This is a genomic window from Mesorhizobium sp. WSM4809, assembly GCF_055811655.1.
In genome coordinates this window covers 54,874-112,544 of record NZ_JBVVQW010000018.1, presented here as the reverse complement: position 1 = coordinate 112,544, position 57,671 = coordinate 54,874, and the positions used below count along the sequence as shown (strand labels likewise).

At 58.6% G+C, this 57,671-nt stretch carries 51 protein-coding genes and 9 pseudogenes (1 of these 60 running past the window's edge); 39 read left to right on the top strand and 21 right to left on the bottom strand.

Going from position 1 to position 57,671, the window contains the following annotated elements; all coding sequences use genetic code 11:
• Window positions 1–75 precede the first annotated feature (75 nt).
• Window positions 76–234, top strand: a complete 159-nt coding sequence (locus AC0L24_RS29120; RefSeq protein ID WP_473564570.1) for a hypothetical protein — start codon at window positions 76–78, stop codon at window positions 232–234.
• A gap of 456 nt (window positions 235–690) precedes the next feature.
• Here the strand turns inward: AC0L24_RS29120 and tnpC are convergent.
• The 6 genes and pseudogenes from tnpC to AC0L24_RS29090 all read right to left on the bottom strand — a co-directional run bounded on the left by tnpC (window position 691) and on the right by AC0L24_RS29090 (window position 8,768).
• A pseudogene (gene tnpC / locus AC0L24_RS29115) lies at window positions 691–2,165 on the bottom strand (IS66 family transposase).
• 109 nt (window positions 2,166–2,274) lie between these two features.
• Window positions 2,275–2,595: pseudogene (gene tnpB, locus AC0L24_RS29110) on the bottom strand (IS66 family insertion sequence element accessory protein TnpB).
• A 26-nt stretch (window positions 2,596–2,621) separates the two neighbouring features.
• Complete coding sequence (tnpA, locus tag AC0L24_RS29105; RefSeq protein WP_140762215.1) at window positions 2,622–3,068, bottom strand: IS66-like element accessory protein TnpA; 447 nt, start codon at window positions 3,066–3,068, stop codon at window positions 2,622–2,624.
• Window positions 3,069–3,789: 721 nt separating this feature from the next.
• Complete coding sequence (locus AC0L24_RS29100) at window positions 3,790–5,568, bottom strand: hypothetical protein (RefSeq protein ID WP_473564569.1); 1,779 nt, start codon at window positions 5,566–5,568, stop codon at window positions 3,790–3,792.
• 262 nt (window positions 5,569–5,830) lie between these two features.
• Window positions 5,831–7,030 carry an IS256 family transposase gene (locus AC0L24_RS29095; RefSeq protein ID WP_473564568.1) on the bottom strand — a complete coding sequence of 400 codons (1,200 nt, stop codon included), beginning with the start codon at window positions 7,028–7,030 and terminating at the stop codon, window positions 5,831–5,833.
• Between the two features lie 571 nt (window positions 7,031–7,601).
• Window positions 7,602–8,768 (bottom strand): IS110 family RNA-guided transposase, encoded by a 1,167-nt coding sequence (locus tag AC0L24_RS29090; protein ID WP_473564567.1) that lies wholly within the window; start codon window positions 8,766–8,768, stop codon window positions 7,602–7,604.
• 535 nt (window positions 8,769–9,303) lie between these two features.
• On the opposite strand from AC0L24_RS29090, the pseudogene AC0L24_RS29085 reads away from it, so the two are divergent.
• Window positions 9,304–9,888: pseudogene (locus AC0L24_RS29085) on the top strand (transposase family protein); the annotation flags it as partial.
• 170 nt (window positions 9,889–10,058) lie between these two features.
• On the opposite strand, the gene AC0L24_RS29080 reads toward AC0L24_RS29085, so the two are convergent.
• The 7 genes from AC0L24_RS29080 to AC0L24_RS29050 all read right to left on the bottom strand — a co-directional run bounded on the left by AC0L24_RS29080 (window position 10,059) and on the right by AC0L24_RS29050 (window position 16,994).
• Window positions 10,059–11,897: a secretin N-terminal domain-containing protein gene (locus AC0L24_RS29080; protein ID WP_473564566.1), complete on the bottom strand. Its 1,839-nt coding sequence runs from the start codon at window positions 11,895–11,897 to the stop codon at window positions 10,059–10,061.
• A gap of 337 nt (window positions 11,898–12,234) precedes the next feature.
• Window positions 12,235–12,699, bottom strand: a complete 465-nt coding sequence (locus AC0L24_RS29075) for a hypothetical protein (RefSeq protein WP_473564565.1) — start codon at window positions 12,697–12,699, stop codon at window positions 12,235–12,237.
• Window positions 12,700–12,810: 111 nt separating this feature from the next.
• A complete protein-coding gene (locus tag AC0L24_RS29070) occupies window positions 12,811–13,686 on the bottom strand; it encodes a hypothetical protein (protein WP_473564564.1) in 876 nt (291 codons plus the stop codon).
• 46 nt (window positions 13,687–13,732) lie between these two features.
• Window positions 13,733–14,749, bottom strand: a complete 1,017-nt coding sequence (gene sctE, locus AC0L24_RS29065) for a type III secretion system translocon subunit SseC family protein (RefSeq protein ID WP_473564563.1) — start codon at window positions 14,747–14,749, stop codon at window positions 13,733–13,735.
• Window positions 14,742–15,236, bottom strand: a complete 495-nt coding sequence (locus tag AC0L24_RS29060; RefSeq protein ID WP_473564562.1) for a SycD/LcrH family type III secretion system chaperone — start codon at window positions 15,234–15,236, stop codon at window positions 14,742–14,744. Before AC0L24_RS29060 ends, sctE begins: the two co-directional genes overlap by 8 nt.
• Window positions 15,237–15,282: 46 nt before the next feature.
• Entirely contained in the window at window positions 15,283–16,014 is a 732-nt protein-coding gene (locus tag AC0L24_RS29055; RefSeq protein ID WP_473564561.1) for a type III secretion system chaperone, read from the bottom strand.
• 635 nt (window positions 16,015–16,649) lie between these two features.
• Window positions 16,650–16,994 (bottom strand): hypothetical protein, encoded by a 345-nt coding sequence (locus tag AC0L24_RS29050; protein WP_473564560.1) that lies wholly within the window; start codon window positions 16,992–16,994, stop codon window positions 16,650–16,652.
• A 17-nt stretch (window positions 16,995–17,011) separates the two neighbouring features.
• Between AC0L24_RS29050 and sctI the strand changes: the two genes are divergently transcribed.
• The 6 genes from sctI to sctO are packed head-to-tail and all read left to right on the top strand — an operon-like array spanning window position 17,012 to window position 21,596.
• Complete coding sequence (sctI, locus tag AC0L24_RS29045) at window positions 17,012–17,425, top strand: type III secretion system inner rod subunit SctI (RefSeq protein WP_473564559.1); 414 nt, start codon at window positions 17,012–17,014, stop codon at window positions 17,423–17,425.
• A 23-nt stretch (window positions 17,426–17,448) separates the two neighbouring features.
• On the top strand, window positions 17,449–18,213 hold the full coding sequence (gene sctJ / locus AC0L24_RS29040; RefSeq protein ID WP_473564558.1) for a type III secretion system inner membrane ring lipoprotein SctJ: 765 nt from the start codon (window positions 17,449–17,451) through the stop codon (window positions 18,211–18,213).
• Window positions 18,214–18,224: 11 nt separating this feature from the next.
• Window positions 18,225–18,932 carry a hypothetical protein gene (locus tag AC0L24_RS29035; protein WP_473564557.1) on the top strand — a complete coding sequence of 236 codons (708 nt, stop codon included), beginning with the start codon at window positions 18,225–18,227 and terminating at the stop codon, window positions 18,930–18,932.
• Window positions 18,911–19,564, top strand: coding sequence for a FliH/SctL family protein (locus AC0L24_RS29030; RefSeq protein ID WP_473564556.1), 654 nt, complete (start codon window positions 18,911–18,913; stop codon window positions 19,562–19,564). The genes AC0L24_RS29035 and AC0L24_RS29030 overlap by 22 nt, the downstream gene beginning before the upstream one ends.
• Complete coding sequence (sctN, locus tag AC0L24_RS29025) at window positions 19,561–20,937, top strand: type III secretion system ATPase SctN (RefSeq protein WP_473564555.1); 1,377 nt, start codon at window positions 19,561–19,563, stop codon at window positions 20,935–20,937. Before AC0L24_RS29030 ends, sctN begins: the two co-directional genes overlap by 4 nt.
• The gene (gene sctO, locus AC0L24_RS29020) at window positions 20,934–21,596 is read left to right on the top strand and encodes a type III secretion system stalk subunit SctO (RefSeq protein ID WP_473564554.1); all 663 of its coding nucleotides are present in this window, start codon (window positions 20,934–20,936) and stop codon (window positions 21,594–21,596) included. The genes sctN and sctO overlap by 4 nt, the downstream gene beginning before the upstream one ends.
• Before the next feature lie 56 nt (window positions 21,597–21,652).
• Here sctO and AC0L24_RS29015 read toward each other — a convergent pair whose 3' ends face one another.
• Window positions 21,653–23,467, bottom strand: a complete 1,815-nt coding sequence (locus tag AC0L24_RS29015) for a hypothetical protein (RefSeq protein ID WP_473564553.1) — start codon at window positions 23,465–23,467, stop codon at window positions 21,653–21,655.
• 937 nt (window positions 23,468–24,404) lie between these two features.
• On the opposite strand from AC0L24_RS29015, the gene AC0L24_RS29010 reads away from it, so the two are divergent.
• A complete protein-coding gene (locus tag AC0L24_RS29010) occupies window positions 24,405–25,331 on the top strand; it encodes a LysR substrate-binding domain-containing protein (protein ID WP_473564552.1) in 927 nt (308 codons plus the stop codon).
• Between the two features lie 162 nt (window positions 25,332–25,493).
• Here AC0L24_RS29010 and AC0L24_RS29005 read toward each other — a convergent pair.
• Window positions 25,494–25,975 (bottom strand): annotated as a pseudogene (locus AC0L24_RS29005) (integrase core domain-containing protein); the annotation flags it as partial.
• A gap of 681 nt (window positions 25,976–26,656) precedes the next feature.
• Here AC0L24_RS29005 and sctQ point away from each other — a divergent pair.
• The 16 genes and pseudogenes from sctQ (at window position 26,657) to AC0L24_RS28925 (ending at window position 40,179) form a co-directional block, all read left to right on the top strand.
• Window positions 26,657–27,649, top strand: a complete 993-nt coding sequence (gene sctQ / locus AC0L24_RS29000; RefSeq protein WP_473564551.1) for a type III secretion system cytoplasmic ring protein SctQ — start codon at window positions 26,657–26,659, stop codon at window positions 27,647–27,649.
• Window positions 27,646–28,308, top strand: coding sequence for a type III secretion system export apparatus subunit SctR (sctR, locus tag AC0L24_RS28995; protein ID WP_473564550.1), 663 nt, complete (start codon window positions 27,646–27,648; stop codon window positions 28,306–28,308). Before sctQ ends, sctR begins: the two co-directional genes overlap by 4 nt.
• Window positions 28,308–28,571 carry a type III secretion system export apparatus subunit SctS gene (sctS, locus tag AC0L24_RS28990; protein ID WP_473564549.1) on the top strand — a complete coding sequence of 88 codons (264 nt, stop codon included), beginning with the start codon at window positions 28,308–28,310 and terminating at the stop codon, window positions 28,569–28,571. Before sctR ends, sctS begins: the two co-directional genes overlap by 1 nt.
• Window positions 28,572–28,581: 10 nt before the next feature.
• A complete protein-coding gene (sctT, locus tag AC0L24_RS28985; RefSeq protein ID WP_473564548.1) occupies window positions 28,582–29,379 on the top strand; it encodes a type III secretion system export apparatus subunit SctT in 798 nt (265 codons plus the stop codon).
• Complete coding sequence (locus tag AC0L24_RS28980; RefSeq protein WP_473564547.1) at window positions 29,376–30,155, top strand: EscU/YscU/HrcU family type III secretion system export apparatus switch protein; 780 nt, start codon at window positions 29,376–29,378, stop codon at window positions 30,153–30,155. The genes sctT and AC0L24_RS28980 overlap by 4 nt, the downstream gene beginning before the upstream one ends.
• A 340-nt stretch (window positions 30,156–30,495) precedes the next feature.
• Window positions 30,496–30,852, top strand: a pseudogene (locus AC0L24_RS28975) (IS256 family transposase); the annotation flags it as partial.
• Window positions 30,853–31,299: 447 nt separating this feature from the next.
• Entirely contained in the window at window positions 31,300–32,367 is a 1,068-nt protein-coding gene (gene sctW, locus AC0L24_RS28970; RefSeq protein WP_473564546.1) for a type III secretion system gatekeeper subunit SctW, read from the top strand.
• Window positions 32,364–32,726 carry a hypothetical protein gene (locus AC0L24_RS28965; protein ID WP_473564545.1) on the top strand — a complete coding sequence of 121 codons (363 nt, stop codon included), beginning with the start codon at window positions 32,364–32,366 and terminating at the stop codon, window positions 32,724–32,726. The genes sctW and AC0L24_RS28965 overlap by 4 nt, the downstream gene beginning before the upstream one ends.
• 3 nt (window positions 32,727–32,729) lie before the next feature.
• On the top strand, window positions 32,730–33,095 hold the full coding sequence (sctX, locus tag AC0L24_RS28960) for a type III secretion apparatus assembly protein SctX (protein WP_473564544.1): 366 nt from the start codon (window positions 32,730–32,732) through the stop codon (window positions 33,093–33,095).
• A 5-nt stretch (window positions 33,096–33,100) separates the two neighbouring features.
• Complete coding sequence (locus AC0L24_RS28955) at window positions 33,101–33,481, top strand: hypothetical protein (RefSeq protein WP_473564543.1); 381 nt, start codon at window positions 33,101–33,103, stop codon at window positions 33,479–33,481.
• Entirely contained in the window at window positions 33,478–35,571 is a 2,094-nt protein-coding gene (gene sctV, locus AC0L24_RS28950) for a type III secretion system export apparatus subunit SctV (RefSeq protein WP_473564542.1), read from the top strand. The genes AC0L24_RS28955 and sctV overlap by 4 nt, the downstream gene beginning before the upstream one ends.
• Before the next feature lie 11 nt (window positions 35,572–35,582).
• Window positions 35,583–36,941 (top strand): type III secretion system inner membrane ring subunit SctD, encoded by a 1,359-nt coding sequence (gene sctD, locus AC0L24_RS28945; RefSeq protein ID WP_473564541.1) that lies wholly within the window; start codon window positions 35,583–35,585, stop codon window positions 36,939–36,941.
• Window positions 36,938–37,192 (top strand): EscE/YscE/SsaE family type III secretion system needle protein co-chaperone, encoded by a 255-nt coding sequence (locus AC0L24_RS28940; protein WP_473564540.1) that lies wholly within the window; start codon window positions 36,938–36,940, stop codon window positions 37,190–37,192. The genes sctD and AC0L24_RS28940 overlap by 4 nt, the downstream gene beginning before the upstream one ends.
• Before the next feature lie 2 nt (window positions 37,193–37,194).
• Window positions 37,195–37,437 (top strand): EscF/YscF/HrpA family type III secretion system needle major subunit, encoded by a 243-nt coding sequence (locus tag AC0L24_RS28935; RefSeq protein ID WP_473564539.1) that lies wholly within the window; start codon window positions 37,195–37,197, stop codon window positions 37,435–37,437.
• Between the two features lie 181 nt (window positions 37,438–37,618).
• Window positions 37,619–39,379: an alpha,alpha-trehalose-phosphate synthase (UDP-forming) gene (locus tag AC0L24_RS28930; RefSeq protein WP_473564538.1), complete on the top strand. Its 1,761-nt coding sequence runs from the start codon at window positions 37,619–37,621 to the stop codon at window positions 39,377–39,379.
• A 443-nt stretch (window positions 39,380–39,822) separates the two neighbouring features.
• The gene (locus AC0L24_RS28925) at window positions 39,823–40,179 is read left to right on the top strand and encodes a DDE-type integrase/transposase/recombinase (RefSeq protein ID WP_473564537.1); all 357 of its coding nucleotides are present in this window, start codon (window positions 39,823–39,825) and stop codon (window positions 40,177–40,179) included.
• Here AC0L24_RS28925 and AC0L24_RS28920 read toward each other — a convergent pair.
• Entirely contained in the window at window positions 40,176–40,526 is a 351-nt protein-coding gene (locus tag AC0L24_RS28920) for a hypothetical protein (protein WP_473564583.1), read from the bottom strand. The two genes, AC0L24_RS28925 and AC0L24_RS28920, sit on opposite strands and share 4 nt — an antisense overlap.
• On the opposite strand from AC0L24_RS28920, the pseudogene AC0L24_RS28915 reads away from it, so the two are divergent.
• Together AC0L24_RS28915 and AC0L24_RS28910 are read left to right on the top strand one after the other, a co-directional pair.
• A pseudogene (locus tag AC0L24_RS28915) lies at window positions 40,468–40,780 on the top strand (transposase). The gene AC0L24_RS28920 and the pseudogene AC0L24_RS28915 overlap by 59 nt on opposite strands.
• A gap of 556 nt (window positions 40,781–41,336) precedes the next feature.
• A complete protein-coding gene (locus tag AC0L24_RS28910) occupies window positions 41,337–42,653 on the top strand; it encodes a hypothetical protein (RefSeq protein ID WP_473564536.1) in 1,317 nt (438 codons plus the stop codon).
• An 80-nt stretch (window positions 42,654–42,733) separates the two neighbouring features.
• Here the strand turns inward: AC0L24_RS28910 and AC0L24_RS28905 are convergent.
• Window positions 42,734–43,155, bottom strand: a pseudogene (locus tag AC0L24_RS28905) (IS110 family RNA-guided transposase); the annotation flags it as partial.
• A gap of 85 nt (window positions 43,156–43,240) precedes the next feature.
• Between AC0L24_RS28905 and tnpA (AC0L24_RS28900) the strand changes: the two are divergent.
• The 12 genes and pseudogenes from tnpA (AC0L24_RS28900) to AC0L24_RS28845 all read left to right on the top strand — a co-directional run bounded on the left by tnpA (AC0L24_RS28900) (window position 43,241) and on the right by AC0L24_RS28845 (window position 55,682).
• Window positions 43,241–43,510, top strand: a complete 270-nt coding sequence (tnpA, locus tag AC0L24_RS28900) for an IS66-like element accessory protein TnpA (protein ID WP_473564535.1) — start codon at window positions 43,241–43,243, stop codon at window positions 43,508–43,510.
• Between the two features lie 291 nt (window positions 43,511–43,801).
• Entirely contained in the window at window positions 43,802–44,173 is a 372-nt protein-coding gene (locus AC0L24_RS28895; protein WP_473564534.1) for a hypothetical protein, read from the top strand.
• Window positions 44,146–44,733 (top strand): AAA domain-containing protein, encoded by a 588-nt coding sequence (locus AC0L24_RS28890; protein WP_473564533.1) that lies wholly within the window; start codon window positions 44,146–44,148, stop codon window positions 44,731–44,733. Before AC0L24_RS28895 ends, AC0L24_RS28890 begins: the two co-directional genes overlap by 28 nt.
• A 42-nt stretch (window positions 44,734–44,775) precedes the next feature.
• On the top strand, window positions 44,776–45,435 hold the full coding sequence (locus AC0L24_RS28885; protein ID WP_473564532.1) for an AAA domain-containing protein: 660 nt from the start codon (window positions 44,776–44,778) through the stop codon (window positions 45,433–45,435).
• 56 nt (window positions 45,436–45,491) lie between these two features.
• The gene (locus tag AC0L24_RS28880; RefSeq protein WP_473564531.1) at window positions 45,492–45,755 is read left to right on the top strand and encodes a hypothetical protein; all 264 of its coding nucleotides are present in this window, start codon (window positions 45,492–45,494) and stop codon (window positions 45,753–45,755) included.
• Window positions 45,756–45,769: 14 nt separating this feature from the next.
• Window positions 45,770–46,063 carry a hypothetical protein gene (locus AC0L24_RS28875; protein WP_473564530.1) on the top strand — a complete coding sequence of 98 codons (294 nt, stop codon included), beginning with the start codon at window positions 45,770–45,772 and terminating at the stop codon, window positions 46,061–46,063.
• Between the two features lie 681 nt (window positions 46,064–46,744).
• A complete protein-coding gene (locus AC0L24_RS28870; protein WP_473564529.1) occupies window positions 46,745–46,906 on the top strand; it encodes a hypothetical protein in 162 nt (53 codons plus the stop codon).
• 318 nt (window positions 46,907–47,224) lie between these two features.
• A complete protein-coding gene (locus tag AC0L24_RS28865) occupies window positions 47,225–48,310 on the top strand; it encodes an HlyD family secretion protein (RefSeq protein ID WP_473564528.1) in 1,086 nt (361 codons plus the stop codon).
• A gap of 31 nt (window positions 48,311–48,341) precedes the next feature.
• On the top strand, window positions 48,342–50,498 hold the full coding sequence (locus tag AC0L24_RS28860; protein WP_473564527.1) for a peptidase domain-containing ABC transporter: 2,157 nt from the start codon (window positions 48,342–48,344) through the stop codon (window positions 50,496–50,498).
• Window positions 50,499–51,504: 1,006 nt separating this feature from the next.
• Complete coding sequence (locus AC0L24_RS28855; protein WP_473564525.1) at window positions 51,505–51,894, top strand: hypothetical protein; 390 nt, start codon at window positions 51,505–51,507, stop codon at window positions 51,892–51,894.
• A 99-nt stretch (window positions 51,895–51,993) separates the two neighbouring features.
• Window positions 51,994–54,970: pseudogene (locus AC0L24_RS28850) on the top strand (Tn3 family transposase).
• Between the two features lie 262 nt (window positions 54,971–55,232).
• Window positions 55,233–55,682, top strand: a complete 450-nt coding sequence (locus tag AC0L24_RS28845) for a Ros/MucR family transcriptional regulator (RefSeq protein ID WP_473564524.1) — start codon at window positions 55,233–55,235, stop codon at window positions 55,680–55,682.
• Window positions 55,683–55,834: 152 nt separating this feature from the next.
• Here the strand turns inward: AC0L24_RS28845 and AC0L24_RS28840 are convergent, their stop codons facing one another.
• The 4 genes and pseudogenes from AC0L24_RS28840 to repC form a co-directional block, all read right to left on the bottom strand.
• The gene (locus AC0L24_RS28840) at window positions 55,835–56,047 is read right to left on the bottom strand and encodes a cold-shock protein (protein WP_095777381.1); all 213 of its coding nucleotides are present in this window, start codon (window positions 56,045–56,047) and stop codon (window positions 55,835–55,837) included.
• A 239-nt stretch (window positions 56,048–56,286) separates the two neighbouring features.
• Window positions 56,287–56,719, bottom strand: a pseudogene (locus tag AC0L24_RS28835) (plasmid maintenance toxin (PemK-like)).
• Window positions 56,706–56,999 (bottom strand): type II toxin-antitoxin system Phd/YefM family antitoxin, encoded by a 294-nt coding sequence (locus AC0L24_RS28830; protein WP_473564582.1) that lies wholly within the window; start codon window positions 56,997–56,999, stop codon window positions 56,706–56,708. The pseudogene AC0L24_RS28835 and the gene AC0L24_RS28830 overlap by 14 nt, the downstream one beginning before the upstream one ends.
• Window positions 57,000–57,290: 291 nt before the next feature.
• Window positions 57,291–57,671: the end of a plasmid replication protein RepC gene (gene repC, locus AC0L24_RS28825; RefSeq protein ID WP_473564523.1), read on the bottom strand. 825 nt of this gene lie beyond the right edge of the window; only the last 381 of its 1,206 coding nucleotides appear in the window; the start codon falls outside the window, past its right edge; the stop codon is at window positions 57,291–57,293.

Below are 57,671 nucleotides of genomic sequence, written 5' to 3'. Positions count from 1 at the left end.
CTCGCTCTACAAGTCGCTACGGTCAGGCGGGTTCCTCCGAGGCCGCAAAGATCCGCCACAAAAAAGAGGAATCACATGCGTATCCCGCTGCTCAGCATCAGCGGCTACGACGCACGCTCGATTCCGGAGGAGCAGCGTCCGGCGACTGACGGGCAAGGGTATGTCTTCCCTTACAACGCCTCGACAACGGGAGATCAGCCGAAACCGCCTTCCGACGAGCCTGCCGCGACTTGAAAATCGATAGCTTTGCCGATGCAGGGGAAAAATGGTCAGCATGTTCCTAACGCAATAGCACCGAGCCTTGCAATTTCGGTGACGCTGTACCTGATCGCCATATTAGCCGTTGGATCTTTCCGACTAGGGACTACTAAAATGAACCCCCCGGCTGCAGTATCTGCACAGCCCACTGTTGCTCAAAACGAAAGCAAGCCCATCGCATTGGTCGCACCAATTGCCCAAGCACCTGAGCAAGATAAAAAACCAGCAATAACCAACGAGCCGAAGGCTCGCGGAGCAGGTCGTGTCTCTGCCGCACGGCACCAAGCGCGACCTGCTGGCCCTGGTCAAGAAAATGGTTGCGCTCGATCGGGCGGCAGACGGAGCGAATAAGCACCAAAGCTGATTGATCCCGCACCGATCATTGTTGTCGAATAAGTAGCCCTCGGGAGCGTTGTTCGGTAACCGCTGTTCTCAGGCCACGGCCTTGAGTGGTGCGGGGGTGTAGGCCCAGGGCAGCAGGTCGTCGATCTGGCTTTGCGGATGGCCGGCGACGATGCGGGTGATGACGTCGGTGAGGTAGGCGTACGGGTCGAGGCCGTTGAGTTTCGCGGTTTCTACGAGCGAGGCGATCGTCGCCCAGTGCTCTCCACCGCCGTCGGAACCGGCGAAGAGCGCATTCTTCCGATTGAGGGCGATTGGCCTGATCGAGCGTTCGACGACGTTGGAGTCGATCTCGACGCGGCCGTCGTCGAGGAAGCGACCAAGCCCAGCCCAGCGCGACAGCGGGTAGCGGATTGCTTCGGCGAGCTTGCTCTTCTGGCTAACCAGGGCGAGCTTCTCGCGCAGCCATGGCTGAAGGGTATCGATGACGGGGCGGCTTCTCTCCTGGCGGGCGGCGCGCCGCTCTTCGGGCGAGCGTCCCCGTATCTCGCTCTCAATCCTGTAGAGCTCGGCGATGCGCTGGAGCGCCTCTGTGGCGATCGGTGCGGGTCCGGACTGGGCCAGTTCGTAGAACCGGCGACGGACATGCGCCCAGCAGAACGCCAGGCGGCATTGCGCTCGGCCAACGCCCGGTATCCGGCGTAGCCGTCGACTTCCAGGATTCCGAGGAAGCCCTGAAGGTGCCGCAGTGGCTGTTCGGCCTTGCGGTCGGGCGCATAGAGATAGGCGACGCCGGGCGGATCGACCCCGCCCCAGGGGCGATCGTCGCGCGCATAGGCGAACAGCTGGCCCGTCTTGGTTCGGCCGCGGCCGGGATCGAGCACCGGCGCCGTGGTCTCGTCGGCGAAGAGCTTGCCGGACGCCTTCAGCCGCTCGAACAGCCGCTCGTGGATGGGCCGGAGCAGGAAGGCTGCCTTGCCGACCCAGTCGGCGAGCGTGGACCGATCCAGATTGATGCCCTGGCGCGCGTAGATCTGGGACTGGCGATATAGGGGAAGATGGTCGGCGTACTTGGCCACCAGCACATGAGCGACAGTCGCTTCGGTTGGGATGCCGCCCTCGACGAGCCGCGACGGAGCCGGCGCCTGCACTACAATCTCCTCGCAGCTCCGGCAAGCATACTTCGGTCGGCGCGTGACGATCACGCGGAACTGCGCCGGTACGATGTCGAGGCGCTCGGAACGATCCTCGCCCATGACGTGCAGCATCCCCTTGCAGCACGGGCAGATATTGTCGGGGATGTCGATGACCTGCTCGATACGCGGCAGGTGCGCGGGCAGTGAACCGCGGTTGGCGCGGCGCTTACTGGCGCGAGCCTCGCGCTTGGCAGGATCGGCGGCGTCCTGCGCCGCGAAGCCCTCGGCCTCGACCTGCTCGGCCTCTTCAAGACCCAGCAGCAGCTGGTCAACGGGCAGGCTCTCTGCCCTGCGGCCGAAGCGGTGACGTTGCAGCTCCTTGATGATCTGACGCAGCCGCTCGTTCTCGGCGCGCTCCACCGCGAGCATCGCCTGAAGCGCGATCGGATCGTTGGTCTGAGGCTCGGCCGGGTTGCTCACAAAGCCGAATCAATCATGTATTCCAATACTTTGCCAGCGCGTCTAGCCGCCTATGGAATCAACTTGCCGCGACCGGCGCGCGCGTCTCGCGGGCGTCATGCACGCGCCGCCAATCCAACCCTGCTAGGAGCGCCTGCAATTGCGCCGCCGACAACCTCACCACGCCATCGGTGATGGCAGGCCAGCAGAACTTCCCGTCCTCCAGACGCTTCGCCAGCAGGCAAACGCCGGTGCCGTCGAAGTACACCAGCTTGACCGGCGCGCTTGGCCCTGAAGACGTAGACCGCGCCAGAGAACGGATCGGCGCCCATCGTCTCGCGCACCAGCGCCGCCAGGCCCTCGGCCCCTTGCGGAAGTCCACCGGCTTCGTCGCGACCATCACCTTGACCACACCCGTCGGCCCGATCACGACGGCGCCTTCAGCGCACGGATCACCGCCGCCACCGTCCTGGTGTCGGCGCCACGACCGACCCGCATGGCGACACCGTCAATCTCCAGTTCGATCACGCCGGCTTCTCGCGCGGCCTTCCGCTTCCGCGTCGATCTCGCACGCTTCCCCGCCGGTTCGGGCTCCGGTGCCGCGACCACTGCTGGAACAAACAACGGCTCAGGTCCCGGCGCATTCGCCAACGGTACCCGCGCGGACCGGCGCCAGGCGAACAACTGCTGCGGGGACAATGCATATCGCCGGGCCACTGCGCTCACGGTCTCGCCGGCATCGTAGCTTTCCGCCACGATCCGCGCCTTCTCCTCCGGCAACCATTCGCGCCGTCGGCCGGCACCCGTGAACACCTCGAAACGTCGCGCCGGCTCAGAATCCTTGGACTTAAGCGTAAGCTCTGAAATCGTCATGTGTCGAAGCCCTCAAAGGCTCCGAACATCGCTGCTCACGACCACGCGCGAAAGGTGGTGCCGGAACAGCGCTCACGTTGTTCGCGCTGTTTTGTGCCATCTTACGGAGACACGTTGCTTCGCATGGCGTGCAGGCGTCGACCGGCTATCGGTGGAATTGTCATGAAAAAGGCTGTCGTAAGGGTGGTCTGTGCGGGGAGCCTGGCCATCGATTGACGCTGCGCAGCCCCGGCGGTTGCCACGGAGTGATCGGCACCTCCGATCCGATGGTTGCGGGGTAGGCCGCTTGTGTCGTTCCTGTATTGACTTGCGGCGCTATAGTTGCTCGCGCGGCAACGACAGTCGAGGCCGTATAGCGGAATGACAGCCTCTGGCGTCTAAAAAGAGAATGGCGGACGTTCATCTTGAGGGGAATAGTGTACTGCCAGAATGGCCCGCCCCATAAAATGGAACGGGACTCATGCCTGACCAAAGATCCATCGCGCAGATCATGTCGAGGATCGACGCGCAGGCTATCCGCCGTGGTGGACTTTACGAAGGCGACGCGGCGGCTCGCGCCAGGTGCCTGCCGGCAATCGGCCGGGCGATGTACCTGACGCGAATGGCTCGCTGCGCATCACCTGGAGCAAGGTGGCGGGGCGAACACGCGACGGGCAGATCTGGACGCCCCTTCACCACGCCGTTCAATAAGCCTTGAAGGTCATCCGTGAGCCCTCACTAACTAGGGCAATAATGCTGCCAGGGCGCGAGCCCGATACTCCGGCTCGTCAATTCGGTCGGCAAGGGCAGCGAAGCGCCGTTGTAGATCGGGGGTAACCTCTGCCAAGCTTTGCCGAAGGCCTTCAAGACCTCTTGCGAGATACTCGGGGGCGATGCTCTTGGCCAATGTAACGATGCCATGCTGCACTTCGGGCGCAAGCCGTGGTAGGCCGGCTCCGAGGCCCCGTAAGGCCGAGGCGCGATTGGCGTCGTCAAGTCGCTCGGCACGGACGATTAGTCGCTTCTGCAGATCGGGCGAAAGCCTCGCCACGCCGGCTCCAAAGACCTCGAGGACCGAGGCGCAATCCTCCGGATCGAGCCTCTCGACCTGGCCGACGAGACTCTGCTGCAACTCGCGCGCAAAATCAGTGATACCCGTTACGAGCGCGCTGAGGGCCAAGGCGCGATGGTATGGTTCGTCAATGCGGTTGGCGACGTTCAGGAGACGCTGCTGTAGCTTTCGCGCAAGCCTTGCCACGCCTGTTCCGAAGCCGCGTAGGGCCGAGGCGCAATGCTCCGGGTGCTCGAGACTCTCAGCGAGGCCGACGAGGCGCTCCTGGAGAGCGAACGGAAGCTCTGCGACACCAACTGAAAGGGCTTCTAGAGCTCGGGAGCGATTTAAGGGGTCAAGTCTCTCGGCAAGGTCGATGACAGCATCCGGCAAATCGCCCGAAAGCCTTGCCACGCCGGCTCCAAGGCCCTCGATGAACCCGGCGCGATGCGGGTCGTCGAGCCTCTCGACGTGACCGACGAGGACCTGCTGCAACTCGGGCTCAAAACCAGTGATACCTGTTCCGAGCGCGCTGAGGGCCAAGGCGCGATACTCCGGTTCGTTAATGCGGTGGGCGACGGCCAGGAGACGCTGCTGTTGCTCTGGCGCAAGCCTTGCCACGCCTGTTCCGAAGCCGCGTAGGATTAGGACGCAATCTTCGGGATCTTCATGTTGCTCGGCGAAGACGACGAGACGCTCCTTCAACTCAGGCGCAAGCCTTGCCACGCCGGCTGCGAGGCCCCATACGGCTGTAGCGCGATTTGCATTTTCAAGTTTCTCGGCGACCACCACAAGACGCTGCCGCAGCTCGGGCGAAAGCTCTGCTATTCCGGCGCCAAGGCCCCATAGTGCCGAGCCGCGATCCTCTGGCGCGTCAAATTTCTCGGCGACAATGACGAGACGCTTCTGCAGCTCAGGCGGGAGGCTAGCCAAGTCCGCTCCGATCTCCTCCAGGGCCGAGTTGCGCATATCAGGGTCGTCATGCTTCTCGACTAGTTCGACGAGAGCATCCTTCTGGTTATTTAGGAGGCAATTGAAATTGCGCGCCAGTGGTTGGATCACGCCGGAATACATCACCCCAGTCAAGGGACTTGCTCCCGGTTGCTGTAACCTTCCCCAGATGCCCTGGACTCGGGCAGCCCGTTGACGACTTTCTTGATATGCCGGAAGTGGCTGGACGAAATCACGCAGCTCAGGACCTAATTGCGCCAAGCTCAGCAGATCGATCGGATCAAGCCTCTCAGCTGTGTCACCTTGTTCAAACAGTAGAGAAAGGATACTGCTGGGTTGCTCCTCCCTGGTGCGTGGGCCTTGAAACTCAGAGCGCGTCTGCGGCACCACAGAACTGGATGCTCCGCCGGCTTCTTCAAACCGCGCAAGCGGCCCGGTGGGAGGATCGTCCATTGTATCAAGGTCGATGGCACTAAACAACCGCATGGGGGCCTTGCCACGCACGTCAATGTTCCTCATGATTCACCTCCAACGGATCAACGACTATTATGCCCAGCGGGAACCACGGCCAGCGGGTGCATGATTTGTGCTCACATCCTGATGTGCAAATAATGCGCCACTTGAACGACTTTATTGTGTGCAAGGCCGCTGCTGATGAACCTGTGCCGAAGACATCCGGTTACCTCGCGGAAGGTCGGTGGCATCTTTTCTCGATCGTGTCCCTGGGAGTGGTGTAGCTGACGGCTTTGGTCGCCGTGCTCTCCGGCATTGGCCGGGCTGATCAGCGCGCCACGGCTGGCAAGCTGATCAGAGGATCATCGCTCATCTGCGACATCGTTTCCAGTGTCATGTATCTTGCGCGCTGGACGGCCCATTCGTCGTTCTGTTCGAGCAGCAGGGCGCCGACGAGGCGGGTGATGGCATCCTCGTTGGGAAAAATGCCAACGACCTCTGTGCGCCGCTTGATCTCGCCGTTGAGGCGCTCGATCGGGTTGGTGCTGTGCAGCTTGGCGCGATGCTCCTTCGGGAAGGTCATGTAGGCCAGCACGTCGGGCTCGGCGTCGTCCATGATTGTCGCCAGCTTCGGCACCTTCGGCCGGATCTGGTCGGCGACGGCGCGCCATTGAGTGCTTGCGGCTTCTGGCGTCTCCTGGGCGAAAGCGGTGGCGATGAAGGCGGAGACAACCCTGCGGCCGCTCTTGCCGGCATGGGCCAAGACGTTCCGCATGAAGTGGACGCGGCACCTCTGCCATGTCGCGCTGAGCACCTTGGTGACGGCGGCCTTGAGGCCTTCATGGGCGTCGGAGACGACGAGCTTGACGCCGCGCAAGCCTCGGCGCGTCAGCTTGCGCAGGAACTCCGTCCAGATCGGCTCGGCCTCGGAGGTGCCGATCTCCATGCCCAGAACCTCGCGCCGGCCGTCCGCGTTGACGCCGACGGCGATGATGACGGCGACCGAGACGATGCGACCGCCGCGGCGCACCTTCAGGTAGGTGGCGTCGATCCACAGGTATGGCCAGTCGCCTTCGATCGGCCGCTCGAGAAAGGCCTTCACCTTGCCGTCGATCTCCTCGCACAGCCGCGAGACCTGGCTCTTGGAGATGCCGCTCATGCCCATGGCTTTGACCAGGTCGTCGACCGAGCGCGTCGAGATACCCTGGACATAGGCCTCCTGGATGACCGCCGTCAGCGCCTTCTCGGCCATGCGGCGCGGTTCCAGAAAGCCTGGGAAGTAGGAGCCTTTCCTCAGCTTGGGGATGCGCAGCTCGACGGTGCCGGCCCGCGTCTCCCAATCCCGCTCGCGGTAGCCGTTGCGTTGAGCCAGCCGCAACGGGGTCTTCTCGCCATAGCCGGCGCCGGTGGCGGCCCCAACCTCCAGTTCCATCAGCCGCTCGGCGGCAAAGCCGATCATCTCGCGCAAGAGATCGGCATCGGGTGTCTTCTCTACAAGCGCGCGCAGGTTCATCATGTCGTCGGTCATCGGTAGTCCTTCCGGTCAAAGGTTGGTGTCGCAACCAGGCCCTACCGGAAAGCGCCGATGACCACCGCAAAGCCGCTCGCTCGCTTGTATGGGCTAATCTTTGTCAAGGTGATCTTTCAGTCGTTCCGTCTCCTTGTTCGGACTGTGGCGCCCCATTTGTTCCTGCTTTGGCTCCGGGGTTCATTGGGGCGCCGCGCGCAGTGACGGTCAAGGGTGGGCCTTTGGCCATCGCGAAGCGACTTGCCCTTGATGGTCACGAGCACGGCGGCAGCGTTACATTGAGCCGGCAGGTGCCTGTTCGTAGAGGTCTATAACTTGCAAACCGAGGGGAGCTCGCCATCCGGCGCCGTAAACGCGCCGCAAGCTTGTATGCGGTTGATCCTCGCGGATCAAAAACCATGATGCAGCCATACGCATCGGCGGCGAAGCTCCGGGCGGTGGGCCCATTCTACAGCGCGGCGTCGTAAGCCATGTGAGCGGCCGGGATCACCACCACCTCGGATCGTTATCGGCAGATGCTATTGCAGCTGCCAAACTTCAATGCTCGTCCTGTCGAACGCTCCTCCATGCTTTATACCGGACGCAGGGCTACTCCCGTCGGGATCTCGCCGGTCGTGACAAGTCGCCAGAAGGCAATCAGTAGCTTGCGCGCCAAAGCCACGATCATTGTCTTGCGCGTACCGCCACGGCCATCGGCCGTTCTCGCGCAAAACCAGTGCGCCAGCGCGCTGTCCTTTTGGAATTGGAGGAACCGCCAAGCCAGTAGGATCATGCCGTAGCGGACGCGAGCGTTGCCGGCCCGCGCAAGACCTTTCTCGCGCCTGCGTTGGCCGCTCTCATCCGGCGCCCCGGTAAGTCCGGCATAGCGGGCGACGGCTCTCCGATCACGCAGGCCGCGTGAGAGAATCTCATTCACCAGCATGTCCGCAGTCTCGATACCGACACCGATGATCCGCGCAAGAAGGCGAACCATCGCGAGCGGACCCTTCTCCGTGTCCGGAACCACCGAGAGCTGCCGCAACCGCTCCTGTTCGATCTCGTGGATTTGTTCACGCAACAGGTGAAGCCGTCCGAGATTACGGCGCAACTCGGCTCGGCTTCGTTCCGGTAGGGGCATACCTTCCGCCGTATGCAGAGCCTCCAGTTTCTCGGCAGCTTTGCGCAGATTGGGTTTGAAGGCGCGAATGCCGAAGCGAGCGAGGATTGCCTTTATGCGGTTGACGATCCGTGTACGTTCGCGGACGAGATTGTCTCGTTCACGGTTCGGACGGCGGGCTTCCTCCTCATTGATGGTTGGGATGGCTGCCATGCTGCAGTGGCGCTTCTCGCCCCGCAGCCAGCCAAGAAAGGCGCGCATCAGCAGTTCGGTATCGAGGCGATCGGTCTTGGCACGCCGATGTTCACGGGAAACCGCGACGCTCGATGGATGTATGACATAAGCTTCGACAGCGCGCGCCTGGAGCCAGCGCGCCAACCAAAAGCAGTCGCGTCCAGCCTCATAGGCGACAACGATGCGCCGGACTTCACGCCCGGCTTGGATGGCTTCGCTGCGCCAGCGGCGCAACAGCCTGAACACCTCATCCGGGTCGGCATCGAGCTTCTTGAGAGGGTTACGTTCAAAGCCAGGGACCGTCGCAGCAATGAGCCACTTTGTCTGGCTCATCTCAATCACTGCGACCAACGTGCTGTCCTGATCAAGGGCGGTAAGGGATTTGCTTGCATCAAAGGATGGTGACATGGGGCGCTCCTTAGGTAGCTGCTCAACAGCGTCGAGGGTGCTGCCGCCGCCCATAGCATCTACAGCGCTATCGAGGGCGCGCTCGCGAGCAGCTTTTGCTGCCGACGAGCTACACCACATACGGGGACACGACCCTTTTCTCCGTCCGAAAGCGGACAGCCGAATGCCAACGGATTTGTAGCAACGTTTATCGCGGCTCCATAAATCATGTCGAATATTCCGCACGAAAAGCAGATAATCGGACATGGTTCACGATTAACGCTACGCCCTATCAATATATTTGGCCAGCCTCCTTTCTGCCGGGGGCGTTCAGCGTTTTCGATCGAGGAAGCTGAGCAAGCCATTGGGTGTGTCGGGCGGGGCTTTCCTCAATGCTGCTAAGCGCCTGCAGCGCCGGAAACTACCGGTGCGCGAAAATCGATGAGGAGAGTGAAACAGACGGGAGCGCTTAGCTTTCGTATTTCCAGATAACCCGCCGACCCGGCTGGCCAAGCCGGCCGACTTCCGCGCGGTGATCGTCCGACACCGGCGTGGGGACCAGCGCCAGCGTGAACGCGGCAGGAAGGTCTACTCCCTGCATGCTCCCGAGGTCGACTGCATCGGCAGGTGGCAAGGCCCACAAGCCCTATGAATTCGACGTCAAGGTCTCGGTCGCCACGCCGCTGTATCGCAGCCGCGACGGCCAGTTCGTCGCCCATATCACGGTGCTGCGGGCAGTCCCTGTGACGGCCACACGCTGGCCACCATTCTTTCCCGCATCGAGAACTCGATCGGCGCCAACCTCGCCAAAATGGCCGCCGATGCCGGCGATCGCGGCCACAACGCCCCGAAGGATAAAACCTTCAAGGCCGATGTCGCCGGCTACTAAGCGCGGCCTCACCAAGGCCGTAAAACGGGCGCTACAACGCCAGGCCGCCATCGAACCCGTCATCCAAGAACGACCACTGCTTGGGCCGCAACTTTTGGGCCTTGTCACAGGGCGATGCCAACAACGCCGGTGCTTGCCGCCGTCGACTACAACTTCAGCCTCCTGCTCAATTGGCTGAGGCTATTGTGCGCCTGGTTCCTGGCAATGCTCACAACCCTCCTAACGCCACCACTCTGGCCGCTATCAGCCTGAATTCCCTCCCTCAGTGGGGACAAAGCGCTCCAACGAAGATCACTTTCACGGTTGACGCGAAAATCGCTTTCTTCACGGACGACTACACAGTCACTAAATCAGCTGCGGCAACACGGCTTCGCCCCACAATCCAGCACCCGAGCCAATGAAAAAACCACCGCCGGCCCACGTCAGCCGCTCCCATTTCGCTGTCTGCCCGACGGTTGCGGCTGAGCTGACGGCGTTAGCCGGCGGCCCATATCGGGGGCTAGCGACTCGAGCTTTTCGCGCAGCTCCTCCGTCAGCGCCCTTGCTTCGGCGTCACTGTCAACCACCCGCGGATTAAGCAATATCAAAAGCTCAGTTCGTTCCTTGGCGAATTCGGTGCTGCCGAACAGTCCGCCCAAAAGCGGAATGTCCTTCAGCACAGGAACCCCAGAATTGGCTTGGTTAGTGCTATCTTGCATCAATCCGCCGATTGCGATCGTGTCGCCGTTTCGGGTCAATACGGTACTCTGGAGGCGGCGCACCGAGATTACTGGGGATTGAACATTGGTAAGCGTGTTCCTGTTGCCAGTGCTGACCTCCTGAAACGTGTCGAGTGTTATACTACCACCGGCACCGATTCTGGGCGTAACAGCCAAGATCACCCCTGTGTCGCGCATCTCGACGTCGCTCACGATCGGTGAGTTCTCGCTTACGGTGGATTGCGATGATCGGACGAGGATCGGGACCTGATCGCCCACCTGGATCGTGGCGGTTTGATTGTCGACCGCAAGAATGCGCGGCGCGGAGACAACCTTGACCTCTCCAAGCGCGCTTAGCCCATGTAACACAATGTTGAGGTCCGTCCCGGGAAACACATAGGATAGACCGCTTGGAACTGCGCCCAGGCCCCTAGTGGAGAGAAGATAGTCCACGCCGTAGCGCAGACTGTCATTCAGCCGCACCTCGGCGATGATGGCTTGGATGAGAACCTGCCGAGGCCTGACGTCGAGTTGACGGATCGCGGCCTCAACGATCTTGTAGTCGTGCGGTGCTGCGAGTACTATGAGTGCGTTCCGTCCGGGGTCCGCCTGGATCTGCACCGGCGCCGAGAGGCCAAGACGGTTCGCTGACATCACCGGCTCCTCCACTGAATGCGTTCTCGAGGGGGTCGCATCTGGCATTTCGGCCGGCAGACCTGGCGCATTGACCGGCGGGCTGGCTTGATTGGATACGCCACTTCCCAGCGATAAGTTGCCGAACATTCCCGCGGGCTGTGCAGGCGGGACAGCACTGGGCGCCTCAGCGACGAAAGTTTGCGCCAGCACATGCGCCGCTTCCGTAGCCCGCCGGTAGAGCAGTGGACGCACGTGAATGTTTGCAGTCGCCTCCGACGCACTATCCAGTTTAGCGATCGCCTGGCGGACTTGCTTGAGAGCTGCAGGATTTTCTGCCACAACGAGGATACCATTCAGTCGCTCTAGCGCCGCAAATTGGATAAGCTCTCTCTCTTGGCCATTTTGCGTAAACAACAGACTGAGTTCTCGCTCAATTTCGGCCGGGCTCGCTTGAAACAGCGTATACAGCGCGAATGACTTGTGAAGCATGGCGTCGGTATCAAAGAGGTCGACCAGTTCCCGCACAGAACTCAGCGATCCGGGAGGGCCACTGACAACAATGCCTCTCCCTCCGGGCGCTAGCGTGAGACGCACACCCTCCTGCAAGTTCGGTCGGACTACCCCGATGATCTCAGCCGGGTCAACATACCGCACCGGAATAACTTGTACGCTGCTCTGGATGCCGCCCGCGAGGTCAGCCAAGCGCCCCACCCGCACTCCTTGATCATCCGCAGCCAGTCCATAGCCGTGCGGTGCAAGGGCTTTGTCCAGAAGCCGCGGCACCTCACTCGCGGGCACCTGGCGAGCTGTATGAAGGGTCATTCTCCCTCCAACGCCAGGATCGATCACAACGGCCATGCTCATGATATCACCTACGATATCCTGCACCACCTGGCGAATGTCGGCATTCGCATAGTCAAGGCTCACCCGCCTGCTATCCGACACCACCGGCAGCTTCCGCTCCCCTGTGATTGCCACTGGCTGGGCTTGCCTCTGCCCAAGCACTTCAAAGCCGTTAGTCTGCGGTTCCCGACGTTTTCGCAAAGAGGCGAAGTCAGGCGGGACGAAAAGCGGCCTATTCAGCAAAACCCCGCGCTCGGCAGTCGCACCACTGCCGTTGCACCCCCCTAAAGGTGACAGCAACCAGAAGAGGCAAAGAAATACAGTAGTTCTGCCTGCAATAGCCAGATGCTCATCCTTTTCGGTGACAAACTACAATGCCGCTTGATTCCTAGGCCAGGAGCCTCAGCCTTGCATCCGCTCTTTACCTGATATTGGCGATTATGTTCTCTTTGGCTTTGTCAGACTTTGCCAACAAACTGGTCGCCAACTCAAGGCAATGCTTTACTTTGTCCATCAAGGACTGCAGGCGGATCAAATCCAGCTGCGACTCGCTATTTACCGAATCGATGCGCGCTTTGAGATTCGAGATGGCAGCATCGAACTCCGACTGAATGCCGGCGGCATCGTTTCCGAACTGCTCGATTGGGATGCCGTTTTCGAGCATCCACTGATGGACCTCTTGGGTCTTGCCCTGCCCGTCGACAAATGTGCCATAATTTGTGAGTGCCTTGTCGTCAGGCGGCCGGTTGGCGCGTAGCGCGGCGAGAGCGGAGTTAGCAGTTGTCAGCCAATCGGTTCGCTTCCGCATCTCGTCGAATTCGTCTCTAACTTGATTCTCGAGACAATAATATCGCTCGATCTGGAGCAGCAGTGCCAACCCGTCCAAGCTACCCCCACTCCCGAAATTATCGGACACGTCGCGATAAAGCTGAGTTGAGAGGCTCACGTATGAGATTGTCACTGACCTTTTCCTTTGTAGATCTAACTTGTCCTGCTCTCATCCCATATTGGCGATCCTGCTCCTCGTTTCAGCGTCCGCGCGTCTCATGTCGGAAAACTTTTCCAGAATATCCTGGATCATCTTTTCATATACCAATTTGAATTCAGTTTCGTCCTCGGCGCGAGAGCGCATCTTGGTACCCTCCGCTTCCAGATTTGCCTTTTTCTCCTGCTCACTGGTTGCCCCCATTTTGAAGATGGCACCTGGGATCTTACCGAACTCGGTCATGCCCGTGGCGAGGCCGCTCCAGGTCATGGTGGTCTGTTGGGCGACCTGCTGGGCTATGTAGATCCCAGTCAGGTCAAAGGAGGGCGGCTGGCTAACCTCCGGAGATTGTTCTACGGCCAGCTTAGTATCAGCCCGAAAACCCGTTTCGTGGCTGAGCTCATCGAAGCGAGTCTGTGCTTTGCTCGCGCCCATAATACCCAGGCTCGCACCGACTATCCCGAAGGCAGAGATTGTGAGCGTGCTGAGCAGATCAAATTCTCCAGCAGCGCGGAGCGCCTTGGCAGCAGCTTCCTGTGCGGCAATATCGCAGTCACGCGCGGCCTGCCGGTCCAGTCTTGCAGATTCCCGGAACTTCAAATTGAGGCTGTGCAGCAACTGAAAAACTAGATATGTATCGACCGAGGCGAGCCGTGCTCCCAGAGCGGTTTCGGCACCAATGTTTTGGACGACGCTGTCTGCCAGCATCGGCGAACCGCTCAATGTCAGCTTGGAAAGATCGGCTGGTGTTGTTGTCAGTTCGCCGTAGCTAACTCCCATGCCACTAGACGTCACGGACATAGGCAAAATGGGCCGATGTTCATCCAAATCGCCGTCCGGCAGACGAGGGCCGCGACTGTCGGTTGCTTGTACGACGGTGTGTAGCATGCATACTCTCCTAGACTTGGTAGATTTGGACAGCTATTATCGCTCGTCAGCCGATGTGCCGTATGACGGTTGACGCGGATCGACTCTGCTCCTCGATGACTTCGACAACTCTTTGCGTCATGGTCTTGACGCCGAGGACCAATTCCTGGATGTGGGCCATTTCGTCCTCTTGAAGCCGGGCCAGCTTAGCGAGGAATTTCCTCATATCCAGCGTCTCCGCCTTGACGTCCGTCGCCTGCTTCTTGATTATTCCGCTTGCAGCTCCTGCTAAGAACTCGGCTACTGAAGCAGTACCTTCGCCCGCCCAAGCCGCTGTCGCAACGCGCTGACTTGCCATAGCGATCTTCGCCACCTTATCGCCCTGGCTTGTGATCTTCGTGGCAATGCTCGTCACCGCATTCCACCCACCAGACACAGCACCGGCACCCAAGCTTGCCAGCGCAGAAGCAAGGAAGATGAAAGCCGTAATGACAGTGGCCCAAGACTCGGCCTGACCCTGCGCCATCCCCAGGTCTTCGATCAGGCTCTTCGCAATGGCCTGCGTCATCTTTTCGACGACCCCTGTCTCGGTCAGGATCCCCACGGTCACTGCCACTGCTGCGGCCGCAAAGGCGAAACCCCCGCCGGTGAACGCTGCCGCTACCACCGACAGCGCGACCGCAATCCATCCAAATATCCTCATGGCGGCCGAACTCTTCTTCGCTTCCCTCAACTTCTCCGCCGCATCGACAATTTTTCGGGCGATTTTCTCGTTCTCCTGCTTCTGCAGTTCACCCCGGAGCCGCACATCCTCCATACCCGCGGCAGCCTGGGCGTCGGCCATCTTTATCTTGAGGGCTAGAAACTTCGTGGCCAGTTCCATCGCGTCAAAGGCCCGTGGTGGGGGCAACATTGGCGCCGCATCCATCACCGGAGCACCGACATCCACTGGCGGCAGCGCATGTTCTGCGCCCGATTTGCTGGAACCGACCGAAAAATTGCGGTTGGGTGCGTCGATCTTAGTTGGCACCGTGGGTTTAAGTCGCATTCCAGCGATCGGTTCCGTCATGCTCACCTTAGGCATCGCAGGCTCCTTTACACGCTGCTTCGGACCTGAGCTGGCGCAGCATCAGCGACGCGCGCTGAGCGAAAGCCTTATGCTGCGGCTTTCCACCGCTAAGCTCCAATACACTCTCAAGCGCGCTCACAGCGGCCGCCCGCTGGCCGAGCTTGATGAGGCATTTCGCAGCGCGAAGCGGAATCTGCGGATCCTCCCCATTCAGCAGCGCAGCCAGCCCATATGCACGCACGGCATTTGCCGCTTCGCCGGACATTTGACTGGCAGCACCCAATCCGAACCAAAATCTCGAGTCCATGTACCGGTGCATACAGAGAAAACGAAAGAAGATCAGCGCATCGCCATATCTACCAGAGGAATAGAACCGATGGCCGAGCGCGTAGACTGCCTCGAGTTCGTCATCCGTCATCCCAATGACAGCGGCCAAATCGGTACGCCCTGCGATGATTTCTTCGGTAAGCCGCGCTAGCCGGCCGGCCTCAGTAATGTCCACTTCGCCACTGCCCCTTACTAGCCTCTCTACCTTCTGCATCGCCGCCTTAGACCCACTGCCGTACTGGTTTGACGCGCGGCGCACGTACTGGCTGCAGATTGGACGTGAGAGTCATGCTATCGCTCAGAACCGCCTGCCGCTCACATGTGTACGCTTGCTGAAAACTCTCGTCTTGAGCCTTAACAAATGCGGAAAGGGCATCGCCGGTCATGGCATAGTCGCCCAAGAGCTCAGCTTGGCGGTCGAGTTGTTCCCGCCCTTTTCTCAAGAAGCTCTCCACCTGCGCGATCGTTTGCCGCGCACTCATCATCGTCCCGTCCAGATCTTTGCCATCCATACGTCCACGCGTGGACTCGCAAGCGTTGTGGCAACTGACATCGGGCCCGCGCGCGCAGTTTTGATCCTTGGAGAGCAGCGACTCGTTGATTTTGCGATGGTGGTGGCAAATTCCATTCCAATAAATCGCTGCGTTGCAAAATGACGCCATTTGTTTGCTTACAACCGCCCGATCGCAATCGACGTGATCAATGTCAGCCCAAAGCAGCAGAGCACCGCCTCGATCGGCACAGAGCGCCACCGGGACAGAAACACAGTAGAGCAGGTTCTCTCCGAGCAAGTCACGGATCTCCAGTTCATTATCCGGCACTGTCTTTGCAATCCTGCTGGTTAATCGCACTGATCGTTCGCCTGTCGCCTCCATGACGATCCCGACACCGTCGACCGTGAGCTCAATGCGCTTCACAGCCACGGACAAGGCGCAAGGAGTATCTGAATTCATCAACAGAGACTCCAAAGCCACTGCCAGGACATCGTCTGCCAATGCTGGTGCCACCCTCGCTTTCCCTTCTTCCTCAAGCCGGGAGCCTTGCCCATACGGCTTGATGGCGTCTGCGTCCCCGGTTCCCAAGCCCTTGAAACGCCAGAGGCCACCGGTATCTCTGACCAAATACCCAAAATAAAATAGAACGACCAATATTATTTGGATATGTATATATCAGCAGGCATGATGGCATTGGAGCATCAACTGATATGAATAGGACGAACACGCTCTCGTATATCCAAAAAGTATGGACACATATCGCCTTTCTATTTGCGCTTGAAACTCTATTGAACAACATTGGCATGAGAAACACCATGTCTTCCAGCGTGCCAAGTCGGTCGGCAAAATCCTTTGTTGACGTGGGCTGTCGCGTCTGGATAGCGCCCGGGTGCAAATTGAGGATGAAAGCGGTATGCCGGTCATTGCGGGAGCGATTTGAAGAAGCTGTAGTCGCGTTCAAATCGGTCCGTAGCAGATGGCATGGTCATCGGAAGATGACGCGCGTCTTAGCCAGAGAAGGGAAATTCGATATCCGCATGTCTCGTTCGTGTACATCTGTGCCCTCCGAGAGTCGCACTGAAATGGGGGGCGGCTTACGGCGCAATCTTGCCGAAGCGGCATTCTTGGCTTGCATTTCGAACGACGTAGTGCGGGCCAGGCGAATTGCGAAAGGACTTGACGCTCTTGCGCCGGGCAGCAGGGAGTCCGTTATCGCTTACGCCGTTGCGGATCTGACGGTAGGAGATATCGAGGCAGCGCTGGAGCAACTCCGTCCGCTTTCGGAAACCAACGACGCATATGGGTTGGCGTTCAGCGCGCTGGCTCTCCATCTGGCCAGACGGCTCAGCGAGCGCGATGCCGTACTCAGGCTGGTTCCGGGTGGAGAACCCGATGTGGATGGACTCGTCGCCGCTATTGGCAAGAATTCGATTGGACATGTGAAGAGGGACTTCTGGTGAACGTGAACAGCATCAGCCCAGCGGCGTTGACATCCGTTTTGCCAACGGACACTGCATTCGTATCGGAAATATCGACTGAACCCCTGGACCCATTTCGCGCCGAATTCAATCGGCCCGAATTGCCGCCAAAGCATGAAAGGTCTGCGATCGACCAGTCGACCCAAGTGGCGCGTGGATCTGGCGTCGCCCGCACGCCGGGAGACGTCATCCTCAGCAGCATGGAGAAGCTAAGCGCCCGCTTTACCCACGCCATCGAAGCCACTCGTAGCACAGCGGGTATGGAAGAAATCCACTCAGGCGATTGGCTGAACGCACAGCTTGAGATTTCAGTTTTGTCCATACAGTGCGACTTAACAGCCAAGGTGGTCGGCAAAGCCACACAAAGCCTGGATACTTTCCTGAAAAACTGAATGATCTGAGCTGGTGGACGGGTGTGACCTTCGTATCGAAGCGGCTGTCGGCAATTCTCTTGTTGTTGACGCTGGCGAGCTGCGAATCGAAGCTCGAGCTGTACCGCAACCTTCCAGCGCAGGAAGCGAACGAAATGCTCGCACTGCTCATGAGTCAAGGCATCTATGCCGAAAAAACGACGGACAACAGCGGCACTGCCACGTTGTCAGTAGATATTAAGGATGTTCCCACAGCCATGCAACTGTTGAACGGCGCCGGACTGCCACACGACCTCTACGCCGATATGGGCAGTCTTTTCAAGAAAGAAGGTATGATCTCATCGCCAACAGAAGAACGCGTGCGCTACATTTATGGCATCACACAGGAGCTGTCGCGGACACTGTCTATCTTCGATGGTGTGCTCAATGCCCGGGTCCATGTGGTGTTGTCACCCGACGAGACGAGTGACGATCGACACCCCGCCGTCCCGTCGAGCGCTGCCGTGCTTGTCCGTTACGCATCCGGCACTACCGTCAATCAGATGGTACCGAAAATCAAGGAGCTCGTCGCAAACAGCCTGGAAGCCCTATCCTATGAAAGGGTCTCCGTCGTGCTCGTAGAAGCAAGTCAGGATCAGCCTTTATTGCGTTCCGTCGATAGAACAGCCGTCGTCACGACGGAGGGTGGCGCAGCCCATCTGGTGATCGGGCTTGTATGCGTAATAGCGGTGTCGCTGTTCGGCAATGGCGTCCTCGGGTTCCTGCTATGGCGTCGCCTCCGTCAGATATCCGCCTTAGCGGCTCAATGAGACTAGCCGAATTGAACGAATCAGCAGTGATCGCCGGGACAGCAGCAGTGTCGGATGTATGGCTTGAAGCACCGTGGGCGAGAGCCGTGATGTGCTGCATTGCCGATCCTGCCGCTGATCTCGATTTTACAATGGCGCATGGTTGGCCCGAATGGATGCCGCTGGATAACGTTCTGATAGACCCGTTCACGCGTCTTAAGCTTGGACGCTGGCTCCTTCGTGGCCAAACTGATGAACCGTCCGCCATCATTTCCGCCGCTGCCGTGCCACGAAACCGGCTCTCGTTCCTCCCCGCCCCGGACGCCGTGCGCCTTATGAGCCTGGCCGGCGCCTGGGTGGGTGCACCCGGCCTTATAGGACTTCTTCGGACGACCGATATCACAGCGGTTCGCGCGGCTCTCGGCGAAGAAGCCGTCGCATTCGCTTCGCAAGCCACACTTTTACCGCGACCGACTCCCAAACTGATGTCGGCGCTTGGTGCTTCCGACATTCCGTCCGCGCCCAGCGCTTTGCTTCAATGCGGCGCAGCGATGTTCGGTCTGGCAATTGGTGGCATTCCGCAAATGCTGCGAACTCGGCTAGGCTTGCGCCGCCCCGCGCCAATCTGGGCGACGGCGGTTGAGAACTGTCGTGACGACAATGCTGGCGAGGACGCATTTCATGCGATGCGGCGCCTGGTCCGTAAGAGGATGCCGATATGGTCGCACTGGTTCAGCTGACCCCTGCATCGGCCGATATCCTCGGCCCTGGGCGAATCTTGCCGGCTGGGACCGCACAGGCACTGGTGGACGCCGAGCAAGTGCTTATTCAGGCACGGCGCGAAGCCTGTGCGCTCATCGACGCCGCGCGCGCATCCGCCCAAGCGATCGAGGTGAGGGCCAAAGAAGCTGGCCTGGCTGCAGCACAACCGGCAATCGAAGCCCGTTTGACCGCGATCGCTACGGAGTCTCTGCGGATTATGGCGCAAAATGAGGAGCAGATCATCGATGTGGGTCTACAGATCGCGCGCCGGATCATCGACACTGTCGAGCCGGTGGAGGCGGCGGTGCAGATCGCTTTGCGCGGTATGAAATTCGCGGGCCACAGCTCGCTCGTCCGGCTACGCGTGGCACCGTCGCTGCTCGAAGCAGTCCGCAACCGGTTAGACGATATCCTCCCGACGGCGACATCGCGCGCCGTCGTCGACCTGATTGGCGACGCGCGCGTCACTGATGCCGGATGCATTCTTGAGACCGATGCCGGGCTGGTCGACGCCACGATCGAGAGCCAGCTTGCCGCGATCGAAAGTGGCCTGCGAAACGGCCTATCCGTCGCTGCAAAGCCAAACAATTGTCAAGTTCCAAAAGCATGAGTGATGTCCGAACCGGCCGAGCCAACGGACGTGGTTTTTCCCCCGAGCAGGAAAACATCGATCGTTTCTTCCAGCGCGCAAAAAGGACCGTTGCACAGGCGTCGACGATGCGCGTCCGCGGCCGTGTGCTCTACATCGTTGGAACTGTAATCCATGCCATGGCGCCGGGTGCCCGCATTGGCGACCTTTGCACTCTCCGCAGTCCGGAGAGCGACTTCGAATTGTCGGCTGAAGTCGTCGGCGTGAAGTGCGATGTCGCCATTCTGACACCGCTCGGCGAAATGCAGGGCCTCTCCACGCTGACGGAAGTGATCCCAACGGGAAAGCCCCTCATGGTACCGTCCGGCTGGAACCTGCTCGGGCGCGTACTCGACGGTTTCGGCCGACCTTTGGACGCATCCACCAAGGGACCCTTGCTTCCGGAAGTCCGCGTGCCTGTCTATAGGGACGCACCGGATCCCTTGACCCGTCCGATCATCGACAAGGTTCTTGCTGTCGGCATACGGGCGATCGATGGTCTTCTCACGTGCGGCGAGGGACAGCGCATCGGCATTTTTGCCGCAGCAGGCGGGGGCAAGAGTACCCTGATCTCGATGCTGTTGCGAGGCGCGGCGGTCGACGTGATCGTGATAGCTCTGATCGGCGAGCGTGGCCGGGAGGTGCAAGAATTGATCCAACACGGTGTCGGTGCAAAGGCGCGATCGCGAGTGGTTTTGGTCGTTGCCAGTTCCGACCGCTCCGCAACGGAGCGGGCCAAGGCGGCCTATGTCGCCACGGCGATCGCCGAATGGTACCGCGACCAAGGACAGCGTGTACTGCTGCTCATGGATTCAGTGACCCGTTTCGCGCGTGCGCTGAGGGAGATTGGTCTCGCGGCCGGCGAGCCGCCGACGCGGCGTGGTTTCCCGCCATCGGTTTTCGCTTCACTGCCGCGGCTTATGGAACGCGCCGGGAACAACGATCGGGGATCCATAACGGCCTTCTACACCGTGCTCGTGGAGGGCGATGATATGGCCGAACCGGTGGCCGATGAAACCCGGTCCATCCTTGATGGTCATATCGTGCTCTCACGCGCCCTGGCGATGTCGAACCACTATCCCGCCATCGACATTCTGGCTAGTATCAGCCGCGTCATGAGCGCTATCGTGTCCTCGGACCATGCGCGGTTGGCCGGCAAGCTGCGGCAGCTGATGGCAGAATATCAGGAGGTGGAACTGTTGGTACGCGTCGGCGAGTACCGGGCAGGAGCCGATCCGCTCACCGATGAAGCGATTGCAAGGATAGACCGCATACGAACCTTCTTGCGGCAGTCGACAAAGGAGCAGATCGGCTTCGACGCAATGCTCGATGGGCTTGCCGCGTGTCTGGCATGATACCCAAAGCTGTAGATCGCCTTTTCGCATTGAAAGAAATGCGGCGCCGCAACGCTGAGGATGCGCTGCGCCTGCGCCACGCGGCTCTCGACAGTGCTGTCGCGGCCGTCGGAACCGCCTTGACCGATCTTCACGGATGGCGCGAAGACCTCACCCGTCGCGAAGCCGCGCTATACGATCCGTTAATCGGGGAAGCCGCCGCTTTGATCGATCTCGAAGAAGTGAAGGCCAAGATGATCTCGCTGCGCGAACACGAGCAGCTGCTTCAAAAGGTGCTAGAAGAGGCTAGTGCAAAAGCCGACCTGGCCCGGCAGGCACTTGAGGAGACATACAGCGCGGGCCATAAGGCCTGGCGCGAGGTCAGCAAAATCGAGGATCTCCTTCGGGCTCTGCGCACCAACGCCACACTGGAGGAGAATCACGCAGCGGATTTGGAATTGGATGATTTCACCCAGAGACGGAACAGTTTGGGTGGGAAGCAAAGCGATAATCTCTGGGTGAACCTGCATCGTATGTGCAGCGGCCATTCGTTATCAGGAACTGGCGGATCGCGATTCCGCGAAATCCCGGACAGCGATTCTGTGGTCGGTCTCGGTTGCGCTGTCCTGGCGTCGGCATCGCTCGCAAAGCTCGCCCGTACGTCTGATCCAGCTGCGTAGATCGGCTCCAACTCATTCCAACACCGTTGAAAGCGGTCAGTAAGCCGTAATCTTGCTTATCGCCTAGGCAACAATGCTGCCAAGGCGCGAGCCCGATGGTCCGGGTGGGCGAGGCCGTCGGCAAGGGCAGCGATGCGCCCTTGTTGCTCGCGCGTAAGCTCTGCCACGCCTGCTCCCAGGCCTTCCACGGCCGCGGCGCGATGCTCTTGGTCCCCAAGCCCCGCGGCGAGGTCGACGAGAAGCCCCTGGAGATCGCTATAAAGCCCTGCCAGCCCCTCTCCGAAGCCCTGTAGCGCCGCAACGCGATCTGCGGGCTGGTCGAGTTCCCCCGCGAGGCGGACGAGACGGCGCTGGAGATCCCAGGCAAGCCCCGCCACGCCGGCTCCAAGGCCAACTAAAGCCGCGGCGCGATTCTCTTGGTCCTCAAGCCCCACGGCGAGCTCGACAAGACGCTCCTGGAGACCGCGATCAAGCCCTCCCACGCCTGTGCCGAGGCCTCGGAGGGCGAAGGCGCCATGCACTTGGTCAAGCCCCACGGCGAGCTTGACAAGACGCACCTGGAGACCGCGATCTAGCCCTCCCAGTCCTGTGCCGAAGCCTTGGAGGGCGAATGCCCCATGCACTTGGTCAAGCCCTTCGGCAAGCTTGACAAGGCGCTCCTGGAGATAGCGATCAAGCCACGCCACGCCTGTTGCCAGCCCCTGCACGGCCGCGGCGCAATTCTCTTGGTCCCCAAGCCCTGCGGCGAGGTCGACGAGACGCTCGTGGAGATCGCCATCAAGCCCCGCCACGCCTGCTGCTAGACCCTGCACGGCCGCGGCGCGATGCTCGTGGTCCCCAAGCCCTGCGGCAAGCTTGACAAGACGCTCCTGGAGATAGCGATCAAGCCCCGCCACGCCTGTTGCCAGACCCTGCACGGCCGCGGCGCAATGCTCTTGGTCCCCAAGCCCTGCGGCGAGGTCGACGAGACGCTCCTGGAGAACGCCATCAAGCCCAGCCAGGCCCTCTCCGAAGCCCCATAGTGCCAAGGCGCAATCTGCGGGCTCGTCGAGCTCCTCGGCAAGGGTGACGAGACGCGCTTGGAGAACGCGGTCAAGCCCTGCCACACCCGCTCCGAGGCCCTCCAGGGCCGAGGCGCGATGTGCGGACTGGTCGAGCAGGTCGGCGACGTCGACGAGACGCCGCTGCAGGGGGAGCGCAAGCCCTCCTACGCCTTTTCCGAGGGCTCGCACGGCGGAAGTGCGCTCCCAAGGCGGGTCAAGTCTCTCGGCGAGGTGGACGAGAGCCTCCTGGAGATCGGGCTCGAGTCCTGCCAAGCCCGGTCCGATATCCATCAGGACCGAGTTGCGCTCATCGGGGTCATCAAGCCTCTGGACCAGCACGACGAGGCCCTCCTGCTGCGCCTTGGTGAGACAATTAAAGTGGGGCGCGAGTGATTGGATCACGCTGGGCTGCATGAGCGCGGCGAAGCGATCCGCACCGGGCTCGTGACGGGTTAACCTCGCCCAGATGGCCTGAACCCGGATAGCCCTCTGACGCCTTTCTCGAGACGCGGGCAATAGGTGGGCGGCGTTACGCAACTGGTGATTTGTCTGCGACATACTTAGCAGATCGATCGGGCTCAGCCGCTCAGCAATATCACCGAGCAGCTCCGGCTGCAGATGAAGGATACTGGTATGTTGCATGCTGAGAGAGGAGGAAACGCTTGACGCTTGAGGATCAGAGCGCGCCTGCTTCACCATAGAACAGGACGATTGTCCGGATCCTTCGACCCCAACAGCCGGTCCGTCAGTAGAATCGTCCGTGGTATTACGTTCGATGGGCCTAACCATCGAGATGGGCGCCTTGCCAAGTTCGTCAATGCTCCTCAATTCAGCTCCCTTGGCGACAAGCCATCCGTAATTGTCGCGCAGCGGCGATCTGTTGGCTGTGCAATATTGTGGCGAAATTCAGACCGCTGGAAACAACCTGCATTTTGCATCAGCCTGATTTGTCGGCTCCTTCGTCATCAAGATGATTCCCAGCAAACGACGTGCCGTCTGAACGACCGATATTGATCTAAGTCCTTCCGTGCCGAGGGAGATGGAATTTGCCTGCTCGTCCGCGGTGCGTGATGTCGGCTCTGGCGTACGATTTCCCCGGGGAAGACCTGTCCTATCGCTCCATGCCCGCTCGATCCGGTATGCGCGGCAAGCCTGCGGCAAAACTTTCTATCGCCGCTAGGCCGCTCCAGATCGCAGCGGTGATCGATCCGCGGAACGTCGCGACGAACAGGCGTCAAAGCCTCTTGCGTGAATGGAAAATTTCCGATCCTGGACCCACCGCGATCTTGGCCATTTTGCCTTCTCGACGTGTACGGCGCAAAGTCAAGGCCGGCATCGTGGCGTCCTCACTGTAAGTGGCGGGCGCTAGGCGACTGCTGGTCTATTCGTTTGCTCCAAAGCAGACATGCCGAATGTCAATAGTCCGCCAATCTGTTGGGAAGGCAACCAACGCTCGCCCAAAACGACGGCTGCGCAACTTGGCCCGGATCTTGCGGCGTGCTTTGCACGAAACGAGTGGTTTTAGTGTCCCAGTACATAATCTGGCAACATGATGTCCAAGTGCATTGAATGTCACTTATTTTTCGCGCGCCTGGAGCGCGCCTATAAAATCTTGTCGCGAAGTACGTTGCCGCGGATCGCAAAGAAGCCCGATGGGGATTAGCCGAGGCAAAATGGCGTCACTTTCGGCCTCTTTCAAAACACAGATGATGCCCCCGCTGCCACAAGCGCAAACTACGTCTCTTCAAATTTGTCAAGGCTGTCCATGCAACTACGCCACCTCCGCTATTTCGTGAGCATCGTCGATGCTGGGAGCTTCTGCCGGGCAGCGGCCACCATCCATGTGGCCCAGCCAGCCCTCAGCCAACAGATCGCTGGCCTCGAAGCCAGGCTTGGCGCCACCCTGTTGCACCGCAGCGCACGCGGTGTTTGTCCCACTCAAGTGGGAAAGGCCTTCTATCGGGAGGCTGTCTTCATCTTGCAGCGGCTAGAGCGACTGCCCGGCATCGTTCGCTCCACGGAGGGAGAGCCAGAAGGTCCAGTTGGGCTCGGCATGTCTTCGACGCTCGCCGTCTCCCTCGCCGCCCCCTTGATGGCCGCCTGCAGGACGGCACTCCCCAAAGTAATCCTGAGCTTGGTTACTGGTGATTTTCTCCGCATCAGGCCGCTCATGGAATCTCACGCGCTTGATGTTTGCATGGTCTTCGAGGACACACCCACCCTTGGTGTTTCGCGCAAACCGCTGTTCCGCCAGCGCCTCTATCTGATCCGGCCTGCCAAGGCAGTAAATGCCGCAACATCCGTGTCCCTCAAGACGCTAGCGGCAATTCCCCTTGTGCTGCCAGGGCAGCCGCATACGATGCGCGACGCACTGGACCGGGCATTTAGAGCGGCCGGAGTGATACCGAACTGCGTGGCAGAGGTCGACACGTTCTGCAGCGTGCTCTCCTTGGTCAAAGCCGGCGTAGCAAGTGGGATCGTTCCCAAGAGGGATTTCTCGGACATTCCAGGCTACGAAGGTCTGCGGCCTGTCGTCATCGATCCGCCAATTTATCTGACGGCATGCCTCACGTCATCCGCCCACGTGCCGCTCACCTCCGCCGCTGAGGCGGCAAGTGCCCTGCTCACCGCGCAGATAGAAAAGCGCTTTAGTGAAGCGCTGCCCACCGAATGGGAGCGCGTCCCGATTTAGAAGTTGTCGAGAGGCGAGTAATCCAAGCGGTATGTCTTTGGGCGACGTTTCTAAAGCGAACGAGCGATTTCGCACACCCCACGGAGCTGGTTACAGCTATGGCCGCGAGCGTTGTTCTATTGTGGAGCCTTACGTGGTTGCCGCTGACGTCGCCCCCAGTTTCTATCCAGTTTTGAGTTCGTTTCCGGCGTGGGTTGTGCCCTGCTGGGCGGGTGAAGCGACGGGCGCTGGCGCGGAGCCTTTGGCATAGCGCAGCGCGAGCGACCGTCGCGGATTGAAGGTGCTGCCGAACTCGGCCGGTGTCTGCCAGGCGATTTGGGAGTGCGGCCTCGCGGTGTTGTAGTCGACGCGCCACAGGGCGTAAACAACGTCTCGTTGAGCAGTTCATCGCGCAGTCGGCCGTTGAAGCTCTCGATGAAGCCATTCTGCATCGGCTTGCCGGGCGCAATGTAATGCCATTCGACGCGGCTCTGATCCGCCCACGAGAGGATGGCGTTCGAGGTGAACTCGCTGCCATTGTCGCTGACGATCATCCTGGGCCGGCCCCGCTCGGTGATGAGCCGGTCCAATTCGCGGGCAACCCGCATGCCCGAGAGAGACGTATCAACGATGAGTGCCAGGCACTCTCTCGTGCAGTCGTCGACGTGGGCGCTACTGCCTATCAAAGGCCATTTAGGGTGGATGTAAGTCAGACCTCATTCATAAGAATTGGAGATGATCCAATATCGACATAATATTTGCTACTGACCCACGTTGAGTAGATTGGATGTAACAGACAGTTCGACCATTGAGCGGAGCCCTTCCCGGCGAGTGGAGTGATTTCGGGATATCCGTCGCCATGACAGGATCAATTTCATGGGGAACCCGAAAGGCTTGCATCAACAGCTTGTCCGAAAAGCTCGAGTCACGAGGCAGCTTGCCGATTTCAGAGATATTTGACGCATGTCCTTTGGGCTGAGCTGTTCCATTGCGACTATCGTCCGCATCGCTGTTCGCCGATCCGATGCGCGGGTACTCGCCAGTAGGAATTCTGCGTTGGCGGCCGTCACAAACAGTGTCTGTTCCACCCCACCCGGGGGGCGCGCTACCGCGCCGCGGGTCCTCACCTTGGGGACGATGAGCGGTTCTCGCAAGCGTTCAACCATCGGAATTTCAAAGAGTGTGAGTCACTCGACGGCGCACCCCGCGAGGGTCTCGGCAGTCACGAGCTTGAATCGCACGGACGCAGCAGCGAGGCGTCAAACCCGTCAACAAAGCTCCATTTCCTGGGCGGCACAACTGACCGTCTCGCGGGCTCGAGCGAGTTCTTCCCTATGGAGAGGCACGTGATCGATCTGCCTTGCTATAGTTCACGAGAGGCCGCCATCATGTCGCGTCTTGCCGCCCGCTTGCCGGCTCCATTCAGCCTCGCTGGCATCGACGTCGCAGCCGTCATTCCCGATTCGACACCATCGCGTGTGCCGGCGAATTGGCGCCGGTTGATGGTACGCCTACACGGCGACGATCTACGCATCGCGATCGACCCGATTCTCCTGCCGTCCATGGCGGTGACACACTGGCCGGACATCACGGCGCTGCCATTGGACCACGGTTTGCGGGAAATTCTGTTCGACATGGTGCTTCGCGATGTAGCGATTCAGGTGGAACGATGGTGCGGTCAGCGGCCCATCTGGTCTTCTTCCGAGATCACCGAAGTGCCGCCGCCCTACGCCATTGGGCTTGTTCGCTTGGACGGTCCAGAAAAATTCCTTGGCCTAGTAGAATTCGATGCCGGCGGACTCGAATGGATCACGCGGTGCTGCTGCGATGCGCTGCCGGTCGTGTCCACAATTCTCGACGATCTGGCCCTCTCTCTCGATCTGAGAGTCGCTCGTTTGAACCTTACCTGGGCGGAACTACGGTCAATCGCACCGGGCGACGTCATTTTGCTCGACGCCTCACCGGTCGCTCGTGACGGAGCGATGACCGTTCTGATGTGCCTCTGTGGCAATACACGATTCCGCGCCTCGATAATGGATGCCCGCCTTGCAGTTCTTTCAGCAGTGGACTACCTTATGGATAAATCAGACTCTCCCCCCCCGGAAACCTTCGACAGCATCGACCTACCGGTCGATGTGGAGGTCGGACACCTGACCATGTCGCTCAAGCAGCTTCGTGAACTCGCTGTGGGCCAGGTATTGGATCTTGGTTTCGACGCAACGACCAATATCACCTTGCGAGTCAATGGCCAAGTGGTCGCTGCGGGCGAGTTGGTGCGTATCGCCGATCGGACAGGTGTGCGTGTCCTAAATATGCGCCTACCACGCGCCGAGTCATGAACACCGGGTTCCCCGATCCCGCTACGATGATCGCCTTGATCGGCGCGATCGCGGTTATCCCTTTCCTTGCGATCACAGCCACGTCGTACGTCAAGCTCGTGGTCGTGTTCGGGCTTGTCCGAAATGCCCTCGGCGTTCAGAACATTCCGCCAAACATGGCAATAAATGCGATCGCCATCCTGCTCTCCGTGTACATCATGCAGCCAGCGACCAACAAGGCATATGAAGCCGTGCGCCACAAGGAGATCTCGTTCGAAGCTCTCCGTGGGCTCGTTGAAACGATGCCGGTAGTTATAGAGCCCTTTCGCGATTTTCTCCTAAAGAACACGTCGCAACAGGAACGACAATTCTTCGCCAATGCGACCCGTGAACTATGGAACGAACGGGACGCCGATGCGGTAACCGACAGCGATTTTATGATCTTGGTCCCGGCATTCATAACATCCGAGTTGGCGGACGCGTTCAAGATAGGCTTTCTGCTGTTCCTGCCTTTCCTCGTTATCGACCTCGTCATTTCGAACATCCTTCTGGCGATGGGTATGATGATGGTTTCGCCGGTGACGATCTCCCTGCCCTTCAAGCTGTTCTTGTTCGTCGCAGTGAACGGATGGCAGCGCCTGATCCACGGTCTGGTCTTGTCCTATGCGGGAACATCATGATGAGCACCGCCACTCTGGCCAACATCGCCATCGAAGCCCTGAAACTAACTCTGGTTCTGTCGATGCCCACGGTCGTCATCGCGACGGGGGTCGGGCTGGTTGTTAGCTTGGTGCAAGCTCTGACCCATATTCAAGAGCAGACACTTCCATTCGCGGTGAAACTGATATGCGTGAGCCTGGCTTTGATGACAACTGGGAGCTGGATTGGTCGGGAGCTGTACCAGTATACGCTGAACGTCTTCAACAATATCGGAGTAATGTAACATCCGCCTCATGCCGCTACTTGATTTGTCTCTTTTGCATACTGCCCTTGTCGTCTTTGCGCTCGCGACGACGCGTACGACGGGCATGATGCTGATCATACCCATTCTGGGGCGCGGCATTGTGACCGGACTGGCGCGGAACGGTGCAATCACGGCATTGAGCTTCCCGGTGATGGCGCACGCTTGGGCAACCAGGCCTGCGAACCTCGATGCTTGGGATCTGAAGCTGATCTTAGGCCTGGGGCTGAAGGAACTCTTACTCGGCCTCGTACTCGGCATGCCAATTGCCGCGACCATCTGGGGTGTTGAGGCGGCGGGCACCTTCATTGACAACCAGAGGGGCGCCGCGATGGCGAGCCTCTTGAATCCGGCGAGCGGCAATCAGGTCTCGCCGCTTGGAACGCTGTTCGCCCAACTCTTCGTCACATGGCTATTTGCCACCGGGGGCTTTTCCGCACTGCTCGAAGCGCTCTATCGCTCGCATGAGGTCTGGCCTTTGTGGAGCTTGCATCCTGCATTCGGCCCGGCATTCGCCACGGGGGTTCTGCATCTCGCAGATGTCGTCATGCTAATGACTTTGCTCCTCGCCGGTCCAGCTATCGTTGTTATGTTCCTTAGCGAAATCGGTCTGGCGCTGATCGCCCGCATTGCACCGCAACTGCAGGTCTTTTTTATAGCCATGCCTGTCAAGAGCGCGGTGGCCCTCCTGGTTTTAGTCCTCTCGCTCGCGATCATTCTGGCCGAGGCCGATAAACGCGTGCCATCACCGGTCGCGATATTCAACCTCATCGCCACATGGTTGTCATGAGCGCCGCAAAGACTGAAAAGCCCACACCCAAAAGGCTGCGCGATCTGCGCAGGAAGGGGCAGGTGGCGCATAGCAGTGAAGTCGTTTCCGCGGCATTGACCATCGCATTCTTCTCTCTGTTCTACGTCTCCTTATCCGGCATGATAGAGCGGCTCGAGGCGATGATCCTGCTACCTGTACCTCTTCTCCAAGGTGATCTCCTGTGCGTCGCTCAAAAGCTCCTGCAGTCCTATGTTGCCGAACTGCAACGCATGCTAGCGCCTTTCATCGGAATCGTTCTGGTAATCGGCGTCGGCGCCAACATCTTACAGAATGGCCCGATGTTCACGCCCGAGGCGGTCTCGCCAGCGCTGAGAAACCTCAGTCCCAGTGAGAACGCCAAGATAATCGTTTCGCTGACGAATTTCATTGAATGGGTCAAATCGATCGGTAAGATTTTGGTGCTCGTCTCGGTTCTGCTGCTCGTGCTGCGCCAAGGGATGTATGCGCTCGTCTGGATGCCGAGTTGCGGGATGACCTGCCTAAGGGGCGTGACAGGTAACCTGCTGCTCGGTATCGCCATCTGTGCCGGATTGAGTTTTCTCACGGTGGCGATTGCGGACTTTGCGTTGCAGCGTCGGCAATTCATGAAGAAGAACATGACGTCGAAGGCTGAGGCAATGCGAGAATACAAGGAGAGCTATGGTGCCCCCCTAGTCAAGGCAAAACGCAAAGAACTACATATGGAGTTGCTCGCCAAAGGCATGACCAATCGGTCGCATAGGGGGCCGTCGTGATCACCAACCCGATGTATGTTGCGTGGCGACTATTACGATCGGAAGCGGACGCCCTTCCCCCCGCGATCGTACCATCGGTACCGATCCGGCGCAGCATGATCGGCGGTGTTGGCTACACTATGCGATTGAGGCGAAAGAATCCGCTCCGCACGCGCTAAGGACGAGAACACCGGCATCGATGCGCATGCGCCAATCCCTTTCCAACGTGATCGAAGGCGCCCTTCCACACCAACGGGTCGCTCGGATCTGATGAAGCTTGCGGCCCGCTTAATCGTGGAGGAAGCACTGGAGAGGAAAGCCGGAATGCGGTCGGGCGCGCCGAGCCCGCCCATGGTGCGTGATGCGCAATTTCGCCGGCAAGGTGCTGGAAGACCGCTGGCGCGAGTTCAAGGCCCGCGCCAGCGCCGCCTATCAGCGCCCTCGCGCGCCATCGCCCGCGATACTCGCCGCCGGTCTGAGCGCGGTCGCCATGTTTCACGGACGACCTCGAAGCATCTTGGATCTGAGACTGCCGATCATTCACCGCCGCGCCATCAGGACCACGAAGGTTCTGGAACGTCTGTTCATGGAGGAGCGGCGCAGGCTAAAGATCATTTCCAATGCCCTTTGGCGGAAAGCTCGTTCTCTGGCTCATTTTCGGCGTCATGATCCGAGCTGCCAGTGGTGGCGGGCAATAAGGATCACCGACTTCGGTCGCGCTATTCGATGTGTCAGCTGGCCTCCGGTCCGAGATTTCTTGCGGGCTGATTTGTCTGCTGGAACCCATCTGGTTTTCGTAGGTACTCATATCGGTTTGATATTTGTTAGGCATGACACGATGTTATAATAGACATGGACCGATATTCCATTTGGGTCCCCGAAAGGGCATAGCCCAATGACACAGTTCGTCTCGATGGGCGCTGCCCAGAAGTCGCTTCGAAAGGAGCAAGCACGAAGCGATAAATGGTGGGAAAAATACGGATCCACCAAGCCGCGGAACGGGCAAGTCGCCCGCAAGGAAGCCGGTGCGCCGCAATCTGCAGTGCACTGCCCATAGACGTTGGCGGGACGCCCCAGGCGAACCGCTGTAAGACCGCACGGGGCCGAAGCAATGCCTGATGGGACAGTATGCGAAATGGCCCCTTTGCGCCTTTGCTGTGATCGGATGGCGATCGAGCCAATCCCGGTGGAGGTGGGCTCATGGCGCGGCGAAGTTGTTCGCCTGGCGGGGCCTACACACGCGACCCTCTTGGAACAGGCAAGAGAAGAGCGCACTTTCGGTTTTTCCGAGGCGATCGAGTCAAAGGCGATAGCTGAGCGCAAAATCTCGGAGGAGAGCTTAGCGCCGTCGCTCAGCGCGGTCCATGAGATTGACGCTTATTTCGAACGTCTCCCGTATTTCGACCGTACCGAGTTGCCGGGGCTGTTGCGCGATATCCGCAGCGACGATTCTGCCTTGCAGGACATACTCCGAAAGGTTCGCCGGCGGTTCGCTGACCCCTCTTATGCCTATGCGGCACTCGATCTGGCGGCGCGAGAGTTGCGACGCGAGGGCCTCGACCAGCTTGCCGTACGGACGGATGGTGCCAAGGCCCAACTCATGGCCAGGCAGGGGGTGGCTGTTCGTGCCGGCCTCAATATTTCGGTGGTAGCGTCTGAAGTAGCGGGGGGTGATCAGAGGCTCGCTGCAGAGCTGCGTGATTTCTATCGGGCCACGGTCTCAAGCGATCCAGGACCGCTCCGGCTTTATAGGGAGATTCTGAGCAAGTTTGGAGTCGAGGGCTTTGCTCGCCATGTCGCGTTTCTTACGCATGCGCTCGGCGCGGACATCGCCTCGGCTGGCCCGTCGGTCGAGCCGGCTCGGCTATGGGAGATCCTCAGCGGATTATCGGCGCTGCGAGTGCTGGATACCGTGCATGAGTGCTGCCAAAAAATGGTCGAACGGATACGGCGGCGAAATATCATCGACATCACCGCTACCGGCGTGATGCGGCAATTATTGCCGCTGGTGGAGGATACCGTTCCTGGTCCGTCGAAGATCATTCCCATTCCCGAACGGCTAGGAATCCCTCTCATTCACCTTGATATGCAGATTGCCGTACTGCGTGACTCTCGAGATCTTCTCGCGATGATTCCGGTCGGAGTCTACCGCGACTTGGAGGCAAGAGCATCGACGTTGCGGGCGATAGAGGAAGCGATGGACATCCGCATTGAACAGGAAGAGAGTGCATGAGCGCCCATGCTTCTATTCGGGCTTTTTGCTCGGCGATGGGACTTCCACCGCAGGCGCCCCCATTGACGCTGCGTTTTGAACGATCGGGTGATCTCCACATGGAGTGCCGCGATGGCTCTGTCGCAATGTACTTAACGCGCGCCATGCCGCTTCACCGCAAGGGAATCGCCGCGGCAGCTCTCAAAGCGGTACACCCGGATCGTACGCTGCCGCACATGGTGAACGTCGCCTTTTACGGCGAGGCGCTGCTGGTCCTGCTTATCAGCATAGCCGAAAACAGCGTTGATCTTCCAACGCTAGAAACCGCGGCGCAGGTTCTCGTACGCCTCATCGGCGAAATTGATGCCGCAGCGCGGTGACCTATGATTATCGATTCCGGCAGCTTGAATTGTTCTGCTCCAACCGTCTCCGGATCGACGGAACTGCGGCGAACACGCCTCGTTGCCCATGCTCGGTCGGCTTTGCAATTCGATGTGCTATACGACGCTCCCACCGTCGATGACCTTATGATGGCCGCCTTCGCGCCTCCGATCGCAAATCCTGCAGTCCTCAAGGCTCCGACGTACGCCGCGACGCTTAAGGCCGCACACACATCGCTGGCCCATCTGGCTGCCCAAACGGGAGACCCAGATCGTGCGGTGCTGTGCGACGCGCTCTCGGTGCTAGATCGGGCGCAATGCGACCGTTTCTTTTTTGAAAACGCCTGCCGTGCTTTGATGCGAGGATAAACCTGATGACGAAACCGTTTATCAGTCCCGACAAGCGCGATGCGCTATCGGTGCTAGCCTATCTCTATCTTAAGTTTGGCTTTCTTCACGATGCAGCCAAGCTCCTGCTCGCCCTCGAGCATCTCGACTCCGCATGGGGTTGGGCACGACATGCACGCTGCCTGGCATTGCTGCGAGCGGGCGACTGCGAAGAGGCCGCTGCCGAGGCTGGTCGGCTTCTTCTGCACGCGCTGAATGATGAGGAGCGATTCCGGATATTGCAGGTGCGGGTCAAGGCTTATTGGAAACTCGGTCTCAGTTCCGAGGCGAGAGCCTGTCAGCGAATGGTCACAATACTGCTGACACAGGCGGCCGTGCCGGGTGCATCGCGGGGAAGTACAGCGTGAATTTTCTCAACAAGGTCCTGGCAATCGCGACCGGCCGGAGCGACATTATTTTGGCGGGTCTATTGGTTGCGATCATCTTTATGATGATCCTTCCGCTGCCGGCGGTCCTTATGGATGTTCTGCAGGCCATCAATCTTGGGATTTCCGCGCTCCTGCTGATGGTGGCAGTCTATATTAAGTCACCCCTCGCGTTCGTCTCCTTTCCGTCTGTGCTTTTGCTGATGACGCTCTTTCGGTTGTCCCTCGGCATCGCCGCGACACGCATGATCTTACTGCACGCAGACGCCGGCCAGATCATAAAAACTTTCGGCGATTTCGTGGTAGCTGGGAATCTCGTTGTGGGCGCGGTTACTTTCTTGATTATCACAATCGTGCAGTTCGTGGTCATCACGAAGGGGTCCGAGCGCGTGGCTGAAGTCGCCGCACGCTTCTCGCTGGATGCGATGCCGGGCAAGCAAATCAGTATTGACGGCGACCTGCGTGCCGGCGGCATCGATATTCAGGAAGCCCATCGGCGCCGCATGGCCATCGAGCGCGAGAGCCAATTGTATGCCGCGATGGACGGCGCGATGAAGTTCATCAAAGGTGACGCAATCGCAGGCTTGATCAGCATTTTCGTCAACATCACAGGCGGCATTGCGATTGGTGCCCTCCAAAAGGGCATGGACTTGTACAAAGCGCTCGAGATTTACACCATCCTGACCATCGGCGACGGGCTCGTCGGTCAGATCCCGGCTCTCTTCACCTCAATCACGGCAGGCTTCATCGTCACGAGGATAAGCGATAAGGCTAAGGGCTCAGATCTCGGCAGTGAGATTGGAGACGAAGTCACAGCCCAGCCACGTGCCCTGATCGCAGGATCCTTCATCCTAATTCTGTTCTCTTTGGTGCCTGGCTTTCCTTCGGCGATTTTCGTGATCTTGGCAGCATTCGCTGGAGGCGGTGGCTGGTTGTTGCAGCGCAGGCGGCCGCTTTCAGTCCAGTCGAGTCCTTACTCCGTCTCGGGCGTCATGGCGCCCGTGAGGGCTTCGGACGGGCCGGCTGAAAGGAGCGGCGAAGTCGGCCATGCCCTCACGCTCACGGTTCCTCTGATGCTCGACATTGGTCGAGACTTTCAGAGCATCGTCCGGCCAGACTGGCTGAACAAGGAGTTGGATGCTGTGCGGCAGGCGCTCCTTCTCGATCTCGGCGTTCCCTTTCCAGGCATTAATCTGCGTGTCAGCGACAGCAATACGGATGGCGCGTACACAATCATGGTAAATGAAGTTCCATGTGGGGAAGGATCATTACGGGCGCAGCACCTTCTGGCTCGTGATATCCCCGAGAACCTCGAGCTTGTGGGCATTCCGTGTATTCTCGACAAGCCATTCCTGCCTCAGATCGAGACCACCTGGGTGGGCATCACTTATCGCGAGTCGTTGCAAGCCGCCAATATCCCATTTTTTGAACCGGTTCAGATCCTCAGCTACCACATTGGTCATGTCCTGCGCCGGCAAGCAGCTGAGTTTATTGGAATCCAGGAAACAAAAAATCTGCTGAATCAAGTGGAAGGATCTTTTCCCGAACTCGTAAAAGAGGTGTTGCGGACCGTTCCTCTGCAGACGATTTCTGAGATCTTGAAGCGATTGGTTTCCGAGGAGGTCTCGCTGCGCAACATGCGCGCTATCCTCACCGCGCTGGTCGAATGGGGACCCAAGGAGAAAGACACAGTTCTACTCACTGAGCATGTGCGCTGTGCATTGAAAAGGCAAATCTGTTTCCGGCATTCTGTCGGCAGGACCCTGTTGCCTGCCTACATTCTTACGCCGGAAGTGGAAGACACGCTGCGTAATGCCATTCGGCAGACTTCCGCCGGCAGTTATCTCGCCCTCGACCCTGGCATCACGCGGCAAATCATCAATAAGGTGCGCGATACGATCGGCAATGTCGGCCAGCAAACGCACAAGCCTGTGCTACTCACCTCTATCGACGTCCGCCGATACTTGCGCAAGATCATCGAAGTCGATTTCTACGGGCTACCCGTGCTCTCCTATCAGGAACTTACCCCGGATATCTCCGTACAGCCACTGGCAAGGATATCGCTGTCGTGAGAGGTGCCTACATGGAATATGTTGGTCTGGCGAGCGATGATGCCAAGCTGAGCCTGCGCGTGCTGTCCGGTCCCAACCGGGGTGCAGAGACCCCGCTCGAAGAAGGAATGTGGCTGATCGGTGCCAGCGATACCGACGACCTCACCTTCGCTGATCCGGAACTGGCTGCCACACATCTTCGCATTACCGTCGAGGCGGGACACATCCATATCATTGCCCTCGCACCGGGGGTTCGCATCGGGACCAAAGACCTCCCGGTAGGTAGCTTGACGGTGCTCGATCCGCTAACACCGGTAAAGGTGGGGCGGACGATCTTCGGGATCGGGCCGGCCGGGAGCAGCTTCCCCGAGGCGGACTCCATAGACCGGGAGTCGGACACTTCCGGGCCGCTAGCCCCTCCCGAACCGGCGGCGGCCATGATCGGCCGACTGATACATGTCATGGTAGGCTCGACGCCCGGTCGACTACGGCTCGGGGCACTAGCTTGCACTCTCCTGATCATGCCCGTCGCCGTGTTTTGGGCCGCCATATGGCGAGTTTCCCCGTCCGCCTCACAAGTGTCTCCAGCCACTGACCCTATGAGGATCGTGCGACAAATCATTCGCGAATTAAATGTCGCTCAAAACGTCGAGATTGCCCGGGTTGATGACAAGCTGGTCATCGAAGGAAATTTCCGACCTGTAGACGATGCTGAACTAGACGTCGCCCTGAACAACGCCGGCCTTGAGGCGGAAGTGATATCCAAACCACCGACCACTCCATCGGATTCGCAGCTCGTCGATCTCGTATCGACAGTCATAGGCGGCTTCGGGATCGAGGGTAGCGTCCGCTTAATCGGCGCCGGGGAGATAGCGATAACAGGATATGGACCAAGCGATGCGAAGGTCGAAGCAGCGCTTCATCGGCTGCGGCAGGACATCCCGGGGCTAACGGAAGTTGAAAACGCGATCGTGACACTCGACGGCGCTCGCGTTTTTTTAGAGACCGCGATGACGGCCCAACTGCGGCGCTCCATCGACATCTTGACGAAGGCAGACGGTGTGCTCGTTTCGGGGGCTCTGACTCCGCTTGCTTTTGAAGAGTGGCAGAAGGTCGCTTCTCGCTTTCGGGAGAAGTTCGCACCCTACATCCGGCTCGAGACGCAGTTCACGCCGGTCATATTGCCGGCGCTTAGAGGTGTACACCTAGGCCGAACGCCGTTCATCGTCGTTGAGAATGGAACGCGCCTGAAGATCGGCGACAATCTCGAGAGCTTGGGCCAGATCGTTGCTATAGACCGAGGCGGAATTTCAGTGCGCATCGGCGGAGATGAGATGCATGTTCCTTATAAGAGCAGGCCGAGTTGGATGGTGGAGGAGGAAAGAGGGTGAGCGAAGTCATAGCCATGTTTGAGTTACAGAGACAGCTGCTAAGGGATTTTGACGGTGCGAAGAAATCCGCCCTGGAAAGGGAATTCGACACCTGCCGGCAATCGGTCAAACGTGAAATGGATGCTGGCGTTTCGAGGCAGGAATTCGAAGTTTTGGCTGCCATAACTGATGCGATAGGCGCAGCTACAGAAGTGATCAATGCAATATGGATGATGTATCACGATAAAGAGATACCACTATCTTGGAGATAATCATGTCGCCTATTTCTGCCAATAACCTTTCCGTTAAAAGCATCAATTTTGCCCTCGGTAATGAAACTGCTGAAGCAGAACGAAGTCTGAACAGTTTCATGGCATCCATGGATGCGGACAACCCGGCCGATCTTATTCGACTTCAATCCCTCGCACAGCAATGGAACCTGCGTGTAAGTTTAGAATCGGATATCATCAAATTACTTTACGATGCCCTGAAGGGAGTTTCCCAGAAAATCAACTAAACATCCGGATAGATCGGAGGATCTTGACGCTTCCCAACTTCTCTCGCCTGGCGCTTGCAAGCAGTACTTTTGTTGAGGCCCTTTCAGACCGGCGCGGATTGCGCTGAACTATGCAGGGCGGGCGGGGTCAAGAGCCAAGACGCACAAGAGATCGGCAAGGCGCTTACGACGGACATGGAAGATGCTTAGAATAAATAACACTGTTCACGCGGCAGCCTCAGCCACGCAACACGCAGCCTTTGACCAGCATCTGCGCGAGGCAGCACAGCATTGTGCGCGAGAATCCCATGCAGATCCTTTCCATAGCCCTGGCTCTGCCCAGCAAGAGAACCATATCGGTGAGGCAACCCAGCGACCAAAGCTTGTCGTCATTTCGAACCGCGTTTCGACTTTTGACCCCGATCAACCCAAGACGGGCGGGCTAGCCGCGGCTCTCGAGCCCCTCGTGGAACGTTCCGGCGCCGTCTGGATGGGGTCCTCGGGCAACTTAGGCGATAACAATGAGCGCTCCTTGGACCTCGCGCAGCATGGCGAAGGCCATGTGGCGAAGCTCGATCTGCCGGCCGCGCACTATCCTGGTTACTACCAGGGTTTTGCGAACTCGACGCTGTGGCCGGCGTTGCACTCGCAGCCCGACCGGATCCAGGGCTCGGAAGAGCATTTTGAAAGCTATCGCGAGATCAACGCCTTCATGGCGCGCGCGCTATTCGACGCGCGCGCGCTATTCGACTTGAGGGATTCGGACGCGGTCTGGGTTCATGATTATCATTTCCTCCTGCTCGGCGTTGATGTGCATAAGCTCGGCATCGACTGGCCGATCGGCTTCTTCCTACATACGCCATGGCCGACGCCTGACATTATGGAGCGGGTGCCTAATCATCGCGAACTCGTGAAATCGATGCTCGGGTACGATCTACTCGGGTTTCAGACCAACTGGGACTTGGATAATTTCCTTGCGTATCTGCGTTCCCATCTGGGGCTGGAAAGCAAGGATGGCGTTGTGACCTCAGAGCGCGGCCGAACGCGATGTCAAAAATTTCCGATCGGTATCGATCCGAAGCAGTTCGCACAGCATGCTTCCGAGTCACTTACGAAACAGGACCCCTATATCTCGTCCTTGCAGAAGAAACTCAACGGCGCGAAGCTTGCAATCGGGGTCGACCGGCTCGACTACACGAAGGGTATCGAAGCCCGGGTCGAAGCCTTCGATCAGGTCTTGGCAACCAAGCCGCGCAGCATCGTGCTCCTGCAGATCGCCAACCCCTCCCGCACGGAAATTGAAGCGTATAAAAGTTATAAGCACAACGTTGAGAGCCTGGTCAAACGCGTCAATGACGAGCATGGCACGGACGAGTGGCGGCCGATCCTCTACGAGAATGATGCTTTCAGCCAGGCTCAGTTGGCAGGTCTCTATCGCGCCGCGCATATTTGCGTGGTAACGCCCCTGCGTGACGGCATGAATCTGGTAGCGAAAGAATATGTCGCTGCGCAAGATCCGGAAAATCCCGGCGTTTTGGTGCTGTCGAAGTTTGCGGGTGCGGCCGAAGACTTCAATCACAACGAAGCGCTGCTGGTGGATCCGAACCGCCCCGATGAGATCGCGACCGCGATTTCAAGAGCGGCCAACATGTCGCGCGAAGAGCGCATCCAACGCTGGCGGCCAATGATGGATAAAATTGAAGCATATACGATCCATGATTGGTCGGCGGACTTCGTTCGGGAATTGGACAAAAGCCGAGTCACGATGCCGGCGGACCACTTCCGATATCTCAGCTTCGGCTGGATCAACGAGGCGCAAATGCCCCGGTACCCAACCGCCGACGAGTTGGACCCCGCGCTGAACAGCACAGCCGAGTTGGACGCCGCGAGGAAGCGCGCAATGGATAGAAATTGGGTCCTGCCGCCGACGAGCGGTGCGGACCGTGTGTCATTTGGCACTTAATTTAGCGCTTCCTCAATTTGTGTGGTTCATCTGCTGTTCGCGACGCTATCGCTATGGGCGGGCGTGCGAACGAAATCGAAACGGTCGCCCAACCCAGGGCCAGAATTCTGGGTATCGCGCTCACGGATGATCACAGTTGCGTTGTTTCGTTGTTTCCGCTGCCGGACCGTAATTGCCGGGTGTGTTACAAAGTCTTCGGTTACCAGGCGCATGGCATGGCCTCTGGTGTTTCGCCGGAGAGTTCAGATGTTCAAGGGCCGCCATTTCGACATTCTGCTTTGCGTTCGCTGGTATCTGGCCTATGGCTTGAGCCTTCGAGATTTTGAAGAAAATGATGGCCGAGCGCGGCATCAGTATCGATCATTCGACGCTCCACCGCTAGGTCCTTCACTTCTCGCCCTTGCTGCTGTACGCTTTATCGGCGCAAGCGTGCCGTCGGCGAGATGGGCATATCGAGGAAACCTATAGCAAAGTTCGCGGTCGCTGTATGTATCTCTATCGCGGCCATCGACAGCGTCGGCGACACCATCGAGTTCTGGCTTAGCGAGCATCGTCATCGGCCGGCTAAACGCTTCCAGTGCAAGGCATTGCAGCGTCACCGCCGTCCCGAGCGCATCGTCATCGACAGTAGCCATACAAATCCGAGGCGATCCTTTCCTGTGACGCGGAAAGCCGCTGCGGGATCGGTCGCGGCGGCAGATCAAGCCGATCCGCATCCGAAGAGCCAGTATCTCAACAACCGCAGCGAGGAGTATCACCGGCGCGTCAAGTGTCGTGTGCGGCCTGTACTCGGTTTCTAATCAAGCGCTATCGCCACGCTGGGCGAGATCGATCCACATGATGCGAAACGACAGGCGAGTACGCCTCCAATCCAAATCCGCCCATCGCCGAGCAATTCGAAATCATTGCCGAACTGGGCATTGTCAGGGCGACCGGTCTGGTCGGAATCGTCAGTCTTGCCGCCATAGTGCGCGACGACAGTGACCTGAGATTGCCGGGTGCAGCACGAATGGCTTTGGAAGAGCTCGTCGAGCAAATCGAGACCGTGGGCACGCATTGAAAGGCTCGATCGAATAATCCTTGAAGCGGTGAGAAAAGACGACAGCGCTCGACGCCTGACGGCGATTCCCGGCGTGGGGCCGATCATTGCCGCGACCGTTCGAGCAGTTGTACCGGATCCCGCTGGCTTCCGAACCGGTCGAGATTTCGCTGCCTGGATTGGGTTGACTCCACGCGCGCGGAGGAAAAGAACGGATAGGTTCGATCTCAAAGCGCGGAAACCAGCAACTGCGAACGCTGCTTGTCGCTGGAGCGACGCTTGTGATGACCCAACGGGACGACATCCCGAAGCAAATCAGACCGCAAAATCGCAAGCGCGTTACAGCGCGAGAAGCTGATTAGGCGATTTGCTCCGCGGATCTCATCGTGGCCATGGCTGAAAGGCCAGAAAACAGGCCGGACATATGACCGCACCGTCCGCGCCGCTGACCCAATACCAAAATGGAACAGAACGACCAATATTATTTGGATGATATACATCGGCCTGCATGATGGGATTGGATCATCTGAGATGCGGAGGGCGAATATGCACTCACGTTCAGTGCGCATATTCAGAAAGTATGGACGCATATCACTTTTGTATTTGCGCTCGAAACTCTATTGAACAACATTGGCAGTGAGAACACGATGTTTCACTGCGTGCCAAGTCGGTCGGCGAAATCCTTTTCGACGTGGGCTGCCTGCGCAGCGCAGCAGTGGGTCACTAAGTCAACCAGAACTGCAAGAATGCAAGCTTCTGTACGAGTATTCATTGTGCTGTGGGGCAGTCACAAGTCGAGATATGATAATGCCGAATGAACATAGTTTTGCGACAGGCCACCAGATGTTTATTCTATCGGCTAGTGCATTAAATTCTTTAAACAGATGACCGCTGATCGAGCCACATAAGGAGACTTCGATGATCGACAATCTGCCAAATGCCATGCTGACAGAGGTATTCAGGCGGGTTGCCAATCATGACGACCCGGTCGCAGGTTTCTATGACATCAATGCAGTGCGCAGCACCAATCGGACGTTCCGAGCAGTTATTGAGAGCGATCCGACAATTCGGTCTGAATTCAGAGCGCTTGAGCAGGAAACACGAGTCGCTCGTGCCGAAAATGCCAGGATCGAGGCGGGTAATCCAGCTGCGACTAGAACTGCAGATGACATCATCATCTTTCATGGCCTGACCAATCCGGTCACCCAGGACATCATCAAGCTGACAGAGGCATTCACGCGGGTAGCCGATTATGCCGACCGGGCCGCAGCTTTTTATGAAATCAACGCGTTGCTCAGCACCAATCTAGGGTTCCGAGCAGTTATTGAGAGCGATCCGGCAATTCAGTCTGAATTCACAAAGCTTGAGCGGGAAACACTACCCGCTCGTTTCGCAAATGCCAAGACCGACGCGGGTAATCGAGCTGCGACTAGAACAGCAAATGACATCATCACCTATCATGGCCTGACCAATCCGTACACGCAGGACATCATCAAAGGGCAAGCCGCGAAGCGCGACATCAGGGCCAATCCCGACATGGTTGCCCGTACCGCCATCGAGCGCAATGGCGTGACCGACCCGGGCACGCAGAACCAGATCAAACAGCTGGCCGCTAATCGCGACATCAACGCAGGCATGGTTGCTCGTACCGCCATCGAGCGCAATGACGTCGACAATCCGGGGCTGCGGAACAAGATCAAACAGTTGATTGCGGAGCGCGACCTTAAGGCTAATCCCGACATGGTTGCTCGTACCGTCATCGAGCGAAACAACGTGGACGATCTGGACTTGCAGGACTATATCAAATTGCGAGCTGCGGAGCGCGACATCGGCGCAGGCATGGTTGCTCATACCGCCATCGAGCGCAATAGCGTGACCAATCCGCACAAGCAGAACCAGATCAAAGAGCTTGCCGCTAAGCGCGACATCGACGCAGGCATGGTTGCTCATACTGTTATCGAGCGCAATAGCTTGACCAATCCGCACAAGCAGAACCAGATTAAAGAGCTTGCCGCTAAGCGCGACGTCGACGCAGGAATGGTTGCCCCTACCGCCATCCAGCGCAATGACGTGACCGATCCGGGCACGCAGGACGTCATCAAACATAGAGCCGCAAAGCGTGACATCGACGCAGGCATGTTTGCTCACACCGCCATCGAGCGCAATGACGTGAACAATCCGAACAGTCGGTACTGGATCAGGCAGGGCGGCTTAAAAGCCTATAGGCTCTGGTGACCGTTCTCGTCAAAGGGTTCCGTAGCAAAATTGTCGTCTGGCAATAGAATTCGGGGAACGACCGAGCCTCACGCGGCGGTGAGGTGAGTTCTCAGGGCATTGATTGCTTGAGTGCGCTGACGGATGAGCAAATCTCGTGTTTTGAGCACCATTCCGGCAGCCTGCTCGTCCTGCGTTTTTGCCGGCACGTAGCGCATGGTCGGCCGGGTGACTGCCTCGCAAATAGCTTCGGCGTCTGCGGCGTCAGTTTTGTTGCGCTTCACGTAGGCCTTCACGTATGCGGGTGGCGTCATCCGAACCGTATGCCCCAGAGCCTGAATTCCCGAGCCCAATAATGCGCGCTGCCACAGGCTTGCATCCCTACGAGGCAAGGCTGCAGTGTGCGAAAGAAGTCCAGCACCTGCGATCGACGCAGTGCGCGACGTACGATCACGTCTCCCTCTTCGGCTATGCCATGAACCTGAAAACCGGATTTGGCCAGATCGAGCCCGACTGTGGTAATCTTCTTCGTATCCCTCCGGTGACGGCCGCCTTGCGGGCTAAGGGCGAACGTCGGAAGTCCTAGGGATAATCCAAGGAGTAGCCCTATGACGATGCCGCGGGTGGAGGTGATCACGTCGGTGGAGAGACGCCGGCGGTGGTCGCGTGAGGAGAAGGAGCGCCTGGTCGCGGCCTCGCTTGAGCCTGGCGTGTCAGTGTCGAAAGTGGCGCGATCGGCGGGCATTCACGTCAGCCAGCTCTTTCGATGGCGCAAGGACCTGTGTGATCGGGTGGATGCGGGTTCATCGCAATTGGTCCCGGTCGAGATGTTCCTGCGGTTGCCATGCCGCCCGCCGTTGAGGCTACAACCGGGTTGACTGCATCTCCACGCAGCTGCTCCGCGACTGGTTAATAGCCGAGGTGCGTCCCCCGAACATGGAATGGCGGGATCGAGGAGGGGCGGACGAAGGCGCCGGCTGTAATCTCGGGAGAGTTGCTGCCGAGCAAGCAGCCGCGGACGAATTGCGAGAAAGGCTGCAGCCAGTTCGTGCGCAACTAGGGGATCGGCTGGCCGATTTGCTGTTTGATCTGAGCTACTTCCACCCGCGAGAAAGAAGCCGGCCTGGTGGTCGATCTTTGACAAGATAGGGAGAGAGGCGGATGAACTGGTGGATGATCTCGACTGCCTCGGCGGGCTGGAAGCTGTTTCGGCAACCTCCGTTGCCGGCAGCTACTGGCAGCGCACCTATGAGTTTCCCGCACAGGAGACGAAGATCGATGTGGGAGATTGCCATATTGAGGTGGACGGCCTGCCGTCTTCCGCGAAGCTGATCGAGATCGATAGCAATCGCGCGGTCGTGCAGTTTTCAAAGAACCGCTACGATGATGCACCCGAATCGACGTGCCTGGTTCCTGCAGGACCGCTGGATACCCGGACTTTCGAAGGCGCCATTCGAAGCGCGGTGGCCTCAATCGTTCGGGATGATCGGCAGTCCCGGCAATCCTGGATTTCTTGCAGCGCTGCAGACCTCGCTTTCTGAGCCATGTTAGACAGCCGAACATCATCGATCCGTCTTCAGATGTCGTTCCGGAAGTCATCACCGCAGTCGGTGACCTCGATCGCAGTACAGTGGCCGTCCAAGGACCACCAGGCACTGGAAAGACTTACGTCAGTTCATGCGCTATCCTGGATTTGGTCAAGCGAGGGAAGCGGATTGCAGTCGCCTCCAACGGCCACAAAGCCATCGACAATCTGCTGTGTGCAGTGGTCAATAGAGCCAACGAAGCCGGCACATCGGTCGCCATAGCAAAGAAGGGGGGAGTGGCTTCGACGATCCGTATGGCTCCATCTACGTCACGTCCAAAAATGGACAGTCAGTTGATCACGGCCTCAGTGGTGGGCGGGACGGCTTGGCTGCTCTCGAGGCCAGAATTCCAACAGGCTTTCGACTATCTGTTTGTCGACGAGGCTGGCCAGGTTTCGGTGGCGAACATCGTTGCGATGGGCACCTGCGCCAAAAACATCGTGCTGGTTGGCGATCCTATGCAGTTGCCTCAGCCGATTCAGGGTGCGCATCCTGGAGAAAGTGGGCTGTCGTAGCTCGAGTATCTGCTCGCCGGGCATACCACTGTTCCGGCCGACATGGGCATTTTCTTGCCAATATCACGCCGCATGCATACCGGCGTGTGCCGGTTCATCTCCGAGATCATTTATGAGAGCCGGCTCGCCTCAGATGAAGGTGCCGCCAGACAAGCGATCATCTCAGATGCCAATCGATCCTCAGGTGTTCACTTTGTGGAAGTTCAGCACACTCGTAACAGACAGGTCGCTGTCGAGGAAATCGATGCTATCCGCCGCGAAATGGATCGCCTCATCGGAGTCAGGTTCCGCGATCGTGATGGCAAAGAAAGAAGCCTGACGCCTCAAGACATCCTGATCGTTGCGCCTTACAACGCGCATGTGAACGCCCTGAGAAGATCGCTTCCTCCTGGTTCCCGGATCGGAACCGTCGACAAGTTCCAAGGGCAGGAAGCTCCTGTCTGCATGGTATCCATGACCACTTCGTCGGCGGATGAAATCCCGCGCGGGGTCGATTTCCTCTTCAGCCTCAATCGGATCAACGTCGCAGTGTCGCGGGCGCAGGTGCTTGCCTTGGTTTTTGCGAATCCACGGCTCCTGGATGTCCCTTGCAACAACGTTCACGAGATGCGGCTCGTAAGCATGCTTTGCGCCCTGCGGGAATACAGCGGGAGTCAGATGGATTCAGGCCCCCCAGTTACTTCGAAAGAGCGAGCGGCATGACAGGAAATGGCACCCCCCTCTCCTTCCCCAGGGGACCAAGGAGGGAGGAGAGATCAATGTATACGCGCCATGCAGAAACCCGCTGCCAGCAGCGGGGGATCAGGCCGGAAGTCATCGACGCAATCCTCGCCTATGGGCGCCGCAAGCGGCGCTTTGGTGCCGACGTATATTTCATGGACGGCAAGGCTCGATCTCGCGCCACGGCCGAGCTCGGGCGGAGCTATGCTAAGGTGTCCGACCGCCTCAACACTTATCTTGTCATGAGCGATGATGGTCAGATGATTACCGCGGGAAAGCGATTGGGCCGGCTGAAATTCTGAATGGGATTTTGTAGATGAACCCGCAGCCCGCGTCCGAAATTCTCCCGCGCCTTTACGAACGTGACATCGACGTGTTGTTGCAGGAGGAACTTCTATTCAACTCGGGCGTCCAAACTCTATTCACACGTGCGCTGGATTTGTATGGTTTCGTGCGATTTGTCGATTGCCGCCTATCGGTGTTTGACGTATCCGGTGAAACTGATGTGCTGACGGCAATTGAGATAGACGGGCAAAAAGGGGTTTGTCGCTTGGCAGTTAATTACGAGAATCGCTTGTCCACGATTTCAGTTAGTTATCTTTGCACTTAATTTCAGAACGTGCACTTTATTTGATAATCAAACCCAGCCATTGGCATTAAAGTGAGAAGCAGTGTCGGCGACTTAACGGCATCGAATTTACCTAAGACGGCGCATGAAATTCAAAGGATTCATGACCTTCACGCCGATGCGATTGCCGTTAAATTGAGAATCTGAGCCACCCCCCTTTCTTGCAATTAACTGCCAACCCTAACTGAAACGATCGCATTCTTACGATTAACTGCCAAGCGACAAGAGGCATCCTCAACTTCTGGCGGGTAGCTTCTCTGGTTATTGTTTGGAGCTTTTAGTGCCGCAGTTTTAATCGCTGGCATTCTAGAACCAACGAGGAAAAGGTCATAGGCCTATTACTGATCACTAGCTGGGCCAGGGAACAATATCTTACTTCCCCTGACGTATCCATCTACACTGGAGAGTGCATCCTTTCCAGACGGCCAGAACGATCTTTGGTCACCTATAGGCTGTTGTCGGTTTTGTCGAGTTCGTGACACTGTGTTGTCGCCCCGGTGTGCCGCCGCGCTCCGAACTAAGCCGTTGAATTCAAAAATGCATGAGCGCTGTTTTGCGGTTTCCTGTGCAGTTGGCACGACTCTTGATGTTCTCGTTGTGCGGCGGCACACGCCGCTGACCGTGCCCATCCTCTTATTTTGAGCTCTAAGAAAGGAGAGAACAATGAAGGCGGAAATGTCAGCTTATGGTGTGACCGAATTGGCTCCCGAAGAAGCATCGACAATTGCGGGAGGGATGTTTTGGATAGCTTTCGGGATTTTGGGGACGTTAGGCCTTGCACTTGTTAGTATAGGCGCAAAAATCCTCGATGAAATAATCCACTGATACACCCTCATCTTTGATGATTTAGGAAAGCAAGGCAATGAAGTCAAACCTGTCGTCTTATGATGTGACCGAATTGACTCCTGAAGAGGCCTCTGCAATTTCAGGAGGCCTCTGGCAAGTAATTTGGGCAGCTGTTACGCTAATAGCCTTTGTAGCTGCGAGTGTAGGGGAAGCGATAGTACGTCAGAGATATACGGATAGAACATAAGTGCCAACCCAAATATGCCTCATACTGAACATAGATCAGCAGTTCCCCTTTCTTCTGAAATGGCCTGCTACACCGCAGAGAGCATCCTCTCTCGCCGATCAGGGCGATCTTTGGCCATATACAAGGTAGTTGTGCTCTCTGTGGTTGCGGCATTGTTATCGCTGCCATTTATCACCATATCGGTGTCCGTCCAAAGTGCCGGTATCATTCGACCCACCGTCGAGAAGACGCCCTTGGTCGCGCCCGTCTCCGGACGCATCTCCCGCATCCTTGCCGCTGAAAACGATCTGGTTGCTCAGGGGCAAGAGATCCTCGCCCTCGATGATGGGGTTGTTGAGGAAAAGCTCAGGGCGCTTACAGGCGATATTCGCGCAAAGAGCGATTTTGCCAGTGACCTCGAAACCCTGATCTCCTCCGGCACGCAAGCCAAGGACCCGATCCGCCTCTTGACCGAGTTCGCCACGGCCGAGCGCGCCCATTTCCTCAACCTTGTGCGGGAGAACCAATATGCCCGCGGTAATGCGGCTGCGGAACTTGAGCGTGCTAAGCGACTGCTCTCCGCTGCCGTAGCACCGGCAAAGGCCGTTGAGGAAAAAACCTTCGCACTTCACAACGTTGAGATCCAGGGCGAAATCCTCGCCCGGCGCAAATTCGCCGAATGGAACCAGCAGCTGTTCGACGTTAACCTGCGCCTCGAGGAACTCACGGCCGCCTTGCATCAGCTTGAGAGCGAACGGGACCTGACTCTCATTCGAGCCCCCGTATCAGGCGCTCTCGAGCAATTCTCGGGCCTCACTTCCAGCAGCTACGTCCAGGCCGGGCAAACCGTCGCTTGGGTTTCGCCGGATGGTGAACTGGTGGCGGAAATCTTCGTTTCCCCCAACGACATCGGCTTTGTGCGCCCCGGCCAGTCGGTGCGTCTCCAAGTGGATGCCTTCAACTACAATCAATGGGGTGTCATTGACGCGACGGTGCTCGACGTGGCGCACGACTTCACCCTGCACCACGGGACCCCGGCCTTCAAGGTCCGCTGCGCGCTCTCTCGCCGCCATCTCGCCCTCAAGCACGGGGTCATCGGTAACCTGAAGAAAGGCATGACCGTACGGGCCCGCTTCCTCCTGGGCGACCGCACTGTCCTGGAACTCCTGCACAACGAGGTCGACGATTGGCTCAACCCGCTCCTGGCGAGCCACTGATTCTCCATTTCCAAACAGCCAGCGAGCCACCATGTCGAGCAAAGTCATCAAGTTCAAGCAGCGCGACATCACGGATTGCGGGGCGACCTGCCTTGCTTCTGTCGCGGCCTTCTATGGGTACAAGCTGCCATTGCCGCGGATCCGGCAGTATGCCTCGACCGGACGCTCCGGCACGACGGTGATGGGGCTCATGGAAGCGGCCCGGAAGCTGGGCTTTATTGCCAAGGGGGTGAAGGGTGGCTTCGACAGCCTATACAAGATCCCCAAGCCCGCCATCGCGCACGTAGTCGTCAGCGAGATCATGCATCATTTCGTCGTAGTCCAGGCGATCAACGCCAGGTGGGTCATCGTCATGGACCCAGCCTATGGTGAAATCCGCAAGCTGGCGCACGAGGATTTCAAAAAGCAATGGACTGGCGCCCTGGTGCTCCTGGTTCCCGCAGACACCTTCAAGCGCCGCGACGAGACCACCTCACCCCTAGGTCGTTTCGCGCGTCTGCTTGCGCCACACAAGGCGGCGATGGCGCAGGCTCTCGCGGGGGCGCTGGTGACGACGATCCTTGGCCTCTCGACGGCCATTTACGTTCAGAAGATCGTCGACCATGTGATTACAGCGGGCAACCGCAATCTGCTCAACCTGATGAGCGTCGCCATGCTGCTGATCTTGGTTGTACAGGTGTTAATCAATCTCCTCAGAAACCGGCTCGTCCTGCAAACGGGGCAGAAGATCGACGTCCACCTGATCCTCGGCTATTACAATCACATCCTAAGCCTGCCTCAGAAGTTCTTCGACAGCATGCGCATGGGCGAAATCATTTCCCGCATGAATGACGCGGTGAAGATCAGGAGCCTCCTGAACGACGTCTCGATCAACATGTTCGTTGACGTGCTAACGGTACTGTTCTCGTTAGGGCTGATGTTCATCTACTCGTGGAAGATCGCCTTGGTCGTGGCGGTCTCCATCCCTTTGTACCTCTCGGTCTATTGGATCATCAACCGGCTGAATAGGAATCGTCAGCGCGCCGTAATGGAGAACGCTGCCGAATTAGAGACACAACTGGTGGAATCACTCGGAGCTGTCTCCACAATCAAGATCTCCGGCATGGAGAGCTTCGCCAACTTCAAGGTGGAGACCCGCTTCATCAAGATGCTGCACTCCGTCTACAGCTCCGGCCTCATCTCGATCTTCGGAGACAGCACCTCGACATTCCTCGCAACTTTATTCACCATCGTGCTGATGTGGTTCGGAACGACACTTGCCCTCGATCAAACCGTCACGCCTGGCGAATTACTCTCCTGCTATACCTTGCTGGGCTATATCACCCGGCCGATTGCCAGTCTGATCCAGACCAACCGGATCGTTCAGGATGCTTTTGTCGCAGCGGATCGCCTGTTCGAGATCTTCGACCTGGAGCCGGAAAGCAGTGGCGGCATCGATGCCGACAAATCCGACATTGGCGACATCCACCTGGAGAAGGTCACGTTCCGCTATGGTAGCCAGCTCAAGCTTTTCCAGGATCTTAGCGTCACCTTCCGCCGGGGGGAAATGACAGCGGTGGTGGGGGAGAGCGGCTCGGGCAAGAGCACCCTTGCGGGGCTGCTGCAGAATGTCTACCCGCTTGAGGGTGGACACATCCGGATCGGCCGTTATGCCCTCGAGGATCTGTCGACCGTATCCCTGCGCAAGGTTGTCGCTGCAGTGCCGCAATCGATCGACGTGTTCTCAGGCTCGGTGATCGACAACATCGCCCTTGGCGAGTTCGAGCCGGACATCGAAAAGATCCTCCAAATCTGCGATCAAACAGGGCTGCGGGAGGTGATCGAGCGCTGGCCCGGTGGCTTCCAGGCCTATCTAGGCGAAAACGGCGTACGCCTCTCCGGGGGCGAGAAGCAGCGCCTTTCGTTGGCTCGGGCTCTGTACCGGGATCCGGAGATCCTGATCCTCGACGAAGCAACCTCCTCTCTCGACTCGGTCGCCGAGGCGTTTGTCCTGCGAGTGGTTGAGGATCTGCGTCGGGGCGGCAAGACCATCGTCATCATCTCTCATCGACTCAGCACCATCCGTTGCGCCGACAAAATAGTGGTCTTGGAAAAGGGGCGGGTTGTTGCGGAGGGGAGGCATGCTGATCTGCTGACAGCTGAAGGCGCTTACGCCCGCTTGTGGCGGGCGCAAACCGGATCCAGCTAAACAGCTTCAGGTGAGGGGCACGTCAGAATTTTGGGGCAGTGGGGCATAGAACAGCAGCGGCGAATGTATATCGCCGTCGCTTAGTTTCAACCTCGTGGGTGCCGCGGTCCGATCCGTCGACGAGTTAGACAGCGATAGGCATCGTATTGCGGATGTCCTCGCAGTGTTGGACGAGTACCAATCAACCGGAAGGCTCAACCGACGACGGAAGCCGGCTTTTAGCTCGAAGAGGGCCACGCAGCTCTCAAAGCTAACCCCGAGGGAGATCTACTGGATCGCCCCCGATCGGGCTGCGCAACCCCAACCAGCTGACGCCCGACCGGGCGCTTAGGCCTTTTTTGCGTCGGAAGCTCGGCAAGAATGTCGGAAGACCGACCAAAAAGCGTATGGGCGAGGCCGCCGGTATGGAGAAAACGGTGCAGTAGACAGCGCGCCAGCTCGGCATGCGTTTTGCTACGATTCTGCAGTCACCGGGCGGACGCAATGGCGGATCACTGATTGTCTCGCATGGGTGCGTTCGTGACGACGAGTTTCTTGCGCAAGTGCCATCAAAGGTCGTCTCCGCCGGTAGAGACAGTGGAGGTGAGACAGAACTGTGTGGAGGGCATGCTGATAGGCGTACGTGCACAGCCGGATTCCCGATCAGTCCAACTGCCGGCCTTTACATCATGAGCTTCTCAGAAACCGAAGAGCGCTCAAAGCCGTGACCTTCTGACCGAACATTTGCGACAGAACCCGAGATCGACACCCGGGGACACAAAGGAGAATTATCTGATGCAGCGACTGTTTTTGACATATTTGGCGCTTTGTGGGCTGACGGAGAGCGCTACCGCTGCCGATGTTCCGGTGATCGCCGATCCGGCAATTGTAGCCGGGGCAGCGGACCCAGTTTTTTCGTTCGAGGCTGGGCTACGCAACTGGTACAGTACCGGGCGAAGCATGGAAGGACCTTTACGACGATAGTCGCACACTGCTGATCTCTCGGCTCACTTACGACCATCTCGATGTGCATTCGAGCGAAGTCTTCTTCAACGCAACCCACAATCCGACCGGCATTTTCATCAAGGGCCTCCTCGGTGCGGGCGGATTCAGCGAGGGCTCTCTCGTCGACGAGGATTTCCCGCCAACAGTCGAACCTTATTCGAATACGTCGAGTGATCAGCGCGGCGGCGACATCACCTATTTCACCACTGATCTGGGATACTATTTCTGGAACACGCCGCGCTACCGCATCGGTGCTTTGGTCGGCTATAACTTCTGGAACGAGCGCTACAACGCTGTCGGTTGCGCGCAGCAGGCGGCTATCTCGCAGATATGCGCGCCAGCTTTGCCGACCAATGTCGGGGTCAGAACAAGAGCTGCTCAGAATCTTGCGCGAAGGTCGAACGGAGAGTGAACGCCCGGATGTTCGCTGTGGATACGCCATTTGCCTCCTGTACCGTTAGGCCGCTTTGGACAGAGGCTTTGCCACGACCGTTCTGGAGTGGAGTGGAAAGTGGCCCGACGAGCGCTTCTCAAAGAACACGAGCGAAAGACGCTATTCGACATTCCAGTCGATGAAGACAGTCTGATCCGCCACTATTCTCTTTCGCCGGCCGATTTGCTGGAAATCCAGCTACGGCGCCGTGAACACAATCAGCTCGGCTTTGCGATCCAACTTTGCCTGATGCGCTACCCCTGCCGGCCACTGTTGCCTAACGAAGTTCCACCGAAAGCGATGCTCGACTATGTTGCCGGGCAAATAGGTGCAAGCTCGACCGCATTCAGGTTGTATGCCCGTCGTGAGGAAACCCGCAGCAATCACATTGCTCACCTCCTGGGTTATCTGCAGAAGCGAAACGCAACAGCCGAAGATCGGCGTGCCGCATTGCTGTCGGCAATCGAAATGGCCTCAACAACAGACACGGGTGCTTCGATAGCTGGCGCCATTGTAGCGGAGCTCCGCAATCGAAATTCGCTACTCCCGGCAGCCAACATCATTGAGCGGATGGGGATCGCGGCGCGGGCCATTTCCCGGCGACGGGCAGAGAGGGCGCTGATCGAAGCGATACCAGCTGATCGGCTTGCATCATTGGACGGGCTGTTGGAGGTTGACCCGACGATCGGTCAAACGCGGTTTCATTGGTTGAGATCAGCGCCAGAAGCGCCTGGCGGGTCGAACCTGGTCGGACTGACCGAGCGCATCACGTTTCTGCGGACGCTGGAGATCGACCCCGCACTACGGATCCGCGTTTCTTCGGGACGTTGGGATCAGATGGTCCGCGAAGGCAATGCCACGCCAGCATGGCTGGCCAACGACTTCAACGCCAGTCGCCGTCACGCTTTGATCGTGGCTCAAGTCATCAAACTCGGCCAGAAGCTTACCGATGATGCCGTGACGATGTTTATCAAGTTGATGGGGAGGCTGTTCTCGCAAGCCAACAGCCGCAAGAAGCAGCGGCACATGGACCGTCGGCCGGACGCCACCAAGGCGCTACGGATGTTCCTCGACACCATCACAGCGCTGCAATCGGCGAACGATTATGGCCGGAATGCACCTGGAGGTTCTCGACCAGAAAGTTGGCTGGCATCGACTGCTTCGGATGAAGCCGGAGCTCGAGTCCTTGGTCGAGGTCAGCGAGGCATCACCCTTGACCGTGGCGGCCGAACAATATCCGACCGTCAACAAGTACGCTGGCGTCTTCCTGCAGGCATTCACGTTCCGCTCGGCGCGCCGCTACGACCCGCTTCTTGCAGCGGTCGGGGTGCTGAAGCGGCTCTATTCGGAGAAGCGTCGGACATTGCCGGAGACCGTCCCAGTCACTCACCTCAGCCAGACAGATCGGAAACTGATATTCGGGCAGGATAAGCCCGATCGCCGCCTATATGAGATTGCGACGTTGGCGGCATTGCGAGACAGGCTTCGATCCGCTGACATCTGGGTCGACGGCAGCCGATCCTTCCGGCCGATCGACGAGCATTTGATGCCACGATCAACGTTCATCACAATGAAGGAGCAGGATCGTCTCGGACTGGGCGTGCAAGGTGATGCCGCCGTGTGGCTAACGGAAGCGCGGCAGATGCTCGACTTCAACCTGAAGCGGCTGGCGCACAGAACGCGTTCCGGAAAGCTTGAAGGTGTTCGTCTTGAAGGGGGAACGTTGATCGTCACGCCGAATGCCGGTGAGGTGCCGGCGGCGGCCGAAGAATTGAACGCCGAGATCAGCGAGCTCTATCCGTTGGTCGAAGTACCGGATCTCCTGCGAGAGGTGCACGAGTGGACCGGATTTGCGGACTGCTTCACGCATGTTCGAACGGGCGACAGTCCTAGGAATGTCTCGGCCATGCTGGCGGGAGTCCTAGCGGATGCGACCAACCTTGGGCCGAAGCGAATGGCGAGCGCGTCCAAGGGCATCAGCGCTCACCAGATCGGCTGGATGCGTACATTCCATGCCCGGTCAGAGACCTATCGCGCGGCGCAAGTGGGCGTGACAGACGCGCATGCCCGGCACCCGCATTCTCGGCTCTGGGGCGACGGAACGACCTCGTCGTCGGATGGCCAATTCTTCCGCGCAAGCGACAGAGCCGCAAAGCGCGGCGACATCAACTTGCACTACGGCAGTGAGCCCGGTTCCAAGTTCTACAGCCACCTGTCCGATCAATACGGCTATTTCAGCATACTTCCCATCAGCCCGACTGAGAGCGAAGCCGCCTACGTGCTCGATGGACTGTTCGACCAGGACACGGTTCTCGATATCCAAGAACATTTTACCGACACCGGTGGCGCAAGCGATCACGTTTTCGGGCTGTTCGCCCTAATCGGCAAACGCTTCGCACCTCGGCTGCGCAATCTCAAAGACCGGAAGTTCCACACGTTCGAGAAAGGGGATGCATATCCCGCGCTCGCCAATCATATCGGTGCTCCGATCAACTCCACCCTGATAGTCGACCACTGGGACGATCTTCTTCACCTGGCGGCGTCGATCACCACGCGATCTGTCGTGCCGTCGACGATACTGAAGAAGCTCTCGGCATCGCCAAAGGAGAGTCAACTCGCAAGGGCGCTGCGGGAACTCGGCCGCATCGAGCGTTCCCTCTTCATGATTGAATGGTACTCAAGCCCGGCACTGCGCCGTCGCTGTCAAGCTGGCCTCAACAAGGGCGAGGCGGCACACAAACTCAAGCGCGCCGTGTTCTTCCATGAGCGAGGCGAGATCCGCGATCGGTCATTCGAAAGCCAGGCGTTCCGCGCATCCGGCCTCAATCTCGTTGTCAGCGCGATCGTGCATTGGAATACGGTTTACATAGAGCGGGCCGTCACCCACTTGCGCAGTGCACGTCGCGAGATTCCGGATCATCTGCTTAAGCACGTCTCGCCGTTGAGTTGGGAGCACATCAACCTGACCGGCATCTACACCTGGGACGCAGAGCATCAAATGCCAGAAGGCTTCCGATCGCTCAGACTGCCTAACCCAATCCGTCGAGCAGCATAGAGTTCCCGATCCGTTCGCCCTTAACGCAAGATTTTGAACAGCTCTTGTCCTGACCCCATTGTTTTCCGAACTACAAACGCTCAAGACGGCACGGCTGGACATCGATTCCGGCGCCCAGCAGCCGACGATTACCGGTGCCGCCGCGTATTAGAATTAGCTTATGGCGATACTTAAGCTGCCGAGACATTTATTGCTTTCAGCTGCAGCCGCCCGTATGTAGCAGGAGTTCGCCTGCTGTCTTTAAAGCCACCCGGAGAGTTTCATGACAGAAGAAGCCGATCACAACCTCGACACCCTCATCGAGCTTACCGCCGAGGTCGTCTCAGCCTATGTCTCGAACAATCCAATCCCGGTGGGCGATCTCCCCGCCCTGATCGGCCAAGTACACTCGGCTTTGAAAGGCACAGCCGGAGCCGTCTCCGCAGAACAGCCGGAGGCGCTCAAGCCTGCGGTCCCGATCAAGAAGTCGGTGACGGCGGACTACATCGTCTGCCTTGAGGATGGGAAGAAATTCAAATCGCTAAAACGCCATCTGTCGAGCCACTACGGGCTGACGCCGGACGAATATCGCGCCAAATGGGGCCTGGCGGCTGATTATCCGATGGTCGCCCCGAATTACGCCGCTGCGCGCTCGGCGTTGGCCAAGACCATGGGGCTCGGCCGCAAACCGAAAGAGCCGGAAAAGCCGGCGCCGGCGAAGCGGACAAGCTAGAAGGTCGCAGCCTGACTTTATCTCTCGAGGGCCGTGCGGCAGCGCGCGGCTGCTATCGGCAGGATCTGCTCAGAATGTGAAAGGAAAGGCGGAAGACCAAACTCCGCCTTATCTCGCGTTCATTTCCCTCTTGCCGGGACGCAGGAGAAAATTTAGCCGGCTTTACTGAGGCTGCCGGCAGAGGACTTGCCAGTGCGGCGGTCCTGTTCGATCTCATAGTTGATCTTCTGACCTTCATTCAGAGTCGAGAGGCCCGCGCGTTCGACAGCGGAAATGTGGACGAAAACATCCTGACCGCCGTTGTCGGGCTGGATAAATCCAAACCCCTTGGTGCTGTTGAACCACTTCACGGTTCCGGTCGCCATATCTGTGCATTCCTCTGTGTCAACTGCGACGTGGACTTGGCCGTTAAGCCAGTCCGGTTCATTTCGAGACTGCGGAGTTAAACGCAGCAGAAGCGAAAATTGCAAGACCCCATTCGATCGGCCGGTGGTGTGGTCGCGCATGACGAGTATGCTCACTACCGCGGCGTCGCAACTGTCGGCGCAAGTCCAAGGCTCCTTCACCGATCGTGCCCGCGACGCTGATCGGTGCCGATCAGCGGCTACGCGGAGCGTGGCGTGCTCCTGTGCGCTTGGCTTGTCGCAATGGCGATAAACCGCCGCTTGACCGCGGCAAACAGCGCGGGCGGCAACGGCCCGTAATAGCCGCTCTCCGTGTCCAGCGACCGGATATCGGGACCCGGCCAGGCGAACCGGTTTGCTTTCCGTCAAAACGATCCACGACCGCTCGCCGTCGAGCCGCAAGCGCAACTTGACCGCAGCCGGGATTTCGATGGCATTGGCGGGATCGGAAGGCGGTGTGTGTGTGATGGGTAGAACTCGGACAACCGGCGACCCGTCCTCCTGCATGGCGACCAGCGCTAGCACCAGGCAGGGCCGGTCCTTGTCGCCTTCCTCGCGGCCTTCACGATGTTGCCAATGCCAGAGATACGAATAACGGAAAACGTGGCCGACCTTGATTTCAGCCGGCAGCATTTTTTGCCGTCAGACCTTTTGCCGGAAGGAGCTCGTCGTTGAGATGGTCAAGACCCGGCTCCATTTCTGCGGCTTCGACCGCGGCGATTTCGTCCGCGCTGAGCTCTGTCGTGAGCTCGACCCGCCTGTCGCGCTTCGAGAGCCGGACGAAATCCTCGTAAGCCAGTAGCACAGTGCGCGGCCGGCCATTCTTGGTGATGATGACCGGGTCGCGAACCGCGGCATCCTGATAGGCGCCGAAGTTTTTCGAGACGGCGGCGGCGGTGACGGTAGTGGTCATCGGCAGGACTCCTTCTTCCGGAATATACGGGATTTCCGGGCTTTCCACAAGCATTGGCAGGCCCGCGAAAACGATAGGCAGTTTAAGCCGCCGTGTAATAGGCCGAGTACTCGCAACCATGCCGGGCGGCAGCTGGAACGGGCGCGGATCATCGTATGATTGGGAACAGGCCCCACGGAAACTGTCCTGCTCTTGTGCCTCGTCAATCAGACTGCGCAGAAAGCCACCCAGAACCGACTCGCATTCGCTTTGAGCTGAGCGCAAAGCGATAAGCTGCGGGATTGGCGATCTTCATCCCGTCATCCTCGCTGTGGCGCCGTTAGCCTTCAGCGCCGCCATTAGCATCGGCCCGACCGAAAACGCCCCTACCCTGGCCTTGTCAGTCAGCACGCGCAGATAGCCGCCGGCGGAATTGATGTGCTGAGCACGTTGCAGGATACAGGCAATCACGATCGCAGCGGTTTCCTGGCCCATCGCATGGCAGGCCTCCTCATACGCTGACGGCGAAACGCCCAGATATCCCCTCACCTGGGCGGCGGTTATCATGAGATCGCGCCAATTGCCGATCCCATCGACGGCATAATCCGCAATTTCGGGGCAGGCCTTTAGCACCATCCCCAGCGGGTATGTTTTCGGCGCCTCTGCGGTTGTCGTCCTGGGCTCGGCCGTCGC

Coding starts and splice junctions, on each gene's coding strand:
- AC0L24_RS29120 (WP_473564570.1), top strand. CDS start 76: ATGCGTATCCCGCTGCTCAGCATCAGCGGCTACGACGCACGCTCGATT.
- tnpA (WP_140762215.1), bottom strand. CDS start 3,068: ATGACGATTTCAGAGCTTACGCTTAAGTCCAAGGATTCTGAGCCGGCG.
- AC0L24_RS29100 (WP_473564569.1), bottom strand. CDS start 5,568: ATGAGGAACATTGACGTGCGTGGCAAGGCCCCCATGCGGTTGTTTAGT.
- AC0L24_RS29095 (WP_473564568.1), bottom strand. CDS start 7,030: ATGACCGACGACATGATGAACCTGCGCGCGCTTGTAGAGAAGACACCC.
- AC0L24_RS29090 (WP_473564567.1), bottom strand. CDS start 8,768: ATGTCACCATCCTTTGATGCAAGCAAATCCCTTACCGCCCTTGATCAG.
- AC0L24_RS29070 (WP_473564564.1), bottom strand. CDS start 13,686: ATGCTACACACCGTCGTACAAGCAACCGACAGTCGCGGCCCTCGTCTG.
- sctE (WP_473564563.1), bottom strand. CDS start 14,749: ATGCCTAAGGTGAGCATGACGGAACCGATCGCTGGAATGCGACTTAAA.
- AC0L24_RS29055 (WP_473564561.1), bottom strand. CDS start 16,014: ATGAATTCAGATACTCCTTGCGCCTTGTCCGTGGCTGTGAAGCGCATT.
- AC0L24_RS29050 (WP_473564560.1), bottom strand. CDS start 16,994: ATGTCCAATCGAATTCTTGCCAATAGCGGCGACGAGTCCATCCACATC.
- AC0L24_RS29030 (WP_473564556.1), top strand. CDS start 18,911: ATGGTCGCACTGGTTCAGCTGACCCCTGCATCGGCCGATATCCTCGGC.
- sctN (WP_473564555.1), top strand. CDS start 19,561: ATGAGTGATGTCCGAACCGGCCGAGCCAACGGACGTGGTTTTTCCCCC.
- sctO (WP_473564554.1), top strand. CDS start 20,934: ATGATACCCAAAGCTGTAGATCGCCTTTTCGCATTGAAAGAAATGCGG.
- AC0L24_RS29010 (WP_473564552.1), top strand. CDS start 24,405: ATGCAACTACGCCACCTCCGCTATTTCGTGAGCATCGTCGATGCTGGG.
- sctR (WP_473564550.1), top strand. CDS start 27,646: ATGAACACCGGGTTCCCCGATCCCGCTACGATGATCGCCTTGATCGGC.
- sctS (WP_473564549.1), top strand. CDS start 28,308: ATGAGCACCGCCACTCTGGCCAACATCGCCATCGAAGCCCTGAAACTA.
- sctT (WP_473564548.1), top strand. CDS start 28,582: ATGCCGCTACTTGATTTGTCTCTTTTGCATACTGCCCTTGTCGTCTTT.
- AC0L24_RS28980 (WP_473564547.1), top strand. CDS start 29,376: ATGAGCGCCGCAAAGACTGAAAAGCCCACACCCAAAAGGCTGCGCGAT.
- sctW (WP_473564546.1), top strand. CDS start 31,300: ATGGCGATCGAGCCAATCCCGGTGGAGGTGGGCTCATGGCGCGGCGAA.
- AC0L24_RS28965 (WP_473564545.1), top strand. CDS start 32,364: ATGAGCGCCCATGCTTCTATTCGGGCTTTTTGCTCGGCGATGGGACTT.
- sctX (WP_473564544.1), top strand. CDS start 32,730: ATGATTATCGATTCCGGCAGCTTGAATTGTTCTGCTCCAACCGTCTCC.
- AC0L24_RS28955 (WP_473564543.1), top strand. CDS start 33,101: ATGACGAAACCGTTTATCAGTCCCGACAAGCGCGATGCGCTATCGGTG.
- sctD (WP_473564541.1), top strand. CDS start 35,583: ATGGAATATGTTGGTCTGGCGAGCGATGATGCCAAGCTGAGCCTGCGC.
- AC0L24_RS28935 (WP_473564539.1), top strand. CDS start 37,195: ATGTCGCCTATTTCTGCCAATAACCTTTCCGTTAAAAGCATCAATTTT.
- AC0L24_RS28930 (WP_473564538.1), top strand. CDS start 37,619: ATGCTTAGAATAAATAACACTGTTCACGCGGCAGCCTCAGCCACGCAA.
- AC0L24_RS28925 (WP_473564537.1), top strand. CDS start 39,823: ATGGGCATATCGAGGAAACCTATAGCAAAGTTCGCGGTCGCTGTATGT.
- AC0L24_RS28920 (WP_473564583.1), bottom strand. CDS start 40,526: ATGATCGGCCCCACGCCGGGAATCGCCGTCAGGCGTCGAGCGCTGTCG.
- AC0L24_RS28910 (WP_473564536.1), top strand. CDS start 41,337: ATGATCGACAATCTGCCAAATGCCATGCTGACAGAGGTATTCAGGCGG.
- tnpA (WP_473564535.1), top strand. CDS start 43,241: ATGACGATGCCGCGGGTGGAGGTGATCACGTCGGTGGAGAGACGCCGG.
- AC0L24_RS28885 (WP_473564532.1), top strand. CDS start 44,776: ATGGGCATTTTCTTGCCAATATCACGCCGCATGCATACCGGCGTGTGC.
- AC0L24_RS28880 (WP_473564531.1), top strand. CDS start 45,492: ATGTATACGCGCCATGCAGAAACCCGCTGCCAGCAGCGGGGGATCAGG.
- AC0L24_RS28875 (WP_473564530.1), top strand. CDS start 45,770: ATGAACCCGCAGCCCGCGTCCGAAATTCTCCCGCGCCTTTACGAACGT.
- AC0L24_RS28870 (WP_473564529.1), top strand. CDS start 46,745: ATGAAGGCGGAAATGTCAGCTTATGGTGTGACCGAATTGGCTCCCGAA.
- AC0L24_RS28860 (WP_473564527.1), top strand. CDS start 48,342: ATGTCGAGCAAAGTCATCAAGTTCAAGCAGCGCGACATCACGGATTGC.
- AC0L24_RS28845 (WP_473564524.1), top strand. CDS start 55,233: ATGACAGAAGAAGCCGATCACAACCTCGACACCCTCATCGAGCTTACC.
- AC0L24_RS28840 (WP_095777381.1), bottom strand. CDS start 56,047: ATGGCGACCGGAACCGTGAAGTGGTTCAACAGCACCAAGGGGTTTGGA.
- AC0L24_RS28830 (WP_473564582.1), bottom strand. CDS start 56,999: ATGACCACTACCGTCACCGCCGCCGCCGTCTCGAAAAACTTCGGCGCC.